This is a genomic window from Acinetobacter sp. YH12218, assembly GCF_013417925.1.
Lineage (GTDB): Bacteria > Pseudomonadota > Gammaproteobacteria > Pseudomonadales > Moraxellaceae > Acinetobacter > Acinetobacter amyesii.
Window position 1 is genome coordinate 1 of sequence record NZ_VPDB01000024.1, and the last position, 48,033, is coordinate 48,033.

Consider the following 48,033-nt stretch of genomic DNA (forward strand, 5'->3'; position numbering starts at 1 on the left):
GGATAATCTTTTTCAGATTCAATCAATAATTGAACCGCTCTTTCTCTGATTTCAGGGGTATATTTTAATTTTGTCATCGGGATAGTCTCTCAGAATATTGACTCTCCGACAAACCCGGTACGGTTCAGTTTTGATGTTTAAAAAATAACCAAAATAAGTGACTTAATCATATGATGAAGATTCAAAATCATAACAATGAGGATAAATACAATGTCTGTTGCTAAAGTCGTTGAAGTAAATGCAAGTAGCACAAAAAGTTTTGAAGATGCAATTCAAACGGGAATTAATAAAGTCACTGAAACTGTGAAAAACGTTCAGGGTGCATGGATTAATGAACAAAAAGTCGTGGTGAAAGACAATAAAATTGCAGAATATCGAGTGAACTTAAAAATCAGCTTCTTGGTGGAATAAGTTTCATTTTATTGATGTTAAAAACTGATCATAAAAAATCCCCGAAGTTCGGGGATTTTTGTTTGAACACGCTGAATTATTTTTCAGGCGTTTCACAGCTTTCATCATTACATACAGGTGTAGGAGCAAGTTCAGGAAGTTCCGCAGCTTTGTCCATCACTTGTTTAAACACGTCTTTCGGTTGAGCGCCAGCTAAAGCAATGCGTTGCTCAAATACAAAGAACGGTACACCCGTAACTTTAAGTTGATCGCGTGCTACTTCTTCGTCGTATTTGACGAAATCAGCAAATTCATCTGAGTCTAATAAGTCATCGACTTCAACAGGGTTTAGACCAATACGAGATGCAACGTCTTCTAAGGTTTCACGTTCACCAATGGCCAAGCCTTGCGTCATATAGCTATAGAAGAAAGCTTCTTTGGCTTCACTACCGAGACCTTTGCTTTGTGCAAGATGAATCAAGCGGTGCGCGTTGAAAGTATTGCCTGAATTGGCTTTTTGCCAGTTAAATTCAATACCTTCAGCTTTTGCCATTTCGGCAATATTGCGCTGCATTTCCTCTACTTCTTCAATACTACGGCCATATTTTTGAGCCAGACGTTCAGTATTGGAAATTTCTAGGCGAGCGGGCGCATCTGCATCAAGTTGATAGCTATGCCAAAACACTTCAAGTTCTACACCCGATTCTTCGGCAGCAGCTTCAAGGCGTTTTTTCGCAATATAACAAAATGGGCAAACCACGTCTGACCAGATATCTACACGCATGGGAAATCTCTTTTCTATATTCTGGGAAAATGATGGGGGCAAATCCTAAAATTTAAAGCCAAGCAATGCAATCCATTTTTGTTTCGATGGCGCAATGTCGAATTTTTTTGATGTTGATACAAGGCTTGACCGAAGATTTGTCGGACTATTAATCCGTGATTAAACGTTTACCCAAACAAATCACTTCAACCTCTTCATAGCCCAATTGTTCATAAAAATTTTGTACGTCAATGTTGTCTTGGCGAATCAGTAATTGAAGTTTTGGACAGCCTAAAGCAATTAAGCGTTTTTCTAATTGCTGAATGAGGGCAGTAGCGACACCATTTCGCTGAAAATGTGGATGTACGGCGAGATAATTGACCCAGCCTCGATGTCCATCATAGCCACCCATCACAGTTGCGATCAATTGATCATCTTTGACAGCCAATAAAAATAATTGATCACGTTGCGCTAGTTTTCGAAAAATATCAATTTCAGGGTTATTCCATGGACGGGTCAGATCACACAGTTCCCAAAGTGCAATCACATCATCTAAATCAGATTCGAGATAGGGGCGGATAATAAACATAATTTTTGTTTTAGCATGTATTTTGACCAATCTAGATTAGTCGAGTTTTGCAGACTTGATAAGTCATATTGAAAAATAAAAGCCATAAAAAAACGCTCCGAAGAGCGTTTTTTTATTCACTGTCAATTAAGCAGTTTTAACTTCTGGTTGAGCAGCTAACATGTGGCCGTTCTCTTCGAAGTTGATGTGCCAAGACAATGCTTCACGTAGAAGGTGAGGTGTTTGACCACCTTTCGCACATGCACGGTCGAAGTAATCATTTAGCGCATCACGGTACATAGGGTGAGCACAGTTGTCGATTACTGCACGAGCACGTTCACGTGGAGCAAGACCACGTAAGTCAGCAAGACCTTGTTCAGTAACTAAGATGTCAACGTCGTGTTCAGCATGGTCAATGTGAGAAGCAAATGGAACAACAGAAGAAATGTCGCCGCCTTTTGCAATTGATTTAGTCACGAAGATCGCCAAGTGTGCATTACGTGCGAAGTCACCTGAACCACCGATACCGTTCATCATTTTTGTACCGCAAACGTGAGTTGAGTTCACGTTACCGTAGATATCAAACTCAAGCGCAGTGTTGATACCGATGATACCTAAACGACGTACAAGTTCTGGATGGTTAGAAATTTCTTGTGGACGTAATACAAGTTTGTCTTTGTATTGTTCAAGGTTATTAAATACTTTTTCGCCATATTTAGCAGAAAGCGTAATAGAAGAACCTGAAGCAAATTTCATTTTGCCTGCGTCGATCAATTCAAATGTACAGTCTTGAAGTACTTCAGAGTACATGATCAAGTCTTCAAAGTTCGAATCTTTAAGACCAGTCAATACTGCGTTTGCAATTGAACCGATACCTGCTTGTAATGGACCAAGGTTTTTCGGTAAACGACCTTCTTCTACTTCTTTTTCAAAGAAAGCGATAAGGTGGTTTGCAATACCTTGAGTTTCATCATCAGGTGCAGTCACTGTAGATGGAGAGTCATGCAATTCGTTGTTAAATACGATACCTACGATTTTTGAAGGATCGATGTTGATTGCATGTGTACCAATACGTTCGTCAACTTGAGTCAATGGAATCGCTTGACGTGTTGGACGATATGTTGGGATATAAATATCGTGTAAGCCTTCGAATGCTGGGCTTAAGTTGGTGTTGATTTCAACAATCACTTTTTCAGCAAAAATTGCGAAGCTTGCAGAGTTACCTACAGACGTTGTAGGAATGATGCCACCATCTTCAGTGATCGCAACAGCTTCAATAATTGCCACATCAGGCTTTTTAAGCTGAAGGTTACGCATTTGTTCAACTGTTTCAGACAAATGCTGATCGATGAACATCACTTCGCCTTTATTGATGGCTTTACGTAATGTATTGTCTACTTGGAACGGTAAACGACGAGCAAGAACACCTGCTTCAGTCAATTTTTTGTCCAAATCGTTACCCAAGCTCGCGCCAGTAATTAGGGTAATTTTAAGAGGATTAGCATGAGCCTGTTGAACCAACGCTAAAGGTACAGCTTTCGCTTCACCTGCGCGTGTGAAACCACTCATACCTACCGTCATACCATCCTGAATGAATTCAGCAGCTTTTTCTGCGCTGATAACTTTGTCGTGAAGGGCAGCTAAACGGATGCGATCTAAAGACATCATATACTCTCGTGAAATTCTCAAAACTGATACGGATTGTACCGATCAAAAAAGCCATTTTGCATACCTGTTAGGCTAAGGTCTAATTTTTTGAAAAAATGTGGGTATAAGATTTTATTATGATTTTTAAACCACTGAATAATAAGGTTAAAAATATCAATGGTTAAAGCTTAAACAAAACTGTTCGTTGCTTTTTTGAACGCTTGTTAAAAGCGTTCAGTTAAACTTTGCTTAATTTTTTCCAATGGGCTGTTGTTTAATATTTCATCATTTTCGAGTTTTTGCAGTGGTAAAGAAATGATCGCTTCGAGTCCACCTTCTGCTCGATTGTGAATTGAAAGTTGACCTTCGTGAATATCCACAATACGTTTTACAATGGCTAAACCGAGTCCACTGCCTTGAATGGTACGTGCATCATTACCACGTACAAAAGGTTGCATCAGGTCTTCAATTTGGTCTTCAGGAATCCCTTCGCCATTATCGGCAACGCGAATTTGAATATGGTCACCTTCATATTCGGTAGACAGTTCAATCGGCTCGGCACCATAGCGTTTTGAGTTATTGATTAAGTTGCCTATTAATCGTTTTAAGGACAGGCTACGTGCTTGAATAATCGGTAAGTCTTGAGGTTCAAAGCGAATATCTAAAGGTTTAAATTGAATCACTAATTCCTGCAATAGCGCATTTAAATCAGTATCTTGCGGAACTTCATCTGAACCATCTCGCATATACGAAATGAACTGATTCAGAATCGCATCCATATCTTCAACATCGTAAATCAGACCTTCTTTTAGGAAGTCATCATCAGGCATCATTTCTGCGCTGAGTCGAATACGGGTCAGCGGAGTACGCAAATCGTGGGAAATACCGGCCAACATGATACGACGATCACGTTCAGTTTGTTCCAGCGTGTAGACCATGTGGTTAAAGGCTTGGTTTACTTCACGGATTTCTTGTGGCCCATGGTTGGTTTCTAAATAAGGTGCAGTGCCGTGTTTACTATAGTTGTTTGCCGCATCTTGTAAACGTTTTAGTGGACGGTTGAGCTGACGAACCAAGGTTAAGATAATGATGCCAGCAATCAGCGGAATACCCAATAACCAACCTAAAATCAGCTCTGCGCTATAGTTGGCATAGGTTTTTAAAGGCTCGCGAACCCAGTTTCCATTCATTTCTGGAGTTTGAATCCAGATGCGTGGGTCAGGTTTAAATTGGAAATACACGGTCGCATTATCAATGCGCATTTCTTTGGCCAGTTTCTTTTCAATTTGATTGGTAAAGAACTCTGCAATCACTTTGTCTTTGACATTGGGGAATTCTTTCGGATCGGTCACATATTCGATCCCGACACGGTTGCGCATCCAGTCGTCGACATCTACTTCGGCATTGTTATGAAAAATCCGTAAATCAGGATTGTTAATGATTTCAAGTTCGACCGCGAGGTAACGAGCATGTTGTTGAATTTCGGGTAAATAGAGTGTGCGCCAAAAGAACCATAAGGACATAAACAGGCTAAAAAACACCACAAATAAGACCAATACGGTGGTCCGCATGGCTGCAGAGCGGGGTTTGATTTTATCGAGGAAGCGTTCCCAAGGTGTCCGTTTTTTTTCGGAGTAGGTAACGTAGTCGGTAAATTCCTGTGGGTCGATGGGTTCGAGTTTCACGCAGAATCCTTTAAGCAAATTTTTTGAAAGGCAGTTTTTATTCTTTGCGATGGAATCTTACTGCTGGAACGTTCTTCGGGAGGAGTTCGTTATGTTACTTTTTAAAAAAGTAACCAAAATTTTTGCCATTCGCTGAACTCGCGCACATTACTTTTATTCATTCAATTTCAAGTGGCTCAGACAGCAGCGAATGGTATTTCCGGACATGAGGTACGGTGACTCGATTCTCAGGTCTTATTTTATGGCTTATTCAGCACCATCTGGAACAAAGACATAACCCACACCCCAAACAGTTTGGATATAACGTGCACGTGCCGGGTTTTCTTCAACCAAACGACGCAGGCGAGAAACTTGAACGTCAATTGAACGCTCCATAGCACCCCATTCACGACCACGAGCAAGATTCATTAACTTGTCGCGTGTCAGTGGTTCACGAGGGTGTTGAACTAATGCTTTGAGTACGGCAAATTCACCCGTTGTTAATGTGACGACTTGACCTTCACGGGTTAATGTACGAGTAGACAGGTCGAGTGACCACGGACCAAAAGACACCACTTCCATTTGTTGGCTTGGTGCGCCCGGAACTTCACGCACTTGGCGACGTAGGACTGCACGAATACGAGCTAATAGCTCATTCGGGTTAAATGGTTTTGGTAAATAGTCATCTGCACCGGCTTCAAGTCCTGCAATACGGTCTGAATCGCTACCACGAGCGGTCAGCATAATGATCGGGGTATCGATGCTAGATTGGCGCAGACGGCGGCAAATACTCAAGCCATCTTCAACAGGCAACATAAAGTCGAGCACAATCAGGGAAAAGAGTTCCCGCTGCAACAGACGATCCATCTGAGTCGCATCATGTGCGGTTTTGACCACAAAACCTTTATCTTCTAGGAAGCGTTGTAAGAGGGTGCGTAGACGCACATCATCATCGACAACCAGAATGCGTTCGACTCGGTCGGTTTCGGCTTGTACGGCATCTGTTTTTTCAGCAGGTACAACTAAACTCATGACGTGCTCCTTATTCTTTATTGTCATCGTAAACAAAAAGTCGATTTCACTTGAGTATACGATTCATTTATATAAATTTACTATGCTCTAAAGCAACAAATATTGCAGTTAAAATCAAGACATAGATACCAAATGTATACATGTTGTTCGAATCAGTTTGCTTGTCTAAGTCTCGCTAATTTGCTGTTTCATAGTCAGTTTCGTAAAAAAATGTGTATTTGAGATGAATTGGCATTAAAAACCACGAATAAATTTATAAAAACAATTGTGGATTTTATGGTCTTGGTCTTTATAATCATGGCTTTTAGAACTTATCCTTGCAGGGATCTAATACGATGACTGACTTAGTTCAGCAGTTGGCAAAAGAAATTGCCGTACGTCCAAATCAAATTGAAGCTGCCATCAAGCTCATTGATGAAGGTGCCAGTGTTCCATTTATCGCACGTTACCGTAAAGAAGTGACGCAAGGTCTGGACGATACTCAATTACGTCAGCTCGATACACGTCTGACTTACCTGCGTGATTTATTTGAGCGCCGTGAAAAGGTAATCGAATCTCTAAAAGAACAAAACAAGTTATCTGATGACTTACTTGCTCGCGTGAATGCAGCAGAAACTAAAAATGCTTTAGAAGAGATTTACGCGCCGTATCGTCCAAAACGTACCAGTAAATCATTTAAAGCAAAAGAAGCGGGTTTAGGCCCAATCGCTGAAAAAATCTTTAATGAAGCGGTAGACCCAACCGAAGCTTTAGTTGGTTTTAGTCATGAAGATTATGCTGATGTTGAAAGCCAATTAGATGCGATTCAACACATTTTAATTGATGACTGGGCACAAAATATTGCATTAACTACTGAGCTAAAAGCGACATTTGCGAAAACTGCAGTGTTGAAAAGTTTAGTTGCAAGCGATGAGAAAAAAGAAGTCGGTAAAAAATTCCGTGATTACTTTGATTTCTCTGAAAGCTTAAATAAAGTCCCTTCACACCGTTTATTGGCGATGCTCCGTGGCCGTCAAGAAAATGTCTTGGGCTTAAAAGTCGATGGTGAAGATGATGCACCATTGGCTCGTATTGATACTGAATACAATTTAGAAACAGCACAACCACAAGCACGTGCAGATTTCTTAAAACAAACTGCAAAATTATTCTGGCTCGGTAAAGTTCGTCCTGCGATTGAACATTCATTATTGACTGAAAAACGTTTGGCTGCTGAAGCTGAAGCGATGGATGTCTTTGCTGAAAACCTACGTCATTTATTACTTTCTGCTCCTGCAGGCGCACGTTGCACATTGGGTGTAGACCCTGGCATCCGTACGGGTGTGAAATTGGCTGTTGTCAATGCATCAGGTGATGTTCTTGCACACAGCACGATTTACCCATTTGCTCCGAAAGAAGACAAAGCTGGTTCAGTTGCTGAACTTGCGCGCCTTTGCCGCGAATTCAATGTTGAATTAATTGCGATTGGTAATGGTACTGCAAGCCGTGAAACTGAAGCTGTTGTGGCTGAAATGATGGCAGCAAATACAGACTTGAACTTGATTCGTGTGTCAGTATCTGAAGCAGGTGCGTCGGTTTACTCAGCATCTGAATTGGCGTCAAATGAATTGCCAGATTTAGATGTATCGATCCGCGGTGCTGTATCGATTGCACGTCGTTTACAAGATCCATTGGCTGAACTTGTGAAGATTGATCCTAAATCGATTGGTGTGGGTCAATACCAACATGATGTGAACCAAACCGGTTTGGCAAAAACGCTAGAAGCGGTTGTGGAAGACTGTGTGAACTCAGTAGGTGTTGATGTCAACACAGCATCATCTGCTATTTTGGGTTATATCGCGGGTCTAAATAAATCGATTGCACAGCAAATCGTTGAATTCCGCAAAGAAAATGGTCGTTTTGATAACCGTCAAAGTTTGAAGAAAGTACCTCGTTTAGGCGAACGTACCTTTGAACAAGCAGCAGGTTTCTTACGTATTCAAGATGGTTCTGAGCCACTTGATGCTTCTGCTGTTCACCCTGAATCTTATGGTTTAGTAGAAAAAATTGTGGCAGCGAAAGCAACCACAGTCAAAGATATTATTGGTAATACTGAAATTATTCGCCAAGTAAACGCCGAAGAATTTGTGAATGATCAATTTGGTTTGCCAACGATTCAGGACGTTTTATCTGAACTTGAGAAACCAGGTCGTGACCCGCGTCCAGAGTTCCGTACGGCGAAGTTCCGTGAAGACATCACTGAAGTGGCTCAGTTGACTGAAGGTTTACAGCTTGAAGGTGTGGTTACAAATGTGACGAACTTCGGTGCATTCGTGGATGTGGGTGTACACCAAGACGGTTTAGTGCATATTTCTGAACTTGCAAATGAATTTGTTGCAGATCCGCACAAAGTCGTGAAGCCAGGTCAAATTGTTCAAGTTCGTGTCTTGAATGTCGATGTTGAGCGTAACCGTGTTAACTTGTCTATGCGTGCAGAAGGTGCTGCTGCAGCGAAACCACAACGTCAACCACGTCGTGACAATGTACAGCAAGAACAACGAGGTGAGCGTAAGCCACATGCGAAACGTCCACAGCATGCCCGTCCGCAAGGCGACCGCCCACAAGGTCATAAAAAACCTCAAGCAGCGAAACCACAAGAAAATAAAATTGGTGGTTTAGGTGCGTTGTTATTACAAGCAGGGATTAAAGGTTCGAAGTAATCTTTAACTGTTAAAAAAACCTCCCATATGGGAGGTTTTTTTATATAAGATTAAAACAATCAAAGCTTAAATAAACTTAGAAGATCATGATGTTACGTAGTTATTATCAGGGTTCAGTTCAACAATTCATACATACAAATGAACAAGAAATTATGGGGGCTTTGGCACTACAGCATGAATTTGCATTGGAAGATTTACAAAAGAACGCTTGGTTAAAACAAATTGAGATTTTAAAACAACAGTTGGATTTTTTAGATGAGGGAGAAATCTTTTTTGAATTCTCTATTCCACGGATGGGTAAGCGCGTAGATAACATTCTTTTGATACGTAATTTAATTTTTGTTATTGAATTTAAAGTAGGTGAAAAGAGTTACCCACAATATGCTAAGACTCAGGTCATAGATTATTGTTTGGATTTGTTGAATTTTCATGAAGGTAGTCATCAGCAAAAGGTCATACCACTTTTAATTTCAACCCAAGCTCAAAGTTGTGAACAGTCATGGTCAGCGGTATCCACTTATCAAGATACTTTATGCTGTAACACCCATAATTTACGGATTGTAATCGAACAAGCGCTTTATCAATTTGCAGGTCTTACGCAACTTAATATCAAACAGTGGGTTGAGTCTCGATATAAACCAACACCCACAATTATTGAAGCAGCTCAGGCGTTATATCAAGGTCATACAGTGGATGAAATTTCTAGAAGTGATGCCGGTGCAAAAAATTTAGCGATCACTTCGAAAAAAATCGAACAAATTATTGAAGATGCAAAATTAACAAATAAAAAAACGATTTGTTTTTTAACGGGTGTACCTGGTGCAGGAAAGACATTGGCCGGTCTTAATATTGCGAACCAGCGTTTAAAAACAAATGAACAAGAACATTCTGTATTTTTATCTGGGAATGGTCCTTTAGTTGATGTTTTACGTGAAGCATTGGTTCGAAATACCGTGGAACTTGCTAAGCAACAAACAGAAAAAAAGACGCGATCTGAGGCAGAACGTGAAGCCAAAGCCTTTGTACAAAATATTCATCATTTTAGAGATCATTATTTGAAATCAAATGAGGTGCCAATCGAAAAAGTCGTTATTTTTGATGAAGCTCAAAGGGCCTGGCAAAAGGATCAGGTTTCAAACTTTATGAAACAGAAAAAAGGTATTGATAATTTTTCGATGTCTGAACCAGAGTTTCTCATTAGTGTTATGGATCGCCACGCTGATTGGTGTGTCGTTGTTTGCCTGATTGGTGGTGGGCAGGAGATTAACACTGGAGAAGCAGGTGTTTCTGAATGGCTATCAGCATTAGAACATAAATACCCGAAATGGAAGATCTACTTTTCTAACAAAATTTTGCAGGATAAAGTCTATTTAACTGATCCTAAACAACAATTCTGGGTTCAAAAAAATGGAAAAAATGAGGAAGATTTACATCTTGCTGTTTCTGTCCGGTCATTTCGCAGCGAACAAGTTTCACATTTGATTCAACATGTATTAGATGGTGATGCAAAGTCCGCGAAAGAAACTTACCATATGATGTCCCAAGATTATCCTATTCTGCTTTGTCGTGATTTTAATGTTGCTAAACAGTGGTTAAAAAGAAAGGCTAAGGGTTCAGAGCGCTTTGGGGTTATTGCTAGTTCGGGTGCCAGACGTTTAAAAGCCGAAGGTATTGATGTAAAGAATAAAATAACACCTGCAGATTGGTTTTTGAATTCAAATACAGATGTACGTTCTGCGTATTATTTGGAAGATATTGCAACTGAGTTTGATGTGCAAGGCTTGGAAATAGATTACAGTTGCGTGGCATGGGATATTAATTTTTATTTTGATCAAGATTGGCAATTTCAAGCCTTTAAAGGTAGTCGATGGCAAAATATAAGGCAAACTGAAAAGCAGAAATACCTGTTAAATGCATATCGAGTGCTACTGACTCGGGCGCGACAAGGTATGGTGTTGTATATACCATCTGTAGATGACAGTGACTGGACTCGTCCCAAGAAATATTATGATTCGACGTATAATTTTTTGAAGCAATGTGGTTTCAATACGCTATAAAAAAACCTCCCATTTGGGAGGTTTTTTTATTTCTTTTAAGGCCTATCAAAGATAAATGAGCTGAATCTTAAACTTCGCAATAAAGTGTAAAAATCACACAAATTACGTATCAAAACACACTATAGAATCGTTCGATTGTCAGACAATATATAAGTCACGCCATAAAGTGGTCACAAACTTTAGGCTTTACATACTTACATCTAATTATTTGATATTTATTATAAACGGTAAAATGATGACATCTAAAATTGAACGATATCGATTTCATATTCACGACTTTTTATCTGGAACAGTGGTATTTCTCGTGGCTTTACCACTATGTCTCGGCATTGCATTGGCTTCTGGCGCACCGATTCTCTCTGGTATTATTGCCGGCATTGTCGGTGGTATTTTAGTTGGGGCACTGAGTGGCTCACATATCAGTGTTGCAGGGCCTGCAGCAGGTTTAACAGCAGTCATTTTGGTACAGCTTGAACTACTCGGCGGCAACTATGCCGCCTTTTTATTGTGTATTGTTTTTGCCGGTATTTTACAGATTGGATTTGGCATATTTCAGCTCGGTTTCTTTGCCAACTTTATTCCGAACAATGTCATATTGGGTTTGTTGGCAGCTATCGGGCTGATTTTGATTGGGAGTCAAATACCTTATTTGTTTGGCTTGAACCAATTTTCATGGTCTGTGCTGTGGCAGTCACAGCCGCTCGATTTGCAATGGGATATTGGTGCCGTTCTGATCGGTATCGGTAGCCTTGTGCTGATGTTGCTATGGGAGCAGAGCCCTTGCAAAAAGTGGGTTTTGCCTTCGGCCTTGGTTGCTGTCATTCTTGCTGCACTGTGTAATGCTGTGTTGGTGCTTAGTGGGTCACCTTTGGCAGTTCATCCATCGAACCTCATCCAACTTCCAAATCTTTGGGATCAGCCACAAAATGTGATGATTTTTCCAGATTGGACCGCTTTAAATAATCCTCTGATTTACACAGGGGCTATCACTTTGGCGGTTGTGGCGTCATTAGAAACTTTATTGAATTTGGAAGCAGCAGATAAATTAGATCCGCATAAGCGTTCGTCACCCCCCAACCGAGAGCTATGGGCGCAAGGTATCGGTAATGTTGTTTCGGGCGCTATAGGCGGGATGCCGCTGACGTCAGTAATTGTTCGTAGTTCGGTCAATGCCAGTGCTGGAGCTAAAAGTAAATGTTCTGCCATCTTTCATGGCGTGTTGCTCCTGTTTGCCGTGCTGTGTTTAGTGCCTTTGATGAACATGATTCCGCTTTCAGCATTAGCTGCAATTTTAATCCTCACAGGTTTTAAACTGACGCATCCTAAATTGTTTAAACAGTTGTATTTAAAAGGTTGGAAACAATTTATTCCTTTTATCATTACCTTGTTGGCGATTTTACTCACAGACTTATTGCTCGGAATCTTGATTGGTTTAGCCAGTAGTGCGGCCTTTATTTTATACGCCAATTTTAATAAGGGACTGAAGGTGTATAAAGAGCATCATTTACATGGGGTTATTACACGGATTGAATTGCCTTCACAAGTCAGTTTTCTCAACCGTTCGGCATTAATTTCGGCATTGGAGCATATCCATCGCGGCGAACAAGTGGTGATTGATGCCACACATGTGAGTGATATGGATGCTGATATTTTCCAACTCATTCAAGAGTACCAGCAGGAAAAGGCAGCACAGCGTAAAGTGCAAGTGCAGTTGATTGGTTTCAAGGCACACTATGCCGATGCGCAGGAGGCGGCATTAGATATAGATATTAGTACTGCAGCTTTACAGCAACGTTTGACGCCAGAGGCTGTGCTCGCTTTGCTTAAAGCAGGCAATGAACGTTTTGTACAAAATGAGCGTTTGCAACGAGATATCTATCGTCAACTGCGGGTGACCGCAGAAGAAGGGCAGCATCCGATTGCGGCAGTGTTAGGTTGTATGGATTCTCGTGCGCCGACTGAAATGATCTTTGATGTTGGAATTGGTGATTTATTTAGTTTGCGCATAGCGGGGAATGTCGCGGGGCAAAAAGTTTTGGGTTCATTAGAATTTGCCTGCGAAGCCAACGGCGCCAAAGTGATCGTAGTGCTTGGTCATACGGACTGTGGTGCGGTTAGCAGTGCTTGTCAGTTGCATTTAGCTGGTCAATCGATTCAGAGCCTGACGCGTATGCCACATATTCAATATGTGCTGGGGCCACTCAATGAGTCTGTATCGCGTGTTGCCGAATTGATGCAACCACAAACGCTGAGTCCGGCATTTTTAGAGCAAGTGACGCAAATGAATGTGCATTACAACATCCGCTATATTTTGCAAAATAGTGAAGTGCTACAGCAATTGGTGCAAGAAGGTAAAGTGGCGATTGTTGGTGCAGTGTATGATGTAAGAACTGGACGGGTTAATTTCTTCGGATAAATAAAATCCGATGACATAAAAAAGGATCATCATGAACACATGATGATCCTTTTTATTGAACTAAAATACATTAGCGAATCATCGGTACAATCCAACTGGTAATGATCAGCAAAATACCGAAGTGTCCCAATTTACGGGTGACATATACCAATTTTGACGGCTTTTGTTCCAATTGTTTCGCATAGTCTTCAATACTAATGCCTTGTTTTGCATTACTGGTAAATAAAAACACCGCCAAATCGATACAAATTAAAATCGTACCAACATCTGCCACCACTTCCATTAAATCGTATTGGCCGCTGATCAAGGCGGTTGACACTTGATAAACAAGGAAAAGTGCAAAAGCGATGCAGGCATACTGCAAAACAGTTAAAAATATCCGCATAAATCTATACTAAATAAGCTCAAAATTTTGAAATAGGATTATAGCGTCCCTCGCAAGAGATTACTGTAACGCTCAGAGTGCTTGCATGACTGCTGGGAAATGTTGCTTTTCAACCAACTCCAAAAACTCATCGCCCATACGCTGACTTTCAGCCACACATTGATTCCACATTTTAATGCGTTGTTGGTTGTCTAAGCCTTTGAGGGTAAAGTCTTTACGGTCAGGCAGTCGGCCAAGCGGCAAGCTTGCAAGGTATTCTTGTGAAGGTGACAGTAACAGGGTACGCGCCTGATTTTCAGGATTGGCTTGGCGTTTAAATAATTTATCAAACCAACCTGGGGTGATGCTATCCGTGAAATGTGGATACAGCACGATGCCCTGACTTTGGAAGGGTAGGTCAATATGATAGTCAATCAGGCCGCCATCGCGGTAACTGCCTTGTGGCGCATCAGGGATATCACGTATCGCGGCCATGACACCGGGAATAGATGCAGAAGCCATAAGCCACGGCATGACACTGTCTTGAGTCAATGCATGGTAATGCGTGGTAAAGCCATCATCCGCCACGGTAAATTGATGACCTGACACAGGCTGACTAATTACACGCTGCATGAAATAACGACTGTGTTTACGTGCGAGCGCTGTCGTGCCCACGATCCCTGCGACAGAGGCTAACAGAGGCAGGGCTTTATCACTTTGGAAAATATGCTGAGCTTTGACTGAAAGCACAGTGAGGTGATAATCCGGGTGATTAACCAGTGCCGCTTCTTGACCTTGAATCAAATCGATCAGCATGCCACGACACACATCGCTGACTTCTTGACGGCTCATCTTTTTATGAAAGCTCAGATTGGTATACAGCTCAGAGAGGCGTTTCGTCCCTTCAATGGCTCCCCAAGCAGCAATACTGGCAAAGCGCCAACTGCCAATCGATGAACCAATTAAAGTACGCTTTTGTTGCGCGCGTGGCAAAAAGTCAGCAAAAATCGCCTGATCTAAACCTTGAATACCAATGCCTTTCGGACCACCCGCAGCACCGGGCAGGATATCCACTTGAGCAGCGTTTAAACCCTCTTGTTCAATCAGTTGGCGGGCTAAATGGCCAGCACGGATATTGAGCGCAGGCGGTCTTTTTTGCAAAATTTGAGTCATGGTAGTCGCTTAAAATACAGTCGTAGAATTATTCTAGTGCGTTTTTGCACAGACCCAATGGCTGAAACTTCCGACAAATGACTTCTCAGTCATATCAGGGCGTCTCTCAGGAATGCTGTAATAGTTGTTCGTTATGCCGATGCAATTGAAACAAACTGAGGCAGACGATTGCCCATGTCGCCATTGGAAAGACCGCCCAAGCAAATAGGTTAATGATAAAAATCACGGCCCCAGCTAATAACCAATAATTTAACCCCGCCATCAGCTTTTGCTGTGGCAAACAAAGTAGGAATAAACAGGGAAGTGCATTAAAGAGAATGATCCACCAAAATGTAGCGCTATGCTGCATCCGATACAGGGTGGTGTTGGCTGTCGGTTGCCAGTTTAGGAAAGGCATGTGCATATTTAATTGAACTAGCACATCGAGCAGGGTCGAAAAACTATACAGCAAGGCCGTTGCACATGCTCGGAGTGGATTTCGACTATACAGTACCCCTAAATAACTGTATGACATGGCGTTCAGCCTTATTCAAATTTTTGAATTTTTTTGTTTTTATGGCTTTAAGCCTTTTATTGTCAAAAGGCTTAAAGGAGCTATGGATACATCAAGATCATTTAAACACAGATTATTTAAACACACGCCAAATGGAAAGTAAGCTTGAAAGTGCAATTAATACGATGGAAACATACCATGGCGCAATTATCGCGATGGAGAGGAAGATGGCCATAATACTGCCAAAAACCCAACTACGTTTTTGCTGATGTTCCATTTGCAAGCGCATGCTTTGCAGTTCATTCAGTTGTTTGGCATGCCAAGCCGACTGATTTTTTAAACCATTCAGACTGTCGATCATCAGCGTTGGTAAATCTTGCGCACCTAAAAGTAAGTCTGGAATTTTTTGTCCGAGTTCTTTTAAGTTTTTCTGCGGATTCATTTGCGCTTTAATCCAATCGGTGAGGATTGGTTTTGCCAAACTCCAAATATCCAATTCAGGATAGAGATCAGTTCCTAAACCTTCCACATGCACTAAAGTTTTTAGTAAAAGCATCAGTTGTGGCGGAATCTCTAAATGGAAACGACGCGCAATATCCATCACTTGAATCAGGATGCCGGCGAAGTCCAATTCATGCATTGGTTTAGAGACCATTGGGCCCACAGTGCGACGCATTTCACGTGCTAAGGCATCTTGATCTGTACCCGGTGGAATCCAACCCGCTTGATGCACGATTTGAATCAGCTGCATAAAATCGCTGTTCATAACCGCAAGCAGCATGCGTGCTACGGTCATTTGGTCGTGCTTTGAAAGCTCACCCATAATCGCGCAGTCCAGTGCAATAAAGCGTGGATTGCTTGGATTGATGGTTTCGACGAAGACATTCCCCGGATGCATGTCTGCATGAAAGAAGTTGTCGCGGAACACTTGGGTAAAGAAAATGGTGAGCCCTTTTTCGGCTAAATCTTTACGATCCATGCGCAAGCGATCAAAGGTCGCAATATCAGAAATCGGCACACCGGTAATACGTTCTTCGACCATGACATCACGGCTGTCCATATAGACCTCAGGCACGTACATCATGCTTGAACCGGTGAAGTAATGACGCATACGACGTGTGTTATCCGCTTCTAAAGTCAAATCCAATTCATTGAGAATAATTTGACGGTAGTCCTGAATAATTTCGGACAGATGCAGGGCACGAGCGGCTTCTAGGCGTTTTTCAAGGAACTGACCAAGCCACTCTAATATTTCAAAATCATGCAGAATTTGATTGCGAATATTCGGGCGAGTCACTTTCACCACGACTTCGCGACCATCATGCAGGGCAGCAGTATGCACTTGTGCAATAGATGCTGCGGCTAATGGTTGCTCGTCAAAGCGTGCAAATAAGGTATTAACATCGGCTTTAAGTGATTCCTGAATGCGCATTTTGGCAACGTCATTCGAAAAAGGTTTTACACGGTCTTGTAGAAGCACCAATTGCTGTAAAACTTCAGGTGGAATCAAATCACGACGGGTAGACAGTAATTGCCCCATTTTAATGGCCAGCGGGCCCATCTCTTCTAAAGCTTGTTTGAGCTTGAGCGGATTTTTTCGCTCGCGGCTTGACCATGCCGCAGGGTGCATGCGAATGAGAGAAAGAATATGACGGGCTTTTTCCGGTAATTCTTCCGCAGGAAACAACGTGTCGAGTCTATAGTGCGCAGCAATGCGCCAAAGGTCGAGTAAACGTGAAACGTGCGGAATCATATATGCAATTACCTAGTCTTAAGTGTTGTCTTGTAATGAGTCAATTTGGCTGTGCAGCTGCTGAATTTTTGCTTCTGCACGGTCCAGATTTTGATTCAAAATTCGGGTGTCTTGATTCAGGTCATCCATTTGCCAGCGTGGGGCAAGCAAGCCTGAATCTTCTTTTAACGCGTCTTCAGCAAAGAACAAATGGCTTTGTAAAGTACGTTTGAGATGTTTGGGTGCAAGTTGTAACTTAGCAATTTCATGCGCAAGGCTTGGACCAATCCAAGGGCTTAGATGCGAAGCTAAATCAGGCTCAGCTTGCTGCATAATGCGCTGGATATCCTGCAATAAGTGATAATCACCTTGCAATGGAATATTGCCGACATCTTCAGCCAACAGCAGTTTGAGGAGCTCGACGACCGTTTTGACATGTAAGGTCGCCGTTGCTTCAGTTATGTTTGACTGCTGCTCGAAAGGGCGTTGCTCAAAGATGGATGCAGTTTCAGTATGTCCTGTTGGCGTCGGTTCTAAGCGAACTTTATGATCATCAAAAAACACATCCACCGACAGCTGTGGTGAGTCGATCACCACACGAAGCATTTTGCCTTGCAATTCATTCAGTTGGATGCGAGTAATAGCATCCAAATCAATGACATGATGAATTAAGCGTTCAACTGCACCAAGTGCGAGAATCGACCACATAGTTCAGCCTGCAGTATTAAAGTTTGAAACCACGGTGTACAGCCACGATACCACCCGTTAAGTTGTGGTAATCACAGTTTTGGAAGCCCGCATTTTCCATCATACCTTTAAGCGTACGTTGGTCTGGGTGCATACGAATTGATTCTGCAAGGTATTTATAACTTTCAGAGTCATTTGCTACGATTTTTCCCATAATTGGTAATGCAGTGAATGAGTACAAATCATACAGTTTTGAGAATGGTTCAAATACCGGTTTAGAGAATTCTAAAATCAGTAAACGACCACCTGGCTTAAGAACGCGGTACATTGCAGCAAGAGCAGCATCTTTGTCAGTCACATTACGTAGACCAAATGAAATGGTTAATAGGTCAAAACTGTTGTCTGCAAAAGGTTCTAAAGTTTCAGCATTGGCCAAAACGAAATCGACATTGGTACAACCAGCATCAATGAGGCGGTCACGACCGACATTGAGCATCGATTCGTTAATGTCTGAAAGCACCACATGACCTGTCGGACCAACTTCACGACTGAACACTTTGGCAAGGTCGCCTGTACCGCCTGCAATATCCAGTACGTGCTGACCGCGACGAACACCTGACATGTTAATGGCAAAACGTTTCCATAGACGGTGAATACCAAATGACATTAAATCATTCATGATGTCGTATTTTGCAGCCACTGAGTGGAAAACTTCCGCGACTTTTTGCGCTTTGTCTTCGCTGCTCACGGTCTGATAACCAAAGTGTGTGGTTGGCCCAACATTACCTGTGTTCGCGCCACGTGGCAGATTATATTTGGGTACTGAACCTGTCACAGGTGTGTCGGTCAGACGTTGTTCTAAAGATTGTTGCTGACCTTGCGCTGTCCCTTGTGGTAAAGGTTCAGTTAAGAATGGACTCGCTTTGTCTGTATTTTGTGCCGACTCAGGTGTAGGGGCAGGCGTTTGATTCTCGTTAGACATTAGAGTCACTCCTAACTTATAAATAGGGTTAATGTTGCTTTGTAAGCATGATGACAGATTCTCTGTTGTTATACAGCAGTCATTTGCATTTGTTGTGAATAATATACAGAAAAAATAAGGGGCTGCTGTAATTGCTTTGCAAAACCCCTATAAAAAATCTGAATTCAGCCTTGAACGCCCTGTTTGTTTTATATCAAATGTGGGCTGAATGGGGATGATAATTTTGTTAGGTCGCAGGCTGAAACGGGTTCGGGTCTCCAGCATGTACACGGTCAATGATTTGACGTTCTACAGTGGTAAATTCACGCACAAATTTTTCTGCTGACTTAAGTGGTTTCATTGCGAGAAAGCCATCTTGCATAAAGTCATACATCACTTCGAAGTTATATTTTATTGCTGCACCTTTGCACATCTTAAAGGCGGTATAGACCATAAATGAGCGCATATATTTATCTAAATTACGACCTAAATCGTCCAATAGTTGCAGCTGTAACATACGGTCCTTGCCCTGATCGAGCTTAAGATAAGTCTGGCGCATCATTTCATCGGTTAAGGGCAGATTGGATGGATAATCTTCTAATAATTGCATGGCCACTTGTTCATCAAGCTGTACGGCTAAAATGGCAAGTTGAACGCCCGAAGTACCAGTCTTTATGGCATTGTCTGGAATCAATTTTTCAGCTTTGTGTGCATAGCGCGTGAGACGAGCAATTTGTGCTGCTAATGCATCAAAATCAGGACCGCCATATAAACGATTAATAAAATATTCAGACATCAGCACATTGTGTTTTTCAGCAAATTGTACGGCATGTGTGCGTTGCATACGTTGTTTTTGCCACTGCTGGACATCTTGTAAACGCTGTAAAATTTCTGGCTTTTTGTGGTAGTTCAACTGGTAATACAGTTCAAGTAAATCATCTAATACTGCAAGTTTGGACATTGAGTGTCTCAATTATTTTTTAGATGTTTGAATCTTAGTGGGTGTTGGAGCTTAGGGCTATGACAAAGTGACGAAATTACAGGTCAATCTGAGTCAGTTTGTTGCAGAAACGGTCATATTTTCCATTTCAGCATATACATGAAAGCATTGTTGTGGGGTGAAGGGCATGGTTATACTCAAAACAGAATAAAACCAAGGGTCCGCCATGAGCTTAAAAGAAACAGAATTTCAATTGATGGATGAAGAACAACTCTCGGTTGAGCTGATTGAAGCGCAGTATCAACTGAAAAATACCAGCCGTCAGCCCAATGCCAAAAGCATGTTGATTTTAGTGAGTGGAATCGAGCTTGCGGGTAAGGGAGAGGCTGTCAAACAGCTCCGCGAATGGGTCGATCCACGCTACTTAAGGGTGAAAGCGGATGCCCCGATCATGTTTAATCAAAAACAAACCTTTTGGCAGTCTTATGCACGGTTTATTCCTGCCGAAGGGCAAATTATGGTGATGTTTGGAAACTGGTACAGTGATTTGCTCAGTACCGCTATGCATGTGTCGAAGCCTTTGGATGAAACCTTATTTGATGAATATGTCGAGAACATGCGAGCCTATGAACAAGACCTAAAAAATAATCATGTCGATGTGATTAAAGTCTGGTTCGATTTATCGTGGAAATCCTTACAAAAACGTTTGGATGAAATGGACCCGAGTGAAGCGCGTTGGCATAAATTGCATGGTTTAGATTGGCGCAATAAAAAGCAATATGACAACCTACAACGTTTACGTCAGCGTTTTAGCCATGACTGGGTCATCATCGACTGTGAAGATGAGCAAGTCCGTGATCAACAATTTGCACAGCATATTTTACGGACCTTAAAACATTGTCCAACACATGAAACCACGGCGGTGGGGCGCTGGAAACAAGCCAAAACCCCACAGGCGTTATTGGAACCCAGCACTGCCGTCGCTGATGAAGCTGATTATAAAAAAGAATTAAAAAAATTAAGCCGCAAGGTGGCTGAAGCTTTACGTTTTGATTCACGCAATGTGGTGATCGTGTTTGAAGGGATGGATGCCGCAGGGAAAGGCGGGGCAATTAAACGCATCGTCAAAAAGTTGGACCCACGCGAATATGAAATTCATACCATTGCAGCACCCGAAAAATATGAGCTGCGCCGTCCGTATTTATGGCGCTTTTGGAATAAAATTCTCCCTGAAGAAAAGATCACGATTTTTGACCGCAGTTGGTATGGTCGCGTTTTGGTAGAGCGGATTGAAGGCTTTGCCAATACGGTTGAATGGCAGAGGGCCTATGATGAAATCAACCGTTTTGAAAAGGATCTATATGACAGTCAAACGGTTGTCATCAAGTTCTGGTTAGCCATTGGAAAGGATGAGCAAGCTGCACGGTTTAAAGCTCGAGAAGTAACCGCGCATAAGCGTTTTAAAATTACTCCAGATGACTGGCGGAATCGCGACCGTTGGGATGATTATCTCAAAGCTGCGGCAGATATGTTGCAACGTACGGATACAGAATATGCGCCGTGGCATGTGATCGCGACCAATGACAAACATAGTGCGCGCTTACAGGTATTAGAGACGATCTTAGCGCAATTGAAAGCAGATTGAATGCATGAAAAAAGCCACGATATTCGTGGCTTTTTTCATTTTCAAAACTCGCTCATTTTCAGATCTACTTAATCTTTAGATCTATGGTTTAGATCACTTTGATTCTTAAATCTTATAGATTTGCTAGACATCGCTCCGTTAAACATTGTTCGGCGTTGGGACAGGTTGGTTCGGAAATTTCTGTTGAATACGCTTCGCCAATTGGTAGCTTTCTTCTACATGGGTTTCAGCGACTTTTTTCATCACAATATAACCCAAACTGGCTGCTACCAATTGTCCACCTAATGGAATAAATTTAGTCACTTGTTTGGTAATATATTTTGCTGCAATGTTATTTAGCGATTTTTTCATCGCGGTTCGTGCAACCACTAAACCAGAAAATTCGACACCACGTTTACGCAGTTCTGTCCAATGAATTTGTTTGGTTTTCGGATCATACACACTAATTTGATCTGGCGCTAAACCAAAACGCGCATTAATTTCTGGAATGAGCTGTGACAAAATTCCGACGTCAATCACCACATCCAAAAATGGCACAGGAATAATAGCTGCACCTGCTGAAAAATAAGCACGTTTTTTGACGAGCTCTAAGCATTCAGCGCGAATAATGTCCAGATTTAAGTTAGGGTCGATGGAATCAGGAATGTTATCAATTTTCATAAGCAGATACCCTTGATACTGGATTGGTTTTTTTCTCATAAAGTATCATTAAGATACTTGTTTAAAAGCATTTTTTGCAATCTATTCTCTTGTCAAAGTCGCATAGACAGCCCAAGATGTATAGTAAATAATCATTGTTGTTTTGTAGTAGTTGGTCACTCAGGCTGTAAAGGTAATCCATGGCAATACATGTAATTCAAAGTCAACGAATCGAAGTTTTGGTGGATTGTCTAATCGAAAAATTGAAATCGAATCAATCGACCAATGCTTTGTCCGTCTTGCAAGAACGACATATCGTGGTGCCCGATCAAGCCATTGCTGCATGGTTAGAAAAACAAATTGCTGAAAAAATCAGTATTAGTGCCAATATTAAGCATCATCGTAAAATTTTAGGGTTGCAGTGGAAAGCCTACGATTGGGCCTTGCCGAATAAACAAGACCGAGAGCGGATTAAAGGTATCAACATGCCGCCGTTGATTATGCAATGGCGTATTTATAATGCTTTAGCGGTTTTTATTGCAGCTGATCAGTTTGATGCAGCACAGATTCCGACAGATGTTCAGCCCTTAGTTCAGCGTATTTTTGACAGCACAGCACAGCTCTCAGATCGAAAAAAACGTGAGCAAAAGCGGCAAGAAATGTTGTACTGGATCGCTGCTCAAGTCACTCGGCTTTTTACCAACTACATGGCCTTTCGTGGCAGTTGTATTCATACCCCAGATGAAGGTGTTGAGCACTGGGTTTGTCCACATTGCGATACTGACTGGCTAAAAGCGTGGAGTTATAACCAGCCGTTAAATATTATGCAACTTACAGGTCTGAAACCTGAACAAGCTGATGAATATCTACCGACTCAGGCTCGACAACTGGAGCATTGGCAGCGTTGGCTGTGGCATCAAGTATTCCAAAAAGACTTTAATGACCGTCAGGAAATAGACAATAAATTTTGGTTTGCCTTGGCGCATGCTGAGCAAAATCGGCAGCAGCAATTTGATTTGGATGCTGAGGATGATGATGAGCGTCACCAAACCTATAACGGTTTGCCTGAACAGATTTTCGTCTTTACGACCTTAGAATTACCCCCTGCACAACTGAAATTTTTATATCGCTTGGCAGCGTATACCGAAGTGCATCTGTTGTATTTCAACCCATCGCGTGAGTATTGGGCAGACATGGTCGATCCCGTATGGAAAGATCGTTATAACTTGAAATTACAACAGCGTTATATTGAGCGAAATCCCAATGTCAGCACGGCACAAATTCAGGCCTATCTGAGTACGACCAATGCCGAATTTCGTGAATCTCAGCATTCATTACTGACGCGTTTAGGTAAACGTGCGCGGGATAACTTTGCATTATTGGTGAATATGTCTGGTGGCGAAGGTTGGGAAGATATTTTTCCAGACACCGAGCCGACAACGCTGCTCGCTCAAATTCAATATGACATCATGACCCTAGAAGAACCCAAGCAGCATCAATATGCACTCGCGGGTTCAGATGAATCGATTCAATTTCATGTCTGTCATTCTAGCCTGCGTCAATTAGAGGTTTTACGTGAGCAGTTGGTACATTGGTTGGCCGAGGGCACGGAACAGGAGCCACGCCATCCGAGTGATATCTTGGTCTTGGTGCCAAATTTAAAAGAGCTTGAACCGCATATTCGGACGGTCTTTTCGACGACTCGTGGCATGGGACGCAGTGCGGTGGATTTACCTTATATCCCAGTCAAAATTGCAGGGGTGGTCAGCCAAGATATTCAAAATGCATGGCAAGCTTTCGTTGGACGCATTGAAATTAGCCAAGGTCGTTTTACCGCAGAAGATTTTCATGATTGGCTGAATTTGAATGCGGTGCAAGAACTGTATCAGCTCGACCATGTGCAAATGGAACGTATGATGGAACTGCTGATTCAAGCTGGTTTCCGTCGTGGTTTAGACGAACAGCACATGTTGGCTTATTTGTCCGAGCAAGACCGAGATTATCGTTATACCTTTAAATTTGCATTAGACCGTTTAGCTTTAGGAATTGCGATACCACAACATGCCGTATTTGAGGACACCTTAAGTTTTGCAGGGGTGTCGAGTAGTGATTTTGAGTTGGTTCAAACTTTAATTCAGATCTACCGAGATATCAGTGCGCGTCGAGATTGGCTCAATCCGAATCTCAGCACACAGACTGTCAAAGTGTGGTTGCAACAATTAGATGCAGATTTAAAGCCTTTTGTGGAAGCCTGTGGTCGAGCATTTGAAACCATTCGCAGTGTGATGCGTGCGATGACGCAACGTCTGCATAATGCCCAAAGTGATAAAGTTGAGTCGCTCCCAAACAGCTTTAATTTGCCATTATCTTTGCTGCTCAAAGAAATACAACAAGGCATCGATAGCTCTGCCGATCAGATCGAACCGACAGGATCAGTGACCTTTGCGGACATGGGGAAAATCCGCCAAGTCCCATTTTCATTGGTGGTGTTAATGAACATGGATAGCGGCAAATTTCCGCGTCGTGATCAGCAAGTGCCTTTTGATTTGATGGATGTGTTTAAACCGGTTTTGGGTGATCGCTCTCGTTTGGAAGATGATAAAGGTGCATTTTTAGATGCCTTGTTATTTGCCCGACAGTCCTTGTGGATTTTCTATAATGGCTTTGATGTCAATGATGGTGAAAGTCGGGAGCCATCATCCGTGATATATGAATTTAGCCAGTTCCTCGCACGGATGATTCAGCCGCAGCAATTGAACCAACCCCATGATGTCATGCTGGATTTGGATGGCTTACGCATTCCACAGCAGCTCGAGCCGCTATACCATATTTATCCTTTGCAGCCTTTTGACCCGATGGGTTTTCAGCAGTCGAAAAACTTACGATATAAAGATCAATGGTTTGCTGTGGCGGAACATATTTTAGATCAGTCTGGACAACGCCAATCGTGGATTAACCGTGATTATCCTGTGCATGATGAGCAAGAAGTACGGGTTTTAGATGGTCAAGAATGGATTAAAGATGTGGTGTTTCCTGCCCGTGCATATTTGAAAACGCTTGGCGTGGCCAGTGTCTATACTGGTGACCAATTGCCGCAGCAAGAGCCTTTATTGCTCGACCGTTTACAGCAATATCATGTCCGTGACTTATTGCAAAAGCATTATGTGCAACCTGCCTCTCGTGTCCATCAAGCTGAGGATCAGAACTCTACGACTCCAACTGAACCGGATATGGCCTTGTTCCAAGATGTACTGCCTGTGGGACATAGTCAAATAGCGACTTGGAAGCTCAGTTTGCAAGAGCAGGCACAGTTATTAGAGCGTTTGGATGGACGCCGTGTAACCGCGACCACCTTACAAAACTTACAGCTTGAACCGCATTTGATACTGAGTATCACCGTGCCTGAAGACTCTCAGAGTATGCATTGGTTAAGCTGTATGGCGTCTGGGGCAAAGCCTAAGCGTCAGACGCAAACCTGGCTCGAATATCTATTGTGGTTGAGCTATTTAGACTTAGGCGATGAGGGCGCGACGTATCGTCGTGAAGTGATTTGTAATGATAAAAGCATAGTCTGTTGTGGATTAAGCTCTGCACAAGCCAAGCTGCAGCTCAGTGAATGGGTGGCGATGTGGAAACATGCACAAAAACGTCCTGTGGTGCTGCCTGCTGCCTTAATTCGCCAAGAAAAATGCACTTGGGTGGAAAATGAAACAGGCCAACTCATGCCTGATAATTTTGCAAAGCTTCAAGAGGAATGGCTGAAAAATCATAGTTTTGGTGGAGTGGAGTTGGAGTCGAATGAAGCCAATAGCCACCATCGTGATTGGAGCTTTATTTTACAGCAACAAGCGGCAGATGAACTTCTGGCATTGTCCTGTCGTTATTATGCAGAACGTTTATATCATGTGATGGATACCGAGGCGGATGACGGCCTAAAAAAACTTAATGTCATCAAGCCTGAGGTGAAAAAATGAATATGCCACAGCAAGCGATGAAAATGTCCACCAACCCGATTGCAGACATGAGCTTTACCGGACTGCACTGGATTGAAGCCTCTGCGGGTACTGGTAAAACCTATACGCTTTCCAGTCTGATGGTGCGGATTTTTCTCGATCGTTATATGCCGAATCAGGTCATTGCCACTACCTTTACACGTAAGGCTACAGCGGAACTCAAAGCGCGGGTTCGGCTGCGGATTGAAGAAACCCGTGACTTTATTTATGGCCTGCTCGCGGCATCTCAAGGTGAGTTGGCCGAACTTCAGCAAAGTTTGAGTGACCCCTTGTATCAGCAAGTGCTGAAAGATCATGGGCATCACTTAGATTATGCCTACAATCGTCTGAACGTGGTCTTACAACAATATGAAGAACTCTTTGTCGGAACTTTAGACAGCTTTAGTCAAAAGTTATTACGTGAATTTGCCTTTGAAAGTGGTCGTATCGAACAGGTGCAAATCAGTGATGATGAAGACCTGCATATTGAACGGATCATTCATGATTTATTAAGAGATTGGATCCAGCAGCAGCCTGCACATTTGATTGAATATTTGATGTTGAATCATCAGTTGAAAGGTCCTGAATATTATCTGGGCGTGGTAAAGGAAAGTCTAAATTTCCCATCGGTGGATTTACGCGTCCCTGAATTACCCGAAAATGCCTTGGCGCATTTTGAAGCGATGTGTCATCAGCTTGCACAAATGCTGCCTGCCGCTCGTGTAGAGCTTGCAGCGTGTTTTGATGCCGCAAGTCATTATAAAAACCTGGTGGACGCTCGACGTTTTAATAAAGGGGCATTTTTTGTCACCTTTAACACACGCATTCCCGAGTTTTTACAGCACTTTGAAGCTGCGGGTAGCCAAGGGGTTTTGACCCAGTCCGACGTGTTACAACCGACGATGAAAGCCATTCGCTCATTGTTTTATGATCCGAATAAAACTGAATTTAAGCCACGTGTCTTTAAAGACAAAGTCGTTGAAGAACAGCCGGATATCTCAAAAGAATTTTATCAACATGCTTTTGTTCAACAACTCCGAGCGGTGCTCAATGCTTATGAACATATCAATCAAGCAGAACAATTTCTAAACTTTTATTTGGCACAGGAAGTTAAAAAGCGTTTGCCTCAAGTGTTGTCCCACGCTGGGGAAACCACCTTTTCACAACAAATTCGGACCTTGTCGGAAGCCTTACAGCAAAGCTCAGCAGCAGGGAAAGACAGTTTTGCCGCTCATGTTTTGGCACGATATCCGCTGATTTTAGTCGATGAATTTCAAGACACCAACCAAGATCAAGATGACATGCTATCCAGTATTTGGCGGGTCAAGGAGCGCTTACATCAGGGCTGTATGATTATGGTTGGCGACCCCAAACAGGCGATTTATGGATTCCGTGGCGGTGACATGCTGACCTATCGTAAAGCGCGTCATGATATTCAAACCAAGGGTGGACGTTGTTATACCTTGAACAAAAACCATCGTTCAGTCAAAAACTTGGTTGAAGTGGTGGATGCCTTGTTTCATCGGCAAACGGACTTTGGTGAGCAAGTTGAATACACCCCGATTCAAGCAGGTGAGCGTGAGCATCCGCCGTTGATTGATCATGATCAAGTCAATCCACAACCTCTGCGTTGGTTGGCTTTGGATGAAACGCTGAATGAAGCTGAGCAAGTGGCTTGGCAGATTCAGTCATTGCTCAACCAAGCGCAGCAAGGACATTTATATTTTCAAGACAACAATACCCAGCGAGCACTGACAGCAAACGATATTGCGGTCTTGGGGCAAAACCATTTCGACTTAGAGCAAGTGCAACAATGTTTATTGCAGCTCGGCGTTCCTTGTTATAAAGCATCTCGGGACAGTGTCTATAAAAGTTCCGTCGCACAAGATGTAGCCGCTTTGCTGACCGCGATTTTGAATCCCTATCAAGAAGCCAAGGTGAAACGTGCGCTGCTGAGCCGTTTATTGGGTTTTGATCTGAAACAACTGGTCGCACTCGAACAGCAGGCAGATGAACTGAGCGACATCATCGAAAAACTCGAACAGATTCGACAAATTTGGAATGAGCAAGGATTCCGCAGCGCGTGGAATAGCTGCATGACGGTCTTTCAGGTGTGGACGCGTTTGGTGGCTGGGCAAAGTCGAGATAATGAACGCACAGTGGTGAATTTACGCCATATCGCAGAATTATTAAGTCAGCAAAGTGAACATTACACAGGTGCACATAAGCTTTATCAATGGTTTATTCGCCAAATCAATTTAGGCATCAATAATGAAAGTATCCAGGAGCGAAAATTGACTGGGCAATTGGGGGTGCAACTGATGACGATTCATGCATCCAAAGGCTTAGAGTTTGGTTGTGTATTTTTATTGGGAGCAAATGCAGGCTTAAGTGAAAAAGGCAATTTGAATTTTTCCCTTAAAGACAATCAGCAAAAAAGCCTTGGGTTAGAACGTGTGATTGCCGTGAAGTCTTCGGACTTACCCGAAGATGATATTCAACAAAATGATGCGCGCAATGAAGCAGAGCATCATCGCTTGTGGTACGTGGCGTTGACCCGTGCCAGTTATCGTGTCTATGCCGTGCTACGTCATCATGAAGTAGAAAAGAAACAAATGGCAGAAGCGCGTTCAGGACTGACTTTTTGGCGTGGAAGCGAACCTGATCTGTTCCAACATACAGAAAGTGTGGATGCTGATGTTTTGCGTGCAGCACCACCAATTTTGACTCAGACTCAGGTTGAAACTGTTGTATTAGACGCGGAAGAAATTCCCAACAGCCATTTTTATCCACGGGAAACCACCAGTTTTACCGCGCTCACGCGTACGGCACATAAGACACATATACAACGTGACCAATTGGCAGCGGTTGTGACCGAGCCAGAAGACAGTGCTGCCGATGAAGTGGAACAGCTTGAAATTATTGAAGCAGAAACTGCAGAGAAAATTAGTTGGATTAAACGGCACTTTCCAAAGGGAACCAAGCCCGGAAGTTTCTTGCACAAGTTGATGGAAAAAGTTCGATTTAGCACCCCAGAAGATAAGTTGGCCAAAGCCATCGCAACGCGTTTTCATAGTGATGTTGAGTTTGATTCGCCGCAAATATTGCAAAATTTGATTAAACAGTTTGGGCAAACGGCGAACCCTGAACAAGACGAAGCTGAACTGATTGAAGAAATGCAGGAATGGTACAGTCAAATCATTCATACACCGTTGCATGATGGTTTTAGCCTGCATCAGTTAAACGATGGTGAATATCGTTCAGAAATGGACTTTCATTTAAGTATGGCAGATCGTGCATTGGCAATACGTAAAATACGCATGCTATTTGAAAGCCTAAATGAGCCAGATTTACGGATACAAGATTTGAATGATGTGTTTACAGCACGCTATCTGACGGGGTCGATTGACTTGGTATATTATGATGGTCAGCGTTATCACATTGCCGATTATAAAAGTAATTTCTTAGGCGATCAGACCGCACATTATAATCATGCCTATATTCGAGAAAGTATGAGTCATTCTAGTTACTGGTTGCAGGCGGCTTTATATTTGGTGGCCCTACATCGTTATTTGAAAGCCGTGATGAAAGACTATGACATGAAGCAGCATTTGGGTGGGGCGAGTTATTTGTATCTTCGCGGTATGGATGGACAGTCCGATCGTGGGGTATATCACTGGAAGCCGGCGGATACATTCATTCAAAACCTCGATGCAATATTGAGCGAAAAGGTTGTGGCTAAAACGTGAATAAGCACGAAAAAGATAAAAATATTCACGCTGAAACAATAAGTTGCATTGTGGATAAGTTTGAGGATAACTGTGTGGAAAATGATCAAAAAGCCTTATCAGCACAGCCTTTGCACGCGGGACAAGAAAATACTGTAGAAACGCAGGTTTTAGTTCCCCAAAATACCCAAGAAAAAGCTGATTTAGATGCGGTTTTGCCGGATTGGATTGACTATTTAATCCAACATTATTTACCCGATCAGGCCAGTCATCCTGCTGCAAATCAGTTAATTCAACAATTGATGCAAGCCGTGGAAAAAGGCGACAGTTGTATTTTGGCCGAAGATGCGCAGATTCAATGTTTGGCTCAGATGGTTCAGCACGAGCAAGCTGAAAAAACACCTGTTGCGCCTTTTATTTTTGATTCACAGCGACTTTATCTTTATCGCTATTGGGCACTAGAAAATGCTTTAGCCAAGCAAGTTGCACGTTTAAAACAGCAAACAGAGCAAAATCTCAATCAAACGCAGATGCTTAATATTGAAAAGGATTTACTGACCGATCCCCATCAGATCCAAGCACTGTACATGGTGTGTCAGCACAATTTTAATATCATTACCGGTGGGCCTGGGACAGGTAAAACCTATACCTTGGCTCGGATTATTGCCGTGTTGAATGAGCAAAATCCAAATTTAAGAATTGCGATGGCAGCGCCGACAGGAAAAGCGGCGCAGCGAATGGAAGAAGCCTTACAAGCAGCGTTTAAAGATCCTGCATTGCAGCATTATTCGATTATTCACAAACATTTGAAACCCGTAACTTTGCATCGTCTATTGGGTTTAGGGACGCGCGCTATCCCGCGGTTTAATGAGCGCCAACGCTTACCCTATGACGTCATTGTGGTCGATGAAGCCTCCATGTTGGATTTAAGTTTGGCGCAGATGCTATTCGCGGCAATCCCTCAACACAGCAAGCTGATTCTCTTAGGGGATGCAGAACAGTTGGCTTCGGTCGATGTTGGCGCTGTTTTGGCTAATCTTCAGGATGTGGATGCCTTACAAGCCAACCGTACCCATTTACAGACCAGCCGCCGTTTTGTACAGGGTGCAGCCATTGGTGAGTTTGCTCGTTTTATTCAACAACAAGAACAACAGCAAACAACCACTGAAGTTCTGGCGAAATTCGAACATCAGGTGGTATCTGCATCCGAACTTCAGCCGATTCAACTGACACCGAATATGAGCGATGTGATTCAGTTGCAATATCTCCCCGACGCTACGAACAGTGCTGCACATTGGGCAAAATATTATGATCAACTGATGTATGGTTTTCAGCCCTATGTGGCATGGTTAAAACAATGGCCAGAGCAACCCGCTGAATATGCAAATTGGTCAGCCCAATTGATTCGCTATTTTGATGATTATCGGATTCTATCGGCCATTCGACATGGAAAATTAGGCTTACACGAACTCAATCAGCAGATTGAACTTCGGGTCTTAAATACCTTGGGTGTGTTGAAACAAGGGGATTGGTATGTCGGTCGTCCAGTCATGATGACCTATAACGATTATCAACTTGGACTATCAAATGGTGATATCGGGATTTGCTTAAAACGACCGATGACGGAAAAGTCGCAGTTTGAGGTTTATTTTCCAAGTTTGGATAAATGGGTGGTGGCAACACGGTTACCTAAAAGTATAGAAACCGCCTATGCCTTGACCATACATAAGTCTCAAGGTTCTGAATTTACCCATACGGCGGTAGTTTTGGAAAATCATGCTACCGAAATGATGAGTAAAGAGCTGATTTATACCGCCATCACTCGTGCCAAAAAAGTGGTGAGTTTGCTTGTTGCAAAAGATGCATTGGCAAAAGCGCTTATAAAAAGAACAGCGCGAGTTAGTGGTCTGTTAGAAAAAATTAACAATCACCTACCTTTGTAAAGCCTAGGCAAAATGTACCGTATTTTGTAAGAAATGGCTTACATCGATTCAGGAGATTTGCGCATAGAGCTTTTTAGAGCTTTTTGAGAAGATGACTTCACAGAAAAAGAACTCAACACGGATGGTTGAGTAAAATCGCAAAAGTATAAGAATAACGTCAAAAGACAGCGAACTTACAGTGAAGTAAGGAAATAGGAAACTTACAGCCGCTAAGCCTTGTAGTTTTGGGAGAGACTACAGGGCTTTTTTATGTCTGGAAAATAAGAAATGCCTATACGCTGTAACAGAAAAGAAATAGAGCTTAACTGATGTACGAAAAAGCTTACATATAGATACGAAAAATACGACTTTTATCTAATAGCCGTTGTGGCAAAATCTACCACATAAGGAAGTGCAAGTTAAAACATGGAATGTTTGACATAAGGACGCGGAAAAGCGCCACATAAAACAATAAATAATAAAACAATAACTAAAAAAGAAGAAACTACAGCGCAAAAAAGCCCGAGCCTAGCTCGGGCTTTTTTTTAATCATTCCACTTTGAGTTTTGCATGCTAAACATCGAGTGGCAAAATATATCAAAAAATCAGTTTAAAATTCATTCAATGACATCGCATTCAACATGTTAGAAATATGCGGTTTTGTGTCGCATAAAGTATCGAAACATATAAAAAATTTATAATGGAATCGATGTGAAAAAAAAGGCGCTATTATCGTCATGAAAACCTGACGAAGTCGGCCATCTCTTTTTGCAATTGGGACGATTTTCCCTTAATATAATGCACTTGCTGTAGTGATGCACGGCAGTCAGCTGATTTATCAGTTGATTCGTATCAAAAGTTAACTTTATAAGCATCTCGGAGAAATCGAATGGCTTTAACAAACGCAGATCGCGCAGAGATCGTTGCAAAATTCGCTCGCGCTGAAAACGACACTGGTTCACCAGAAGTTCAAGTAGCTCTTTTAACTGCTCAAATCAATGATTTACAAGGTCACTTCAAAGAGCACAAACACGACCACCATAGCCGTCGCGGTCTTATCCGTATGGTTAACCAACGTCGTAAGCTTCTTGACTACCTTAAAGGTAAAGACGCTACTCGTTACAGCGCATTGATTGCTGCTTTAGGTTTACGTCGTTAATTCGATTTAAACTTTTATTTTCGGACTATTGCATGCTTAGTGCTGTATTACTGAAAACTAAAGTCTATCCAACCTTGGTTGGATAATGGGGAAGGGGCGATGATTCGCTCCTTCTTTGTGTCTCAAATTAGCATTTTTAATTAATGTTTTTAATATCTAGTGAGGTCGGCTTCTAAGCTTTGTCATTTATGTTGCAGCGTTTGGGGCGTTGAGTGAATGCCAAACCTTAGGGGTCTCCACTAGAATAAAATCAGGAAAAAATAAAACATGTCGATGTTTAATATTATTCGTAAAGAATTCCAATACGGTCAGCATCAAGTTGTCCTAGAAACAGGTCGTGTTGCGCGTCAAGCGAACACTGTAATCATCACTATGGGTGGTGTACAAGTTCTTGTTGCCGTTGTTGCTCAACCAACAGCTAAAGCAGGTCAAGACTTCTTCCCATTGACTGTTAACTACCAAGAAAAACAATATGCTGCAGGTCGTATCCCGGGCGGTTACGGTAAACGTGAAGGCCGCGCGTCTGAAGCTGAAACGCTTATTTCACGCTTAATCGACCGTCCAATCCGTCCGTTGTTCCCAGAAGGTTACTACAACGAAATCCAAGTGACTGCGACTGTGATTTCTTCTGACAAAACGATGGATGCTGACATTGCTGCAATGTTAGGTACATCTGCTGCACTTGCAATTGCGGGTACGCCTTTCCGTGGTCCAATCGGTGGTGCGCGCGTTGGTTTAATCAACGGTGAATACATCCTTAACCCGAACCACGAACAGCTTAAAGAATCTGACCTTGACCTTGTGGTTGCAGGTACAGAATCTGCAGTATTGATGGTTGAATCAGAAGCGAAAGAACTTTCTGAAGACCAAATGCTTGGCGCTGTATTGTTCGGTCATGACGAAATGCAAATCGCGATCCAAGCGATTAAAGAATTTGCTGCGGCTGCTGGTGCAACAGAGTCTACTTGGACTGCACCTGCGAAAAACGAAGACCTTCGTGCAAAATTAAAAGAAGCGTTTGAAGCGAAAATCTCTGAAGCATACACAATCGCTGTTAAACACGATCGTTATGCAGCACTTGATGCGCTTCAAGCTGAAGCTGTTGCTCAATTCGTTCCAGAAGAAGACGTTGACGGTATCGCTGACGACTTAGCTGAATTATTCGAAGACCTGAAATACCGTACAGTACGTGACAACATCTTGTCAGGTAAACCACGTATTGATGGCCGTGATACTAAAACAGTTCGTGCGCTTGACGTACAAGTTGGCGTGTTAGACCGTGCTCACGGTTCTGCATTATTCACACGTGGTGAAACTCAGGCGTTGGTAACAACAACTTTGGGTAATACACGTGATGCGTTAATGGTAGATACATTAGCGGGTACGAAAACTGACAACTTCATGTTGCACTACAACTTCCCTGCATACTCTGTAGGTGAAACTGGTCGTGAATCTGGTCCTAAACGTCGTGAAATCGGTCACGGTCGTTTAGCGCGTCGTGGTGTTCAAGCTGTACTTCCTGCAGCTGACCGCTTCCCGTACGTGATCCGTATCGTATCGGACATCACTGAATCTAACGGTTCATCTTCAATGGCTTCTGTATGTGGTGCTTCTCTATCACTTATGGACGCAGGTGTTCCACTTAAAGCGCCAGTTGCGGGTATCGCAATGGGTCTAGTCAAAGAAGGCGAGCGTTTCGCAGTTCTTTCTGACATCTTGGGTGACGAAGACCACCTTGGCGACATGGACTTTAAAGTAGCAGGTTCTGCAAACGGTATTACTGCACTTCAAATGGACATCAAGATCGAAGGTATTACTGAAGAGATCATGGAAGTTGCATTGAACCAAGCGTATGCAGGTCGTATGCACATCTTAAATGCAATGAACCAAGTAATTTCACGCGCTCGTCCTGAAATCTCTATGCACGCGCCTACATTCCAAGTGATCAACATCAACCCTGATAAGATCCGTGATGTGATTGGTAAAGGTGGCGCAACGATTCGTGCGATCACTGAAGAAACTAAAGCAGCAATCGATATCGAAGATAACGGTACAGTTCGCGTATTTGGTGAAACTAAAGCGGCTGCTTCTGCTGCTGTTGCGAAAATCCAAGCGCTTACTGCTGAAATCGAACCAGGTACAATCTACACTGGTAAAGTGATTCGTATCGTTGAATTTGGTGCGTTTGTAAACATCCTTCCAGGTACTGATGGCTTACTTCACATCTCTCAAATTTCTAACGAACGCATTGCGAACGTTTCAGACGTATTATCTGAAGGTCAAGAGATCAAAGTACAAGTTGCTGATGTCGACAACCGCGGTCGTATCAAATTAACCATGAAAGACATCGAACAAGCTTAATGGTTTGTTGATTCACAGGGTTTCGGCTCTGTGAATGGATTCTAAAAAGCCTTGAGTGCAGTCAGAGTATGAACTTTGACTTGCTCAAGGCTTTTTTTATGGCATCATGCAAAAAGTAAACACAATAATAAATGAGATATGCAAACCTATTATTTTTTTCAGCATCCAACAGCCGCGCATATCTATGTGCAAGACCAAGTGCAATGTGAGCATCATCCTGAACTTGAGCCTGAGTTTATTTGGATTGATTGTACCCGTGAAGATGTCGTTAACCGCCCTGAGCAATGGCAGCGTGAGATTATTCAGGCGTGTGATCTACGGGTCAATGAATATCATCTGTGGGATATTTTAAATCTAGAGCATCCGTGTGCCTTTGACACACTCGATGATTACGATTTATTAATTTTTAGAAAAATGGTCACCCCCGATGACCAAATTGTTGCAGGCGCCGACGCGCTTGAAAAGCATGAGCGGGTCTTTGGTTTGGCGACTACCCCGATCAGTTTTTTGCTCACGCCCCAAGTGCTGATTACGGTTCGTGAAAAGGGCAACAAAGCCATTGAAAGTTATATCCAGCGGATTGAAACCTTAATTTCTCGTCCGATTGATGAACAAAATAAACCACGAAAATTAGCCATGACGCCCTTAGATTTGGCATTGCGCTTACTGAATAATATGGTGGATGGATACTTGGATTTACGTGTTCCTTTGACGCGCCGTGTCGAGTTTTGGCAGCAAGAGTTATTACAAGGGCATCGACGGTTTACCAAGTGGCATCAACTGTTGCAGGAAAATATGGCCTTTCAGCAAGTGGAAAACTTGTGTGAAGAGCAAATTGAAGCCTTGCAAGAACTGCGTGATGAAGTTGTGGATAATTACCCGCATTTGAAAGGCAAAAAGCGCAGTGAAAAGCAGGATATCATGCTGGTTCGCGTAGATGATTTAACTAGCCATATCGAACGCATTCAAAAACACACCACACGATTACGCAGTGCCGTGCAGGCCGCCATTGATCTGCATTTTTCAGCCGTTGCCAACCAAACCAATGAAAATATGCGTATTTTAGCGATTATTACGGCGATTTTCGCACCATTAACCTTATTAACTGGTATATACGGTATGAACTTTGAGTTTATTCCCGGACTCAAATCGCCAACCGGTTTTTGGATCATGCTTGGTATCATGTTGATTACCACGATTTTACTGCTGTATTATTTTTATCGACGGCATTTGGTGGGGCGTGGCGAAAAAAGTGTGATTGATATGCTGGCACAGCAACATGGCGATCAACACATGAATTTGTTTTGGTTTATGGATTATGAACCAATTAAACAAACGGTGAAGGGCACAGTCAAAGGTACGGTTAAAACTATGAAAGAAATTGAGAAGCTGACGAAACTCAAATAGTTCGCGTTAGCTTCTCTGATGGATGGGTCTGCTTTAAATCCTTTGATAACTTCGAGACTCACCAAGGGTGCATATTTGAGTTTGCCTTTGCGTTTTAAGCACACTTCGACCAAGGGCTTGTACGGCATTGGGCGTATTGCAGTAAGTGTTCCACTATACGTCCCGTCGGCATTTTTGACGATGGTCACATCACCGCGTGAATATCCTGTTTGGTCATCCATGGTTTTTCAAATACTCGTTTATCACTGGCATGTAATAGACTACTGAAACTGAGTAATGCCACCCAATAGGACATGATGCATGTGCATGATGAATCCTTTGTCATGATTTTATTGTTTTTACATTTTGTTTTTTAAAGAATCTGCAGTACAACGCGATTTGACCGATCCTTATGGTCTTAGCAATTCAATTGCTTAGCCTCGTGGGTTGTACTGCGAACGACATGCATCATGAAAATTCCCCTATACGAGTCGATATCTCAAGATATATCATCATTTTCATTACTTTTCAGTAAGCGATAAATTTCATCTTTTAGCTTTAATTTCTTACGCTTAATGGTCTCAATATCCGTGTTGTAGTGATTAACAGGATCTAATTCCAATTGAATGATTTCGCGATCCAACTCATCATGTTCTTCAAAGATCCGCGCAAAATGCGGATTTTCATCACGTAACTGAGTGACCAAATCACGGTACTCAGGAAACATGTTTTTGACTTTTTTATTGCAATCTCGTGTTTTCATGGTTGTCGATCATTTCCTCTACAAGAAAAAAGAAAAACGCCCTGCAGGACAGAGCGTTCACGAATACATTTAGTGCGAATGAAGCTGTTGGTGTTTCACTTGGCGACGTAGTTGTTGGACTTCATCAATCAGGTCGAGCATCATGGCGACCGCAGTAAAACTGGCATCGAAATCTCGTTGAAGCCGATAGGCACGCCGTGCGCGAGATATATCATCGCCAAAAAATTGATGAATCCTGTCTTCTGAACGGCTAGGCAGAATATCGTATTCGAGTAGTTGCAGAACCCATTCTGGACTTTGCCCACAGGCAGAGGCAAAGTGTTGTAGATCAAAACTACTTTTTTCGTCTACGATTTCAGTCTGTTTACATCCGTCACAGACAATTTCACGATAATGAATTGTTGTCATGGTGCTCTCCTTAAGACTGTCGTGGATTAAATGACGGAAAAGCTTGAGCAAAAGCCGCATAAGCTTGTTGCTCTTGTTCTGTTTGTGCAGCTGGTATCACTATATTTAAAACCAGGTAAAGCTGTCCGGGTGTTTTGTTTGGTATCCCTTTGTCCTTTAATCGTAGCTGCTGTCCAGTACGCGCATTTTTAGGAATCTGTAGCTCTAATGTTTTGCCATCAGGACTGGTAAATGCAATTTTTTGACCCAATGCTGCTTCCCAAGGACTGATATTCAGTTGTTGGAAAATATCAGCACCTTCTACACGGGTTTGCTCGGTTTGTTTATACAAAATTTCAATGTATAAATTACCAGCAGCTCCACCGTTATAGCCAGCTTGCCCTTGGCCCGAGAGTCGAATTTGTTGACCTGATTTCATGCCTGCAGGAATTTTGACTTGTAGGGTTTTACGTTGAACTTCAGGCTCACCATGGGCATTTAAGCTCGGAATCTGCAAGGTGATATTCTGCGTTGCACCATGAAATGCGATTTCTAAATCCACTTCTAAACTGGCGTGTTGGTCTTCACCACGGAAGCTCTTGGTTTGGCGGTTTGCACGTTGATACTGATAGTCACCGCCACCAAAGCCTTGCCCAAAACGACCAAACAAGTCTTCAAATCCACTAAAGTCCGCATGCTGACCATCACTCGTCGATTGGCGATAAAACTGAGATTGGTCAAAACCACCTTGGTTGCCAGCATTAAACCCAGCAAATCCTTGAGGATGATCGAGTTCAAAATCGTATTGTTTTTTCTTTTCGGCATCACTTAAAGTGTCGTATGCAACATTAATCGCTTGCATACGCGTTTCGGCATCAGCTTCTTTGCTGACGTCAGGGTGATATTTACGCGCCAATTTTCGATAGGCTTTTTTAATTTGATCTGCCGAAGCATCTCGGGCGATCCCTAAAGTTTGATAGTGATTGTCTGGCATACTCTCTGTATAAATATTAATCATGTTTTAATCAATATAGAAGGGTTCATCAAACTGTCATAGGGGCAAACTGCAGCATATTGTTTCAAAACATGACAATAAAAAAGCCTCACGAGGAGGCTTTTAAAAACACATTTAAAATTAATATTTTATCCAAGTGACACTACGACCAATCACAGATACACCAACATACCCACGTATAGTTAAATGTTTTCCTGAAGCACTAAGTCTTGCTTTGCCTTTATAGATTTTTCCACCAATCGGGTCCAGAACTTTACCGTTTTGGAATTCACGTGGATTTTTTGGATCTTGTTTAAAGTCCCAAATAAATGGCAAGCCGATAAAAGGTTTATTTTTCAATTCACCTGGGCAGTTCGAGCAGACGCCCATTTTTTCAGTGCCAGGGACATTGCGTGTGGTGACAATGATGCCTTCATAGCTTCCATCGGCTTTTTTGCGAATTTCAACGTCTGCACGTGAATATCCGGTGCGGTCATCGACAGTTTTCCACTTACCCACTAGCGGATCGGTTTCCGCAGCGATTGACAATCCTGACAAAGTGCTAAGTACTATTCCGGCAAATAATTGTTGATATATTTTTTTCATTTCATCCCCTGAAAATTCAGAATTGTGTTTTTAGAGTAAGTTGCCTAATTTATATATAAAGCCCTACAAAATCAATGTGATGGTTTGTGATGTATTTGGCAGATTTTTTTAAAACACTGCTTTAATATGGAGTTTTTACTCTAATTTTTAAGTTAAAAAAGGCCTTTAATGATTTAAAGGCCTCGTGCTTAGTTTTTGACCCAAGTGACATTGCGTCCAATTGCAGAGCCTTCAGTACGACCATTGATGATCAAATGCTTGCCATTATTCATCAAACGAGCGCGTGCATTGTAGTGCTTGCCTGATTTGGGATCGAGCATCACTCCACCCACAAATTCATTGGGCTTTTCTGGATCAGCGCTTAGGCCGCTTAAAGTGGTTAAACCGACCATGGGTTTATTTTTCTGAGCACCGGTGCATTGCGTGCATGTCGAAACATTTGCTGTTCCGGGTACGCTTCGGCTTTGGATAATGGTGGCCGAATACAGGTCATGCTTATCTTTACGAATCACCACATCGGCAAGGGAATATCCTGTTCGATCATCAATGGTTTTCCATGTCCCCACTAAGGGGTCAATCGCTGCAAAAGCAGAGGATAAACTGCAGATGGAGAACATGCCGAACAGGATAGAAGGGAGGAATTTAACAGCCATACAATTACCCACATTACACAAAAAGCGGATGCCTAAAACTTAAAGGCATAAAAATATTATGGTTTTAATGTAGCCTGAAATAATATGAATATTCTAGTGATTTTTTAAGAATTGGTATTTATATTTTGAGCCAAAACATGAACGAGTTGGCGCTAAATGAGGTTTATGCTGAACGTCTACGCACTAGTAAAATAGTCGGAATTCATCTCAAAGTAGATTATTATCGGCATGATGAACTCGTCTGGAGTTGAGTTCATCATGCCAATGAAAGCCAAATGGCGACTTTAGTTGACGCGGATCCAAGATACCGTCCGGCCGAGAAGCGTGGTTCCAACATAACCTCGAAGTGTCAGGACATTGCCGCGCGCATTCAATTGCCCTTTACCTTGATAAGTATTGCCTGAAAGTGGGTCGATCACCTTGCCATCGGTGTACGCATTCTCTTTTGCATTATGTTTAAAGCCAGAGAATATCGGTAAACCAATTAAGGGTGCATTTTTGAGTTTACCTTCGCATTTTTCACAAATCGTGGTGACAGGGCGGTTGGGGATGGCATGCACTTTGGTGATTTTACCGCTATAGCTGCCGTCTTTTAATTTAGTGATTTGGACTTCAGCACGAGCATAGCCTGTTTTATCATCTATGGTTTTCCATGTCCCGACGAGGTCTGCTGCATGTGCTGTCATTGGGCCAAAGTAGAACATGGCTAAAGCAATAGCGAGTGTTTTGAGTTTCATAATTTATCCAGTTTTTTTTACATTATTTTTCAATTAAAAATAAAGCTTTGTTGGTTTTTTTGACTTTATTTCTGGCGCGATATTTCTGGCGCGATTCTACTCGAAAAAAAATTGATCGCAAATACAGCTGATCATGTTGATGCTTTATAGTTCGAACCCATTCGACTAAGCGCAAGAAAGTAGTAGGTCTAAATTTTATCGGGACAATAAAAAAGCACCCCGAAGGATGCTTAGATTTAGGCTTTTAATCATGCAATGATTTAGCTAAGGTGTTGACCAAAAAGGGATAAAGCTTCTTCTGCCGTAAAGGTATATTTTGTATTACAGAATTGGCAGTCCATTTCAATTGGGTTTTGAAACTCTAAGGTTTCACGAACTGCAGCAACACCAATTTGTTCAAGTGCTGTCGCACAGCGTTCTTTTGAACATGTGCAGCCAAATTTTAAGGCTTCAGTTTCAGGTAGACGAACTTCTTCTTCGTTATATAAACGATATAAAATTTCGTTTGCAGATAAAGACGTTAACTCTTCTGCTTTTAATGTCTCGGTCAGCATGGTTAAACGTGGCCATAGATCTTCATCAACTCGGCGTTGTTCTTCTTCGCTATTCCGAGGTAATAACTGGATCAGTAAACCACCTGAACGGCTGTTGCTGCTTGCTAAGACGATGCGTGTTGGGATCTGTGCAGATAGATCATAATATTGCATCAAGCAACCCGCTAAAGTCGGTTTGTCTAAAGGTACAATCCCTTGATAACGCTCACCAAATTCAGGCTCGATATTAATGAAAAGTACTGGGTTTACCAAGGCTTTCAGTACCGTGCTGCTGTCTTCAGCGGTTTGAAAGTGCGGGTCTTCTTCATAATCTGCAAGTGCGCGAACTTCACCGAGATGATTACATTCCGCCATTGCCCATTTAAAAGTGCCTGCAGCCTGAATTTGTAAGCTAATACGACCTTTAATTTTTAAGGTGCTGGCCAACAAGGCAGTCGCGCTGAGCATTTCACCCAAGAGAATTTGTACAGCAGGTGCATAGTCACGCTGTGCAAGAATCGTTTGTAGGGCTTCTTCAAGATGAACCACTTCTCCACGAACAGGGCTATCTTCAATAAAAAAGCGTTGGCGTAAATCTGACATAAAATTCTCCATAACCCTGCTTTAATGGTGACGATATTGTAAAACACAAGTCATTCATTATCATCTCTTGTGACATCAATACGATGACGTTGTAAGCTGCGTTGTAAATCAACACCTGTAGGTTTTTCACGGGCTTGCGCATCGCTTTCAAACAAATGTTCCAGTTCAGCTAAAGCGTTACGATGCGTTTCATAAATTTTTTGTTCATCGGTATAGATTTGCTGCTGTTGAGTCAGCAGTTTTTCATCATAATCACGGAACAATTCGATACTTTTATAGGCATCTTCATCGCTGATGCCTAAGTCGCACAGCATGTGATAGGCCATTCCTAAAGACGATAAATAGGTTTCACGCCAAATATGCTCAATCCCCAAATCACGCAGCAGATGCACCTGATGACGGTCACGCGCACGGACCAATAATTTTAACTGAGGGTAATTCAGGCGAATATGACGCGCCACGTTCATCGAGTCTTCAATATCATCTATAGCAAGGACGAACACTTTGGCATGTTCAATGCCCGCAGCGCGTAAAATATCTGGTTGTGTGGCATCGCCATAATACAGATGACCACCATAATTACGTACGAAATCGACTTTGTCTAAGTTGCTATCAATGGCGGTAAAAGACAAATGCTGTAAATGCGCCACACGAGCAATGATTTGTCCAAAACGTCCAAAGCCCGCAATAATCACAGGATTATGTTCATCCGGAATGTCGTCATATTCGGGGATGGTTTTTGGATTAAAACGTGGCAAAATTTGTGATTGTATTAACCAGTACAACATAGGGGTCAACACCATCGACAAAGTGACGATGAGGGTTAATGGCTCCAAAATGGCTTGCTGTACGACATTTTCACTTTTCGCCACACTAAAGACCACAAAGGCAAATTCACCGCCTTGAGCCAAACAGGTCGCCAGTAAAATACTGTTGCGCCATGAATTTTTAAGATAACGCGCAATCGCCGTAAGTGACGCCATTTTGATGAGCATCAGTGCCAATGCACCACCGATAATGAACCATGGCATTTCAACAAACAACGACAGTTCTGTGGTCATGCCCACGGTCATAAAGAACAAACCAAGTAAAAGCCCTTTAAACGGAGCAATACTGGCTTCGAGTTCATGGCGGAATTCCGAGTCTGCCAATAGCACGCCGGTCAGAAATGCTCCGAGTGTGGTACTGATGCCCAGTACATCCATCAACACCACGACACCCAGCACAATAAATAAGCCAACAGCAGTGATCAGTTCATGCGCGCCACTTTTCGCGACGAAGCGGAAAAAAGGCCGCATTAAGTATCGACTAAATAAAAATAAGCCTGAAAAAGTCGCAATGATGGCAGCGAAATAGGCGATTCCGTGATGTGATGATTCTGTCCCTGCGAGCAGGGGGATGACTGCAATCAGCGGAATTGCAGCCATATCTTGAAACAGCAAAATCGAAAAGGATTGTTGCCCATAGGTGGTGTTTAATTGCTGTTTTTCACTCAGCATCTGCAAGACAAAGGCAGTAGAAGAAAGAGCGAGAGCGAAACCGATAACGATACTGGCTGCAATGCCTTGTTGTAAGGCAAAAAAACTGCCTAGCGCTAAAACAAGACCGGTCAGACCAACTTGTAAACTACCCATGCCGAAAATAGAACTACGCATACTCCATAGACGCTGTGGGCGGAGTTCGAGGCCGATCAGGAACATCAGCAAAATCACGCCAAACTCAGCGAGATCTTGGATCGCTTGGGGATCACTGGCAATGTTAAAGACATCGGGGCCGAGCAAAATACCAGTGAACAGATATCCCAATACCGTTGCAATACCAAAGCGCTTGAGCAAAGGGACAAGCAATAAGGATGCGCCAAGGAAAATTGTGATCTGTAACAGTAGTGACATTTACTCGTCCTAGAGTTGTGTTTTTGGTCGAAAGTTGCAATTCAGTATGACTGATATTTTCAGACTGAATTGTACGCGTTTAACTGAGTTCCTGTGGGTCTATATCGAGGCTCAATTTCATATTTGATGGCTTGTTATGCAAGATGTTTTGCCACCAATAACGCAGATAATAATGTAAGCGCGCACGATCTGTAGACAGTAAAACCATGTGGGATTGGTAACGCCCTGCTTTGCGCTCCATCGGGGCAGGAATCGGCCCCCAAATATCAATAATTCCAGCAGAGTCCTGACGCAGTAATTGGGCATGTTGCTGTAAAAATTCAGTATTGAGTTCTTGGTTTTTTGACTCACAGCGTACCAATGCGGCATAGCGAAACGGTGGCATTTGTGCCATTTCCCGTTCTTTCATGGTTTCTTTGGCAAATTTTCGATAGTTCTCATTGACCAAAATATTCAAAAGCGGATGGTCGGGTCTTAGGGTTTGTAAAAACACATCGCCTTTACGTTCACCACGGCCGGCACGCCCAGTGACTTGTACAATGAGCTGTGCAGTACGCTCGATGGCACGGAAGTCCACACTCAGCAGACCTGAATCGATATCTAAAATCGCCACCAAGGTGACGTAAGGAAAATGATGACCTTTGGCCAGCATTTGCGTACCGAGTAAAATGGCAGGTTCACTTTTTTGAATTTTGTCATAGATTTTTTGCCAACTGCCGACCCGACTGGTGGAATCACGATCGACCCGTATAACGTCATGCTGCGGAAATAGCTCATTTAGGCTTTCTTCAACCTTCGCTGTACCCATACCCACGGATTTCAGTTCTTGGTGATTACACTGTGGACAATGCTCTGGCATACGGTGAATGGTGCCGCAGTGGTGACAATGTAGGTGTTGATAGGGTGTGCGGTGTACCGTGAAATTGGCATCACAGTGCGGACATTTGGCCTGCCATGCACAGCTTTCACAAATTAAAACTGGGGCATATCCGCGACGGTTTAAAAACACTAACACCTGTTCTTTTTTTTCAAGGCGCTTACGGATTTCACCAATTAATAATTGGCTGATTCCATGCTGTTTCTGTGCCACTTTCAAATCAAGGATGTGCATTTTCGGCATGACTGCGGTGCCCGCACGTTGGTTCAATTCCAGTACGGTCATTTTGCCTTGTTTCGCCAGTGCATAACACTCGATACTAGGCGTGGCAGAACCTAAAATTACAGGGCATTGTTCCAGATGCCCACGGTAAAGTGCGACATCCCGAGCGTGATAGCGAAAGCCTTCTTGTTGTTTAAAGGACAGATCATGCTCTTCATCAATCACAATTAAACCTAGATTCGGCAGTGGGGTATAAATCGCAGAACGCGTGCCTAAGATAATAGACGCCTTGCCCGTTTGCGCCGCTTGCCAAGCTTGCATACGTTTTGAATCGTTCAACCCCGAATGTAGTAGGGCAATATTGCAATGAAAACGTGATTGGAAACGGCTAATGGTCTGTGGGGTGAGTCCAATTTCAGGTACCAAAACCAAGACCTGTTTGCCTTGCTTAAGAACCTCTTGCATGATTTGTAAATAGACTTCGGTTTTACCGCTGCCGGTCAGACCATCAAGTAAAAATGCCTGATATTGATTCCGCGCTTTTAACACCCGATCAATGGCTTTCTTTTGCTCCGGATTCGCTGTGAGCGGCATTTGCGCCATGCTTATGGGCATTGGGCTAAAGTCCTGTTCCGCCAAGACACATTGGCAGATGCCTTTTTTCTCTAATGCTTTGAGTGTCGCGGTTTCCACACCTGACAAATTTAAAAGATTTTCACCTGTGCCTGTGGGATGTAATTTTAGTATTTTATACGCCTCTTGTTGACGCTCTGAACGTTTAATTTTGGCTTCAGCATTATGGTCAATCAGATTCCATGTCCGTGCCAATAAATTATAGGGCTTTCCTTGGCGTAACAGCGTCGGAAGGGCACTTTGCATCACTTCACCAATCGGAAATTGGTAATACTGTGCAGACCATGTCAATAAATTTAAAACTTTCTCATCTAAAATGGCACGATCATCAAGAAGTTCGGTAATGGCCTTGAGTTTAAAGCTTGAATCGAGTGGTGCATCGGGAGCAATTTTTTCCACGATGATACCGGTCAAATTTTGCCGACCAAAAGATACAGCAACGCGTGCACCTACTTCAGCTTGTTGGTATTGCTCTTGGTTTAAGCTGTAATCGAAGCAGTCGTATAAATATACCGGAACGGCGACTCGAACGCGGTAAATAGGTGTTGCAATGCTCGCTGAATTTGCCATAAAACGTGGATAAGTTCCTGATTAAATTTCGTCGTGATCGTAAAGGAGTTGTGTTAGAGTGAGCTCATATTTTATATCTAAGAATATGAATGATTTTGATGGTCAGACGCAACTGCGCTGATAGAAATTTTGGAAAATTAGAGCATTACAATGCCTGCATATCAGTTTACTGCCATAGACGCTTCAGGGAAGCAGCAGAAGGGTGTACTTGAGGGTGATTCTGCGCGTCAAATTCGTCAACAGCTCAGAGATCAGTCACTCATTCCAGTTGCTGTCGATCCGATAGAGCAAAAAGACAAACACGCGCAGCAGCGCTGGTTTCAAAAAGGGCTGAATGCCTATGACTTGGCTTTATTGACTCGCCAACTTTCAGTTTTGGTTGCCGCTGCAATACCATTAGAAGAAGCGATTCGTGCTGTGGGAAAACAAAACGAAAAAGCCCATGTGCAAAACCTGTTGATGTCGGTGCGTTCTAAAGTTTTGGAAGGACATTCTTTAGCCAACGCACTACAACAAGCGGGACGCTTTCCTGAACTGTATATTGCCACGATTGCAGCAGGTGAGCGTTCAGGTCATCTCGATCTCATTCTCGACCAACTTGCTGATTACACCGAAAACCGCTTCGCCATGCAAAAAAAAGTGCAGGGTGCGATGATTTATCCCATCATCCTGATGTTAATGTCTTTCGGTATTGTGATGGGACTCATGACCTATGTGGTCCCAGATATTGTCAAAACCTTTGACCAAAGCAAAGATGCCTTGCCGTGGATAACGGTCGCTTTAATGAAAGCCAGTGATTTTATTCGAATGGCCTGGCCATTTTTATTGGTCGGTAGCGTAGTTTCGATTTTTCTCTTGGTTCGATTCCTCAGAACAGCGGCGGGACATTATGCCTTTGACCGATTGACCTTGAAATTACCGTTATTTTCCAAACTGTCTAAAGGCATTAATGCCGCTCGTTTTGCCAGTACCTTGTCGATTTTAACCAAGTCTGGCGTGCCTTTGGTCGATGCTTTAAAAATTGGCGCAGCGGTCAGTAATAATTGGGTGATTCGAGATTCGGTCAACCTTGCGGCAGAGAAAGTAACAGAAGGTGGTAATTTAGCAACACAGCTTGAGCGAAGTGGTTATTTCCCACCGATGATGGTACAAATGATCAAAAGTGGTGAAAGTTCAGGCGAATTAGATCGGATGCTCGAACGTGCGTCGACGATGCAAGACCGAGAAGTGACGACTTTAATTTCAACTTTATTGGCGTTGCTTGAACCTCTGATGTTGGTATTTATGGCGAGCATTGTACTGGTGATCGTGATTGCTGTGATGCTGCCAATCGTGAATATGAATAATATGATTTAAGACATTCGAACAATGATGTGAACAGAGATTTGTAACATGCAAGTGAAGACAAAAAATATGAAGCAACAAGGTTTTACTTTAATTGAAGTGATGGTGGTCATTGTCATTTTAGGTGTTTTGGCAGCGCTGATTGTACCGAACGTGATGGGCCGTGGTGAAAAAGCCAAAGTCGATACTACGGCGATTACTTTAAAAAGTGTCGCTGGCTCATTAGATCAATACAAAATGGACAATGGTAAATTCCCTTCAATGCAAGACGGCGGATTAAATGCTTTGGTCACTAAACCTGAGTCTGCTAAAAACTGGTTGCCAGGTGGCTACATCAAAGGTGGCTATCCAAAAGACAGTTGGGACAATGACATTCAATATGTGATTCCCGGTTCTGAAGGCCGTCCTTATGATCTTTATTCATTTGGTGCGGACGGTCAGTCTGGTGGTGAAGAAAATGATGCTGATATTTACTATAAACACTAACTGAGAATAATTATAAATTCAGTTTTAATGGAATTAATCACTTCACTTAATAGGGTGTTTCAATATTGAGTGAAGTGATAATAAATCTTAATTATAAAATTAATATTAAGTTATTGAATTTAATTTAAATTACATAATGCAAAATATGTGATATTTATAATAAGAATTATTCCCAATTTTATTGATTACAATAGATCTCTTTCATAAATCAAAAAACGATCTTCTTTTTGGTTAATATTTGCACTCCGGATTTCTTAGCATTCGTGCATAATCTGCGGATGAAATACATCGATTCAAACAAGCTTTCTGATCCTCAGT

The 48,033-nt window shown here is 42.5% G+C and carries 35 protein-coding genes; 13 read left to right on the top strand and 22 right to left on the bottom strand.

The genetic code is table 11. The features are described from left to right. The first annotated feature begins 210 nt into the window (after positions 1-210). The gene (locus tag FTV03_RS08560; protein WP_067761311.1) at positions 211-411 is read left to right on the top strand and encodes a dodecin family protein; all 201 of its coding nucleotides are present in this window, start codon (positions 211-213) and stop codon (positions 409-411) included. Between the two features lie 76 nt (positions 412-487). Here FTV03_RS08560 and FTV03_RS08565 read toward each other — a convergent pair whose 3' ends face one another. The 5 genes from FTV03_RS08565 to ompR all read right to left on the bottom strand — a co-directional run bounded on the left by FTV03_RS08565 (position 488) and on the right by ompR (position 6,064). Beyond that, positions 488-1,174 carry a DsbA family protein gene (locus tag FTV03_RS08565; RefSeq protein ID WP_180022688.1) on the bottom strand — a complete coding sequence of 229 codons (687 nt, stop codon included), beginning with the start codon at positions 1,172-1,174 and terminating at the stop codon, positions 488-490. 148 nt (positions 1,175-1,322) lie between these two features. Beyond that, the gene (locus FTV03_RS08570; RefSeq protein ID WP_078189811.1) at positions 1,323-1,742 is read right to left on the bottom strand and encodes a GNAT family acetyltransferase; all 420 of its coding nucleotides are present in this window, start codon (positions 1,740-1,742) and stop codon (positions 1,323-1,325) included. A 126-nt stretch (positions 1,743-1,868) separates the two neighbouring features. Then, positions 1,869-3,386, bottom strand: coding sequence for an acetyl-CoA hydrolase/transferase family protein (locus tag FTV03_RS08575; protein ID WP_180007250.1), 1,518 nt, complete (start codon positions 3,384-3,386; stop codon positions 1,869-1,871). 206 nt (positions 3,387-3,592) lie between these two features. Then, positions 3,593-5,053 carry an ATP-binding protein gene (locus FTV03_RS08580; protein WP_111885830.1) on the bottom strand — a complete coding sequence of 487 codons (1,461 nt, stop codon included), beginning with the start codon at positions 5,051-5,053 and terminating at the stop codon, positions 3,593-3,595. Between the two features lie 246 nt (positions 5,054-5,299). Then, positions 5,300-6,064 carry a two-component system response regulator OmpR gene (gene ompR / locus FTV03_RS08585; RefSeq protein WP_078189809.1) on the bottom strand — a complete coding sequence of 255 codons (765 nt, stop codon included), beginning with the start codon at positions 6,062-6,064 and terminating at the stop codon, positions 5,300-5,302. Positions 6,065-6,399: 335 nt separating this feature from the next. Between ompR and FTV03_RS08590 the strand changes: the two genes are divergently transcribed. The 3 genes from FTV03_RS08590 to FTV03_RS08600 all read left to right on the top strand — a co-directional run bounded on the left by FTV03_RS08590 (position 6,400) and on the right by FTV03_RS08600 (position 13,233). Then, positions 6,400-8,760 carry a Tex family protein gene (locus FTV03_RS08590; protein WP_180041024.1) on the top strand — a complete coding sequence of 787 codons (2,361 nt, stop codon included), beginning with the start codon at positions 6,400-6,402 and terminating at the stop codon, positions 8,758-8,760. An 89-nt stretch (positions 8,761-8,849) separates the two neighbouring features. After that, on the top strand, positions 8,850-10,817 hold the full coding sequence (locus FTV03_RS08595) for a DUF2075 domain-containing protein (RefSeq protein ID WP_180041043.1): 1,968 nt from the start codon (positions 8,850-8,852) through the stop codon (positions 10,815-10,817). A 235-nt stretch (positions 10,818-11,052) separates the two neighbouring features. Further along, positions 11,053-13,233 (top strand): SulP family inorganic anion transporter, encoded by a 2,181-nt coding sequence (locus FTV03_RS08600; protein ID WP_180041026.1) that lies wholly within the window; start codon positions 11,053-11,055, stop codon positions 13,231-13,233. A gap of 70 nt (positions 13,234-13,303) precedes the next feature. Here the strand turns inward: FTV03_RS08600 and FTV03_RS08605 are convergent, their stop codons facing one another. The 7 genes from FTV03_RS08605 to FTV03_RS08635 all read right to left on the bottom strand — a co-directional run bounded on the left by FTV03_RS08605 (position 13,304) and on the right by FTV03_RS08635 (position 19,604). Beyond that, on the bottom strand, positions 13,304-13,618 hold the full coding sequence (locus tag FTV03_RS08605; protein WP_078189807.1) for a hypothetical protein: 315 nt from the start codon (positions 13,616-13,618) through the stop codon (positions 13,304-13,306). 72 nt (positions 13,619-13,690) lie between these two features. Next, on the bottom strand, positions 13,691-14,770 hold the full coding sequence (locus FTV03_RS08610; protein WP_180002876.1) for a patatin-like phospholipase family protein: 1,080 nt from the start codon (positions 14,768-14,770) through the stop codon (positions 13,691-13,693). Positions 14,771-14,876: 106 nt separating this feature from the next. After that, complete coding sequence (locus FTV03_RS08615) at positions 14,877-15,284, bottom strand: hypothetical protein (RefSeq protein ID WP_180002878.1); 408 nt, start codon at positions 15,282-15,284, stop codon at positions 14,877-14,879. A gap of 112 nt (positions 15,285-15,396) precedes the next feature. Further along, positions 15,397-17,016, bottom strand: a complete 1,620-nt coding sequence (locus FTV03_RS08620) for an AarF/ABC1/UbiB kinase family protein (RefSeq protein ID WP_180041028.1) — start codon at positions 17,014-17,016, stop codon at positions 15,397-15,399. Between the two features lie 18 nt (positions 17,017-17,034). Beyond that, positions 17,035-17,703: an SCP2 domain-containing protein gene (locus FTV03_RS08625; RefSeq protein WP_180041029.1), complete on the bottom strand. Its 669-nt coding sequence runs from the start codon at positions 17,701-17,703 to the stop codon at positions 17,035-17,037. Positions 17,704-17,719: 16 nt separating this feature from the next. Next, complete coding sequence (gene ubiE, locus FTV03_RS08630; RefSeq protein ID WP_111885631.1) at positions 17,720-18,664, bottom strand: bifunctional demethylmenaquinone methyltransferase/2-methoxy-6-polyprenyl-1,4-benzoquinol methylase UbiE; 945 nt, start codon at positions 18,662-18,664, stop codon at positions 17,720-17,722. A 226-nt stretch (positions 18,665-18,890) separates the two neighbouring features. Continuing rightward, on the bottom strand, positions 18,891-19,604 hold the full coding sequence (locus FTV03_RS08635) for a hypothetical protein (protein ID WP_180002883.1): 714 nt from the start codon (positions 19,602-19,604) through the stop codon (positions 18,891-18,893). A 205-nt stretch (positions 19,605-19,809) separates the two neighbouring features. Between FTV03_RS08635 and FTV03_RS08640 the strand changes: the two genes are divergently transcribed. Beyond that, complete coding sequence (locus FTV03_RS08640) at positions 19,810-21,228, top strand: phosphate--AMP phosphotransferase (RefSeq protein WP_180041031.1); 1,419 nt, start codon at positions 19,810-19,812, stop codon at positions 21,226-21,228. A gap of 138 nt (positions 21,229-21,366) precedes the next feature. On the opposite strand, the gene FTV03_RS08645 is transcribed toward FTV03_RS08640, so the two are convergent. After that, positions 21,367-21,888: a hypothetical protein gene (locus FTV03_RS08645; protein ID WP_168377972.1), complete on the bottom strand. Its 522-nt coding sequence runs from the start codon at positions 21,886-21,888 to the stop codon at positions 21,367-21,369. 179 nt (positions 21,889-22,067) lie between these two features. Here FTV03_RS08645 and FTV03_RS08650 point away from each other — a divergent pair, with 179 nt between their 5' ends. From FTV03_RS08650 to FTV03_RS08675, 6 genes are all read left to right on the top strand, one after another. Then, entirely contained in the window at positions 22,068-25,841 is a 3,774-nt protein-coding gene (locus FTV03_RS08650) for an exodeoxyribonuclease V subunit gamma (RefSeq protein ID WP_180041033.1), read from the top strand. Continuing rightward, complete coding sequence (locus FTV03_RS08655) at positions 25,838-29,608, top strand: UvrD-helicase domain-containing protein (RefSeq protein ID WP_180041035.1); 3,771 nt, start codon at positions 25,838-25,840, stop codon at positions 29,606-29,608. Before FTV03_RS08650 ends, FTV03_RS08655 begins: the two co-directional genes overlap by 4 nt. Positions 29,609-29,802: 194 nt before the next feature. After that, positions 29,803-31,530, top strand: a complete 1,728-nt coding sequence (recD, locus tag FTV03_RS08660) for an exodeoxyribonuclease V subunit alpha (protein WP_257220725.1) — start codon at positions 29,803-29,805, stop codon at positions 31,528-31,530. An 868-nt stretch (positions 31,531-32,398) separates the two neighbouring features. Further along, positions 32,399-32,668, top strand: coding sequence for a 30S ribosomal protein S15 (gene rpsO / locus FTV03_RS08665; RefSeq protein ID WP_005007057.1), 270 nt, complete (start codon positions 32,399-32,401; stop codon positions 32,666-32,668). A gap of 273 nt (positions 32,669-32,941) precedes the next feature. Then, positions 32,942-35,029 (top strand): polyribonucleotide nucleotidyltransferase, encoded by a 2,088-nt coding sequence (pnp, locus tag FTV03_RS08670; protein WP_171262611.1) that lies wholly within the window; start codon positions 32,942-32,944, stop codon positions 35,027-35,029. Between the two features lie 138 nt (positions 35,030-35,167). Next, entirely contained in the window at positions 35,168-36,436 is a 1,269-nt protein-coding gene (locus FTV03_RS08675; RefSeq protein ID WP_180041037.1) for a magnesium transporter CorA family protein, read from the top strand. A 478-nt stretch (positions 36,437-36,914) separates the two neighbouring features. On the opposite strand, the gene FTV03_RS08680 is transcribed toward FTV03_RS08675, so the two are convergent. From FTV03_RS08680 to FTV03_RS08720, 9 genes are all read right to left on the bottom strand, one after another. After that, entirely contained in the window at positions 36,915-37,178 is a 264-nt protein-coding gene (locus tag FTV03_RS08680) for a YdcH family protein (RefSeq protein ID WP_180002890.1), read from the bottom strand. Positions 37,179-37,247: 69 nt separating this feature from the next. Then, entirely contained in the window at positions 37,248-37,586 is a 339-nt protein-coding gene (locus tag FTV03_RS08685; protein ID WP_078189792.1) for a chaperone modulator CbpM, read from the bottom strand. A gap of 10 nt (positions 37,587-37,596) precedes the next feature. Then, positions 37,597-38,559 (bottom strand): DnaJ C-terminal domain-containing protein, encoded by a 963-nt coding sequence (locus FTV03_RS08690; protein WP_180041045.1) that lies wholly within the window; start codon positions 38,557-38,559, stop codon positions 37,597-37,599. 141 nt (positions 38,560-38,700) lie between these two features. Beyond that, positions 38,701-39,165, bottom strand: coding sequence for a DUF2147 domain-containing protein (locus FTV03_RS08695; RefSeq protein WP_168377965.1), 465 nt, complete (start codon positions 39,163-39,165; stop codon positions 38,701-38,703). 188 nt (positions 39,166-39,353) lie between these two features. After that, entirely contained in the window at positions 39,354-39,818 is a 465-nt protein-coding gene (locus FTV03_RS08700; protein ID WP_168377964.1) for a DUF2147 domain-containing protein, read from the bottom strand. A 284-nt stretch (positions 39,819-40,102) separates the two neighbouring features. Continuing rightward, entirely contained in the window at positions 40,103-40,555 is a 453-nt protein-coding gene (locus FTV03_RS08705; RefSeq protein WP_180041039.1) for a DUF2147 domain-containing protein, read from the bottom strand. A gap of 260 nt (positions 40,556-40,815) precedes the next feature. Beyond that, positions 40,816-41,691 (bottom strand): Hsp33 family molecular chaperone HslO, encoded by an 876-nt coding sequence (hslO, locus tag FTV03_RS08710; protein WP_078189788.1) that lies wholly within the window; start codon positions 41,689-41,691, stop codon positions 40,816-40,818. A gap of 50 nt (positions 41,692-41,741) precedes the next feature. After that, complete coding sequence (locus tag FTV03_RS08715) at positions 41,742-43,583, bottom strand: monovalent cation:proton antiporter-2 (CPA2) family protein (RefSeq protein WP_111885622.1); 1,842 nt, start codon at positions 43,581-43,583, stop codon at positions 41,742-41,744. A 79-nt stretch (positions 43,584-43,662) separates the two neighbouring features. Beyond that, positions 43,663-45,885 carry a primosomal protein N' gene (locus FTV03_RS08720; protein ID WP_180041041.1) on the bottom strand — a complete coding sequence of 741 codons (2,223 nt, stop codon included), beginning with the start codon at positions 45,883-45,885 and terminating at the stop codon, positions 43,663-43,665. A 150-nt stretch (positions 45,886-46,035) separates the two neighbouring features. Between FTV03_RS08720 and gspF the strand changes: the two genes are divergently transcribed. After that, on the top strand, positions 46,036-47,241 hold the full coding sequence (gene gspF / locus FTV03_RS08725; RefSeq protein WP_078189785.1) for a type II secretion system inner membrane protein GspF: 1,206 nt from the start codon (positions 46,036-46,038) through the stop codon (positions 47,239-47,241). 36 nt (positions 47,242-47,277) lie between these two features. Further along, a complete protein-coding gene (gene gspG, locus FTV03_RS08730) occupies positions 47,278-47,715 on the top strand; it encodes a type II secretion system major pseudopilin GspG (protein WP_078189784.1) in 438 nt (145 codons plus the stop codon). Positions 47,716-48,033: the final 318 nt, after the last annotated feature.

Excerpts from the sequence above, each read along its gene's own strand:
- FTV03_RS08560 (WP_067761311.1), top strand. The coding sequence starts at position 211 with ATGTCTGTTGCTAAAGTCGTTGAAGTAAATGCAAGTAGCACAAAAAGT.
- FTV03_RS08565 (WP_180022688.1), bottom strand. The coding sequence starts at position 1,174 with ATGCGTGTAGATATCTGGTCAGACGTGGTTTGCCCATTTTGTTATATT.
- FTV03_RS08570 (WP_078189811.1), bottom strand. The coding sequence starts at position 1,742 with ATGTTTATTATCCGCCCCTATCTCGAATCTGATTTAGATGATGTGATT.
- FTV03_RS08575 (WP_180007250.1), bottom strand. The coding sequence starts at position 3,386 with ATGTCTTTAGATCGCATCCGTTTAGCTGCCCTTCACGACAAAGTTATC.
- ompR (WP_078189809.1), bottom strand. The coding sequence starts at position 6,064 with ATGAGTTTAGTTGTACCTGCTGAAAAAACAGATGCCGTACAAGCCGAA.
- FTV03_RS08590 (WP_180041024.1), top strand. The coding sequence starts at position 6,400 with ATGACTGACTTAGTTCAGCAGTTGGCAAAAGAAATTGCCGTACGTCCA.
- FTV03_RS08595 (WP_180041043.1), top strand. The coding sequence starts at position 8,850 with ATGTTACGTAGTTATTATCAGGGTTCAGTTCAACAATTCATACATACA.
- FTV03_RS08600 (WP_180041026.1), top strand. The coding sequence starts at position 11,053 with ATGACATCTAAAATTGAACGATATCGATTTCATATTCACGACTTTTTA.
- FTV03_RS08605 (WP_078189807.1), bottom strand. The coding sequence starts at position 13,618 with ATGCGGATATTTTTAACTGTTTTGCAGTATGCCTGCATCGCTTTTGCA.
- FTV03_RS08610 (WP_180002876.1), bottom strand. The coding sequence starts at position 14,770 with ATGACTCAAATTTTGCAAAAAAGACCGCCTGCGCTCAATATCCGTGCT.
- FTV03_RS08615 (WP_180002878.1), bottom strand. The coding sequence starts at position 15,284 with ATGTCATACAGTTATTTAGGGGTACTGTATAGTCGAAATCCACTCCGA.
- FTV03_RS08620 (WP_180041028.1), bottom strand. The coding sequence starts at position 17,016 with ATGATTCCGCACGTTTCACGTTTACTCGACCTTTGGCGCATTGCTGCG.
- FTV03_RS08625 (WP_180041029.1), bottom strand. The coding sequence starts at position 17,703 with ATGTGGTCGATTCTCGCACTTGGTGCAGTTGAACGCTTAATTCATCAT.
- ubiE (WP_111885631.1), bottom strand. The coding sequence starts at position 18,664 with ATGTCTAACGAGAATCAAACGCCTGCCCCTACACCTGAGTCGGCACAA.
- FTV03_RS08635 (WP_180002883.1), bottom strand. The coding sequence starts at position 19,604 with ATGTCCAAACTTGCAGTATTAGATGATTTACTTGAACTGTATTACCAG.
- FTV03_RS08640 (WP_180041031.1), top strand. The coding sequence starts at position 19,810 with ATGAGCTTAAAAGAAACAGAATTTCAATTGATGGATGAAGAACAACTC.
- FTV03_RS08645 (WP_168377972.1), bottom strand. The coding sequence starts at position 21,888 with ATGAAAATTGATAACATTCCTGATTCCATCGACCCTAACTTAAATCTG.
- FTV03_RS08650 (WP_180041033.1), top strand. The coding sequence starts at position 22,068 with ATGGCAATACATGTAATTCAAAGTCAACGAATCGAAGTTTTGGTGGAT.
- FTV03_RS08655 (WP_180041035.1), top strand. The coding sequence starts at position 25,838 with ATGAATATGCCACAGCAAGCGATGAAAATGTCCACCAACCCGATTGCA.
- rpsO (WP_005007057.1), top strand. The coding sequence starts at position 32,399 with ATGGCTTTAACAAACGCAGATCGCGCAGAGATCGTTGCAAAATTCGCT.
- pnp (WP_171262611.1), top strand. The coding sequence starts at position 32,942 with ATGTTTAATATTATTCGTAAAGAATTCCAATACGGTCAGCATCAAGTT.
- FTV03_RS08675 (WP_180041037.1), top strand. The coding sequence starts at position 35,168 with ATGCAAACCTATTATTTTTTTCAGCATCCAACAGCCGCGCATATCTAT.
- FTV03_RS08680 (WP_180002890.1), bottom strand. The coding sequence starts at position 37,178 with ATGAAAACACGAGATTGCAATAAAAAAGTCAAAAACATGTTTCCTGAG.
- FTV03_RS08685 (WP_078189792.1), bottom strand. The coding sequence starts at position 37,586 with ATGACAACAATTCATTATCGTGAAATTGTCTGTGACGGATGTAAACAG.
- FTV03_RS08690 (WP_180041045.1), bottom strand. The coding sequence starts at position 38,559 with ATGCCAGACAATCACTATCAAACTTTAGGGATCGCCCGAGATGCTTCG.
- FTV03_RS08695 (WP_168377965.1), bottom strand. The coding sequence starts at position 39,165 with ATGAAAAAAATATATCAACAATTATTTGCCGGAATAGTACTTAGCACT.
- FTV03_RS08700 (WP_168377964.1), bottom strand. The coding sequence starts at position 39,818 with ATGGCTGTTAAATTCCTCCCTTCTATCCTGTTCGGCATGTTCTCCATC.
- FTV03_RS08705 (WP_180041039.1), bottom strand. The coding sequence starts at position 40,555 with ATGAAACTCAAAACACTCGCTATTGCTTTAGCCATGTTCTACTTTGGC.
- hslO (WP_078189788.1), bottom strand. The coding sequence starts at position 41,691 with ATGTCAGATTTACGCCAACGCTTTTTTATTGAAGATAGCCCTGTTCGT.
- FTV03_RS08715 (WP_111885622.1), bottom strand. The coding sequence starts at position 43,583 with ATGTCACTACTGTTACAGATCACAATTTTCCTTGGCGCATCCTTATTG.
- FTV03_RS08720 (WP_180041041.1), bottom strand. The coding sequence starts at position 45,885 with ATGGCAAATTCAGCGAGCATTGCAACACCTATTTACCGCGTTCGAGTC.
- gspF (WP_078189785.1), top strand. The coding sequence starts at position 46,036 with ATGCCTGCATATCAGTTTACTGCCATAGACGCTTCAGGGAAGCAGCAG.
- gspG (WP_078189784.1), top strand. The coding sequence starts at position 47,278 with ATGCAAGTGAAGACAAAAAATATGAAGCAACAAGGTTTTACTTTAATT.